The sequence below is a fragment of the Bacillus sp. ISL-18 genome (genome assembly GCF_018613415.1).
GTDB lineage: Bacteria > Bacillota > Bacilli > Bacillales > Cytobacillaceae > Neobacillus.
Genome location: NZ_JAGGQG010000005.1, coordinates 1 through 57,671, shown reverse-complemented (window position 1 = coordinate 57,671; position 57,671 = coordinate 1). Strand labels below are relative to the sequence as shown.

Annotated in this window: 54 protein-coding genes and 5 pseudogenes (1 of these 59 running past the window's edge); 36 read left to right on the top strand and 23 right to left on the bottom strand. The window is 34.0% G+C overall.

Annotated elements, in window-relative coordinates; genetic code table 11:
* Positions 1-44: the final stretch of a helix-turn-helix domain-containing protein gene (locus J7E81_RS08830; protein WP_215041789.1), read on the top strand. Its footprint begins 1,612 nt before the window's first position; only the last 44 of its 1,656 coding nucleotides appear in the window; the start codon falls outside the window, past its left edge; the stop codon is at positions 42-44.
* Between the two features lie 525 nt (positions 45-569).
* Here J7E81_RS08830 and J7E81_RS08825 read toward each other — a convergent pair.
* Positions 570-818, bottom strand: coding sequence for a helix-turn-helix domain-containing protein (locus J7E81_RS08825; protein ID WP_251028547.1), 249 nt, complete (start codon positions 816-818; stop codon positions 570-572).
* A gap of 250 nt (positions 819-1,068) precedes the next feature.
* Between J7E81_RS08825 and J7E81_RS08820 the strand changes: the two genes are divergently transcribed.
* Positions 1,069-1,488 (top strand): hypothetical protein, encoded by a 420-nt coding sequence (locus tag J7E81_RS08820; protein WP_215041788.1) that lies wholly within the window; start codon positions 1,069-1,071, stop codon positions 1,486-1,488.
* Positions 1,489-1,750: 262 nt separating this feature from the next.
* On the opposite strand, the gene J7E81_RS08815 is transcribed toward J7E81_RS08820, so the two are convergent.
* The 3 genes from J7E81_RS08815 to yhfH form a co-directional block, all read right to left on the bottom strand.
* A complete protein-coding gene (locus J7E81_RS08815) occupies positions 1,751-2,383 on the bottom strand; it encodes a hypothetical protein (RefSeq protein ID WP_215041787.1) in 633 nt (210 codons plus the stop codon).
* The gene (locus tag J7E81_RS08810) at positions 2,364-2,837 is read right to left on the bottom strand and encodes a hypothetical protein (protein ID WP_215041786.1); all 474 of its coding nucleotides are present in this window, start codon (positions 2,835-2,837) and stop codon (positions 2,364-2,366) included. The genes J7E81_RS08815 and J7E81_RS08810 overlap by 20 nt, the downstream gene beginning before the upstream one ends.
* A gap of 1,745 nt (positions 2,838-4,582) precedes the next feature.
* Positions 4,583-4,717 carry a protein YhfH gene (yhfH, locus tag J7E81_RS08805; RefSeq protein ID WP_215041785.1) on the bottom strand — a complete coding sequence of 45 codons (135 nt, stop codon included), beginning with the start codon at positions 4,715-4,717 and terminating at the stop codon, positions 4,583-4,585.
* A gap of 4,506 nt (positions 4,718-9,223) precedes the next feature.
* On the opposite strand from yhfH, the gene J7E81_RS08800 reads away from it, so the two are divergent.
* Complete coding sequence (locus J7E81_RS08800; protein ID WP_215041784.1) at positions 9,224-9,631, top strand: hypothetical protein; 408 nt, start codon at positions 9,224-9,226, stop codon at positions 9,629-9,631.
* Positions 9,632-9,985: 354 nt separating this feature from the next.
* Here J7E81_RS08800 and J7E81_RS08795 read toward each other — a convergent pair whose 3' ends face one another.
* From J7E81_RS08795 to J7E81_RS08780, 5 genes are all read right to left on the bottom strand, one after another.
* Positions 9,986-10,198, bottom strand: coding sequence for a hypothetical protein (locus tag J7E81_RS08795; protein WP_215041783.1), 213 nt, complete (start codon positions 10,196-10,198; stop codon positions 9,986-9,988).
* Between the two features lie 166 nt (positions 10,199-10,364).
* Positions 10,365-10,499: a hypothetical protein gene (locus J7E81_RS30875; protein WP_285292001.1), complete on the bottom strand. Its 135-nt coding sequence runs from the start codon at positions 10,497-10,499 to the stop codon at positions 10,365-10,367.
* Between the two features lie 3,752 nt (positions 10,500-14,251).
* Positions 14,252-14,506 (bottom strand): hypothetical protein, encoded by a 255-nt coding sequence (locus J7E81_RS08790; protein ID WP_215041782.1) that lies wholly within the window; start codon positions 14,504-14,506, stop codon positions 14,252-14,254.
* Positions 14,507-15,129: 623 nt separating this feature from the next.
* Entirely contained in the window at positions 15,130-15,711 is a 582-nt protein-coding gene (locus J7E81_RS08785; RefSeq protein WP_215041781.1) for a ribbon-helix-helix domain-containing protein, read from the bottom strand.
* The gene (locus tag J7E81_RS08780) at positions 15,683-16,477 is read right to left on the bottom strand and encodes a ParA family protein (RefSeq protein ID WP_215041780.1); all 795 of its coding nucleotides are present in this window, start codon (positions 16,475-16,477) and stop codon (positions 15,683-15,685) included. The genes J7E81_RS08785 and J7E81_RS08780 overlap by 29 nt, the downstream gene beginning before the upstream one ends.
* A 1,902-nt stretch (positions 16,478-18,379) precedes the next feature.
* Here J7E81_RS08780 and tnpA point away from each other — a divergent pair.
* From tnpA to J7E81_RS08705, 15 genes are all read left to right on the top strand, one after another.
* Entirely contained in the window at positions 18,380-18,763 is a 384-nt protein-coding gene (tnpA, locus tag J7E81_RS31340) for an IS200/IS605 family transposase (protein WP_215041779.1), read from the top strand.
* Between the two features lie 17 nt (positions 18,764-18,780).
* Positions 18,781-19,899 carry a hypothetical protein gene (locus J7E81_RS08770; RefSeq protein ID WP_215041778.1) on the top strand — a complete coding sequence of 373 codons (1,119 nt, stop codon included), beginning with the start codon at positions 18,781-18,783 and terminating at the stop codon, positions 19,897-19,899.
* 16 nt (positions 19,900-19,915) lie between these two features.
* A complete protein-coding gene (locus J7E81_RS08765) occupies positions 19,916-20,245 on the top strand; it encodes a CagC family type IV secretion system protein (protein WP_308162184.1) in 330 nt (109 codons plus the stop codon).
* 15 nt (positions 20,246-20,260) lie between these two features.
* A complete protein-coding gene (locus J7E81_RS08760; protein WP_215041777.1) occupies positions 20,261-20,659 on the top strand; it encodes a hypothetical protein in 399 nt (132 codons plus the stop codon).
* Positions 20,652-21,311 (top strand): TrsD/TraD family conjugative transfer protein, encoded by a 660-nt coding sequence (gene trsD / locus J7E81_RS08755; protein WP_215041776.1) that lies wholly within the window; start codon positions 20,652-20,654, stop codon positions 21,309-21,311. Before J7E81_RS08760 ends, trsD begins: the two co-directional genes overlap by 8 nt.
* 23 nt (positions 21,312-21,334) lie before the next feature.
* Positions 21,335-23,308 (top strand): VirB4 family type IV secretion system protein, encoded by a 1,974-nt coding sequence (locus J7E81_RS08750; protein ID WP_215041775.1) that lies wholly within the window; start codon positions 21,335-21,337, stop codon positions 23,306-23,308.
* A gap of 15 nt (positions 23,309-23,323) precedes the next feature.
* Complete coding sequence (locus tag J7E81_RS08745; RefSeq protein ID WP_215041774.1) at positions 23,324-24,664, top strand: type VII secretion protein EssB/YukC; 1,341 nt, start codon at positions 23,324-23,326, stop codon at positions 24,662-24,664.
* Between the two features lie 6 nt (positions 24,665-24,670).
* A complete protein-coding gene (locus J7E81_RS08740) occupies positions 24,671-25,279 on the top strand; it encodes a lysozyme family protein (RefSeq protein ID WP_215041773.1) in 609 nt (202 codons plus the stop codon).
* Positions 25,280-25,854: 575 nt separating this feature from the next.
* On the top strand, positions 25,855-27,678 hold the full coding sequence (locus J7E81_RS08735) for a reverse transcriptase/maturase family protein (protein ID WP_215041772.1): 1,824 nt from the start codon (positions 25,855-25,857) through the stop codon (positions 27,676-27,678).
* A 144-nt stretch (positions 27,679-27,822) separates the two neighbouring features.
* Positions 27,823-28,251 (top strand): C40 family peptidase, encoded by a 429-nt coding sequence (locus tag J7E81_RS08730; protein ID WP_251028546.1) that lies wholly within the window; start codon positions 27,823-27,825, stop codon positions 28,249-28,251.
* Positions 28,252-28,266: 15 nt separating this feature from the next.
* Positions 28,267-28,863, top strand: coding sequence for a hypothetical protein (locus J7E81_RS08725; RefSeq protein WP_215041770.1), 597 nt, complete (start codon positions 28,267-28,269; stop codon positions 28,861-28,863).
* Positions 28,864-28,904: 41 nt separating this feature from the next.
* Complete coding sequence (locus J7E81_RS08720; RefSeq protein ID WP_215041769.1) at positions 28,905-29,339, top strand: hypothetical protein; 435 nt, start codon at positions 28,905-28,907, stop codon at positions 29,337-29,339.
* Position 29,340: 1 nt separating this feature from the next.
* Positions 29,341-30,936 (top strand): VirD4-like conjugal transfer protein, CD1115 family, encoded by a 1,596-nt coding sequence (locus tag J7E81_RS08715; protein ID WP_251028545.1) that lies wholly within the window; start codon positions 29,341-29,343, stop codon positions 30,934-30,936.
* Positions 30,933-31,424: a hypothetical protein gene (locus tag J7E81_RS08710; protein WP_215041768.1), complete on the top strand. Its 492-nt coding sequence runs from the start codon at positions 30,933-30,935 to the stop codon at positions 31,422-31,424. Before J7E81_RS08715 ends, J7E81_RS08710 begins: the two co-directional genes overlap by 4 nt.
* A 12-nt stretch (positions 31,425-31,436) precedes the next feature.
* Positions 31,437-32,279: a conjugal transfer protein TrbL family protein gene (locus tag J7E81_RS08705; protein ID WP_215041767.1), complete on the top strand. Its 843-nt coding sequence runs from the start codon at positions 31,437-31,439 to the stop codon at positions 32,277-32,279.
* A 389-nt stretch (positions 32,280-32,668) separates the two neighbouring features.
* Here J7E81_RS08705 and J7E81_RS08700 read toward each other — a convergent pair whose 3' ends face one another.
* Together J7E81_RS08700 and J7E81_RS08695 are read right to left on the bottom strand one after the other, a co-directional pair.
* Positions 32,669-33,607, bottom strand: coding sequence for a DNA-directed RNA polymerase subunit alpha (locus J7E81_RS08700; protein ID WP_215041766.1), 939 nt, complete (start codon positions 33,605-33,607; stop codon positions 32,669-32,671).
* A 1,341-nt stretch (positions 33,608-34,948) separates the two neighbouring features.
* The gene (locus J7E81_RS08695; RefSeq protein WP_215041765.1) at positions 34,949-35,155 is read right to left on the bottom strand and encodes a peptidoglycan-binding domain-containing protein; all 207 of its coding nucleotides are present in this window, start codon (positions 35,153-35,155) and stop codon (positions 34,949-34,951) included.
* 315 nt (positions 35,156-35,470) lie between these two features.
* Between J7E81_RS08695 and J7E81_RS08690 the strand changes: the two genes are divergently transcribed.
* Both J7E81_RS08690 and J7E81_RS08685 read left to right on the top strand, forming a co-directional pair.
* Entirely contained in the window at positions 35,471-35,983 is a 513-nt protein-coding gene (locus tag J7E81_RS08690; protein WP_215041764.1) for a hypothetical protein, read from the top strand.
* A gap of 141 nt (positions 35,984-36,124) precedes the next feature.
* Complete coding sequence (locus J7E81_RS08685; RefSeq protein WP_251028544.1) at positions 36,125-36,559, top strand: class I SAM-dependent methyltransferase; 435 nt, start codon at positions 36,125-36,127, stop codon at positions 36,557-36,559.
* Between the two features lie 192 nt (positions 36,560-36,751).
* Here the strand turns inward: J7E81_RS08685 and J7E81_RS08680 are convergent, their stop codons facing one another.
* The 4 genes from J7E81_RS08680 to J7E81_RS08665 all read right to left on the bottom strand — a co-directional run bounded on the left by J7E81_RS08680 (position 36,752) and on the right by J7E81_RS08665 (position 38,914).
* The gene (locus J7E81_RS08680) at positions 36,752-37,081 is read right to left on the bottom strand and encodes a hypothetical protein (protein ID WP_251028543.1); all 330 of its coding nucleotides are present in this window, start codon (positions 37,079-37,081) and stop codon (positions 36,752-36,754) included.
* Positions 37,082-37,290: 209 nt separating this feature from the next.
* Entirely contained in the window at positions 37,291-37,596 is a 306-nt protein-coding gene (locus J7E81_RS08675; protein WP_215041763.1) for a hypothetical protein, read from the bottom strand.
* Between the two features lies 1 nt (position 37,597).
* The gene (locus tag J7E81_RS08670; protein ID WP_215041762.1) at positions 37,598-38,323 is read right to left on the bottom strand and encodes a hypothetical protein; all 726 of its coding nucleotides are present in this window, start codon (positions 38,321-38,323) and stop codon (positions 37,598-37,600) included.
* Between the two features lie 303 nt (positions 38,324-38,626).
* Positions 38,627-38,914 carry a TIGR04104 family putative zinc finger protein gene (locus J7E81_RS08665; protein WP_215041761.1) on the bottom strand — a complete coding sequence of 96 codons (288 nt, stop codon included), beginning with the start codon at positions 38,912-38,914 and terminating at the stop codon, positions 38,627-38,629.
* A gap of 398 nt (positions 38,915-39,312) precedes the next feature.
* On the opposite strand from J7E81_RS08665, the gene J7E81_RS08660 reads away from it, so the two are divergent.
* On the top strand, positions 39,313-39,570 hold the full coding sequence (locus J7E81_RS08660) for a phosphatase (protein WP_215041760.1): 258 nt from the start codon (positions 39,313-39,315) through the stop codon (positions 39,568-39,570).
* Positions 39,571-39,631: 61 nt separating this feature from the next.
* On the top strand, positions 39,632-39,853 hold the full coding sequence (locus J7E81_RS08655) for a hypothetical protein (protein WP_215041759.1): 222 nt from the start codon (positions 39,632-39,634) through the stop codon (positions 39,851-39,853).
* 224 nt (positions 39,854-40,077) lie between these two features.
* On the opposite strand, the gene J7E81_RS08650 is transcribed toward J7E81_RS08655, so the two are convergent.
* Together J7E81_RS08650 and J7E81_RS08645 are read right to left on the bottom strand one after the other, a co-directional pair.
* Positions 40,078-40,386, bottom strand: a complete 309-nt coding sequence (locus tag J7E81_RS08650) for a hypothetical protein (protein ID WP_215041758.1) — start codon at positions 40,384-40,386, stop codon at positions 40,078-40,080.
* 77 nt (positions 40,387-40,463) lie between these two features.
* Positions 40,464-40,958, bottom strand: coding sequence for a processed acidic surface protein (locus tag J7E81_RS08645; protein WP_215041757.1), 495 nt, complete (start codon positions 40,956-40,958; stop codon positions 40,464-40,466).
* Positions 40,959-41,141: 183 nt separating this feature from the next.
* On the opposite strand from J7E81_RS08645, the gene J7E81_RS08640 reads away from it, so the two are divergent.
* The 4 genes and pseudogenes from J7E81_RS08640 (at position 41,142) to J7E81_RS08630 (ending at position 43,532) form a co-directional block, all read left to right on the top strand.
* Positions 41,142-42,368: an MMPL family transporter gene (locus J7E81_RS08640; RefSeq protein ID WP_215041756.1), complete on the top strand. Its 1,227-nt coding sequence runs from the start codon at positions 41,142-41,144 to the stop codon at positions 42,366-42,368.
* Positions 42,349-42,599 (top strand): annotated as a pseudogene (locus J7E81_RS31490) (hypothetical protein); the annotation flags it as partial. The gene J7E81_RS08640 and the pseudogene J7E81_RS31490, both read left to right, overlap by 20 nt.
* Positions 42,580-43,092 (top strand): DUF3231 family protein, encoded by a 513-nt coding sequence (locus J7E81_RS08635; protein WP_215041862.1) that lies wholly within the window; start codon positions 42,580-42,582, stop codon positions 43,090-43,092. The pseudogene J7E81_RS31490 and the gene J7E81_RS08635, both read left to right, overlap by 20 nt.
* 299 nt (positions 43,093-43,391) lie before the next feature.
* Complete coding sequence (locus J7E81_RS08630; RefSeq protein ID WP_215041755.1) at positions 43,392-43,532, top strand: hypothetical protein; 141 nt, start codon at positions 43,392-43,394, stop codon at positions 43,530-43,532.
* 19 nt (positions 43,533-43,551) lie between these two features.
* On the opposite strand, the pseudogene J7E81_RS08625 reads toward J7E81_RS08630, so the two are convergent.
* Positions 43,552-43,794 (bottom strand): annotated as a pseudogene (locus J7E81_RS08625) (ATP-binding protein); the annotation flags it as partial.
* A gap of 731 nt (positions 43,795-44,525) precedes the next feature.
* Here J7E81_RS08625 and arr point away from each other — a divergent pair.
* From arr to J7E81_RS08610, 3 genes and pseudogenes are all read left to right on the top strand, one after another.
* A complete protein-coding gene (gene arr / locus J7E81_RS31335) occupies positions 44,526-44,939 on the top strand; it encodes an NAD(+)--rifampin ADP-ribosyltransferase (RefSeq protein WP_374104017.1) in 414 nt (137 codons plus the stop codon).
* An 80-nt stretch (positions 44,940-45,019) separates the two neighbouring features.
* Positions 45,020-45,184: a hypothetical protein gene (locus tag J7E81_RS08615; protein ID WP_251028560.1), complete on the top strand. Its 165-nt coding sequence runs from the start codon at positions 45,020-45,022 to the stop codon at positions 45,182-45,184.
* A gap of 286 nt (positions 45,185-45,470) precedes the next feature.
* Positions 45,471-45,653 (top strand): annotated as a pseudogene (locus tag J7E81_RS08610) (SDR family NAD(P)-dependent oxidoreductase); the annotation flags it as partial.
* 1,013 nt (positions 45,654-46,666) lie between these two features.
* Here the strand turns inward: J7E81_RS08610 and J7E81_RS08605 are convergent.
* From J7E81_RS08605 to J7E81_RS08595, 4 genes are all read right to left on the bottom strand, one after another.
* The gene (locus J7E81_RS08605) at positions 46,667-47,008 is read right to left on the bottom strand and encodes a macro domain-containing protein (protein WP_215041754.1); all 342 of its coding nucleotides are present in this window, start codon (positions 47,006-47,008) and stop codon (positions 46,667-46,669) included.
* A gap of 234 nt (positions 47,009-47,242) precedes the next feature.
* Positions 47,243-47,986, bottom strand: coding sequence for an MFS transporter (locus tag J7E81_RS30470; protein WP_251028540.1), 744 nt, complete (start codon positions 47,984-47,986; stop codon positions 47,243-47,245).
* Entirely contained in the window at positions 47,974-48,450 is a 477-nt protein-coding gene (locus J7E81_RS30465) for an MFS transporter (RefSeq protein ID WP_308162182.1), read from the bottom strand. Before J7E81_RS30465 ends, J7E81_RS30470 begins: the two co-directional genes overlap by 13 nt.
* A gap of 5 nt (positions 48,451-48,455) precedes the next feature.
* A protein-coding gene (locus J7E81_RS08595) for an IS3 family transposase (RefSeq protein WP_215041753.1) occupies positions 48,456-49,618 on the bottom strand; the annotation gives its coding sequence in 2 pieces (ribosomal slippage) (positions 48,456-49,342 and positions 49,342-49,618; 1,164 coding nt in all).
* Positions 49,619-49,992: 374 nt separating this feature from the next.
* Between J7E81_RS08595 and J7E81_RS08590 the strand changes: the two genes are divergently transcribed.
* Positions 49,993-50,478, top strand: a complete 486-nt coding sequence (locus tag J7E81_RS08590) for a hypothetical protein (protein WP_215041752.1) — start codon at positions 49,993-49,995, stop codon at positions 50,476-50,478.
* A gap of 81 nt (positions 50,479-50,559) precedes the next feature.
* Here the strand turns inward: J7E81_RS08590 and J7E81_RS08585 are convergent, their stop codons facing one another.
* Positions 50,560-51,420 carry a hypothetical protein gene (locus J7E81_RS08585; protein ID WP_215041751.1) on the bottom strand — a complete coding sequence of 287 codons (861 nt, stop codon included), beginning with the start codon at positions 51,418-51,420 and terminating at the stop codon, positions 50,560-50,562.
* A 282-nt stretch (positions 51,421-51,702) separates the two neighbouring features.
* Here J7E81_RS08585 and J7E81_RS08580 point away from each other — a divergent pair, with 282 nt between their 5' ends.
* The 6 genes and pseudogenes from J7E81_RS08580 (at position 51,703) to J7E81_RS08555 (ending at position 57,561) form a co-directional block, all read left to right on the top strand.
* Positions 51,703-51,942 (top strand): hypothetical protein, encoded by a 240-nt coding sequence (locus J7E81_RS08580; protein WP_214719010.1) that lies wholly within the window; start codon positions 51,703-51,705, stop codon positions 51,940-51,942.
* A gap of 329 nt (positions 51,943-52,271) precedes the next feature.
* A pseudogene (locus J7E81_RS08575) lies at positions 52,272-52,631 on the top strand (GntP family permease); the annotation flags it as partial.
* A 913-nt stretch (positions 52,632-53,544) separates the two neighbouring features.
* Positions 53,545-54,795 (top strand): YHYH domain-containing protein, encoded by a 1,251-nt coding sequence (locus tag J7E81_RS08570; RefSeq protein WP_215041750.1) that lies wholly within the window; start codon positions 53,545-53,547, stop codon positions 54,793-54,795.
* A gap of 215 nt (positions 54,796-55,010) precedes the next feature.
* Positions 55,011-55,511 carry a hypothetical protein gene (locus J7E81_RS08565; RefSeq protein ID WP_215041749.1) on the top strand — a complete coding sequence of 167 codons (501 nt, stop codon included), beginning with the start codon at positions 55,011-55,013 and terminating at the stop codon, positions 55,509-55,511.
* Between the two features lie 195 nt (positions 55,512-55,706).
* Positions 55,707-57,146, top strand: a pseudogene (tnpC, locus tag J7E81_RS08560) (IS66 family transposase); the annotation flags it as partial.
* A gap of 37 nt (positions 57,147-57,183) precedes the next feature.
* Positions 57,184-57,561, top strand: coding sequence for a hypothetical protein (locus tag J7E81_RS08555; protein WP_215041748.1), 378 nt, complete (start codon positions 57,184-57,186; stop codon positions 57,559-57,561).
* The last annotated feature ends 110 nt before the right edge of the window (positions 57,562-57,671 follow it).

Below are 57,671 nucleotides of genomic sequence, written 5' to 3'. Positions count from 1 at the left end.
CTGAGAATATTGAAAAAATGAAGGAATGGTTAAAGGCAAAATAAGCATCGGAATTCGATGCTTATTTTTTTGATAAAAGAGGTGTTGTTAGACTCCCCTCTTCTGGCCAGGCATGAAAGAGGATTTTTTGTAGGAAGGCATATGGGATTAAGAAAAGATACGTTGTACTTGAGCCAGCATACGTGTAAAAAGTATCTAAAAATCAAAAAATTTGAAAAGCTTTTCATCTTCATCTATATAAAGTTACCCTTTCTAAAAGTAAGATCGAGAACTACACAAACTAAAGTTAAGCCAGACCGCCTTAAGGCGGTAGAAAATGCAATAAAATGGTTATTTATATTCAAAACAAAAAACACTTAAAATCATCGGTATAAAAGTATTGCTGGACAGATTTTCGTGTATGGGAATTTCCACTTACTTTTAGATCTATTTCACAGATTAACAGAGATAAACCTGGGCTGGTAATGGAAGTTGGGAATCTTAACTAGTTCCATTACCAATTTTTTTACTTCCAGAACAAAGGCTAAGAAAATCACTCGTAAGGTTCTAGGATGAAGGGTTTTGTCCAATCACATATCCCAAAAGTCACTCATTTTCAAATGAGGATCCACTTTCCGTATTGCTTTCAATAGTTTTTTCATGACGTCCGGGCGTGGAATGTAGTCAGTATCGCTACATGCTTTCGTTACTGTATTTTTACTTACGCTAGCAATCTTGGCTAGATCTTGTTGTTCTAATCCTTTTTGATCCATCCACTTCCCTAATTTACTCCGTGGTTTGCCCATACCCCACATTTTTATTACTCCCTTCTCATTCATCTTATTTCCCCATTCTGGACACTTAATCCCAAAAATATACGATTGATTCTCAAAAAGTTGGGAATAGTAGACAAGCCACGGCTCATACCTTGTACTAAGGACGTCAGGAGACGTCAAAATGGGTATTAATATGGTCACTTATCAACGGAAAATATTTAGCATATGGAAACCGAATGGATTTCGAAGTGGAACCGATGTTCAGTCAATTACATGCATCTCTATATTAAAGTTTTAAAGGAGGCGTCATTTTATGGTATATAGACCTACCGTTCGTTATGATGATGTATTCAAAACCTATGTGGATGCCCTTTTTCATGCTACTCATCTAGATAGAAATCAGATTATAAGGGCAGCTCTGTTTACAGCTGCCCATTCGAAGGAGTTTCACAACTTATTAAAGCAGTATCAAAAAGGTGACGTCCCTCTCCCTTCTCCTCCTTGGTCGCTAGATCAGAACAGTTTATGGCAACAGCAGTCCTCTAAAATAAATACTGGGAGGATGGACGTCACTCGAGAGCAGACAAAAGTAGAAAAAATAATCAAGGATCATGAAAACACTATGAGACTAGTTCCCGAGATCGAAAAAAATCGGAAAATCCGATTCGAACAGGCTAAGAATCCTTCCGCACCAATTAAGGTTACCGGAGGATTGGTTTTTACACTGGATTAGAATGAATAGGAGAGTATGGGTACTGGTTACTCACTTCACAGGGACTTAGGGGATTAATGATGGGCCATTTTAGGGGATCTTGGCAAACGGGTATTTGCATACTTAGCAATCCTAATTAAAAAGAAGACTGATTATAGTTTGATTACCTACAATTACTTATATTGTAAGCAATCCGGCTGTGTTCAATAATATGTATTGTAAAAGTTTTAAGTTGTTCTAAAATTAGAGTTATCGTTTAGGGGTTTCCCACCTGATATCGTTTCTAAAGGGCTGATTTCAGGTGAGAAAGAATACTTTTTTGTATTTTATCTGAATTCCCCTGTTCTTTGATCTGGTTGATGAAGTCCAAATAAAGGATGGTCAACAAGTCCTCAATTGTTACATGCTCGTTGTTCAGATAAGGGGTGAGGTCATGTAAAAAAATCTCTCCCCTTAGTATTTCAGATTCTTTCATTTGAATCGTAATGTAGGCTTTCTTCTCTTTTTCGGACTCCTCCTCGATGACCTCTTCTTCAATGGATTCGAACGTAAAAACTCGTTCTGTCAATGCCTTCAACACTCGTTTTTCTACTTTCTTTTCTCCTAGATATCGTTCTTTTCCTGACAGCAGGAACCCTGCAACCTGCTTATTTATATTCCCTTTTTTGATTTGGGTAAGGAAATCCTTATAAAGCAGATGAATCAGGACAGCTAAATCAAATCCTCGAGGCACATCATCTAATACATCGAACATGTCATCAATAAACACTTCTCCTCTTATATAATCGTAGTAACCGGTGACAATGGTTAGGTACTTTCGATTTCTTCCTAGAATATAGTCAAAAAAGCCTTTTGGGGAAGAGAGGCCTTGTAATTTTTTTTGAAGAAGATTCAATTTACTGTAGGATTTCTTCAAGAGAACCACCCTTTTCAATCCAATGCAAGACGCTTGCCATTATCATGAAGACTACCTTACGTTCTGATAATTGTTTTTGAATGGCCAGTCCATACGGACCACCAATCACTTTGTAACTATTTTCTTGCAGCATGGTATGCATATAGGTTTTGGTATCTTTATAATCCTGGACCCAGTCCACTATATCAATATGATTTAACCCGAAATGTAAGAGGGTAGTATTAAATGCGGTCTGAGTTAAAGGTTGTCCCTCTTTAGTTTGAATAAATCTTTCCATTTGTTTACAGAGGGTGCGCAATTTCATCTGCATGATAGGTGTTACAGGGAACTTGATATTGTGGCATTTATCCGAACGAGGTTGTCGTCTTTTCTTAGGGAAACTTTCTAAATCCTCTTTTTTTGAAATAATTTTTTTTGAATCATTGTTTTGAAACATTGGGTTTAAGCTCTCCACTTTCCTTCTCCCCCTCTTACTTTTTCAATCTAGCTCATGGTCACTTTTCCACTTTTCCATGTTTTATTAGATATATAGTGAGGGAAGGGGGATTATAGAACTCTTTTGTATATTTTTTTAGAATAAGGGAATACTGGATACTACAAAATCCTAGAAAGGAAGGTTGAATATGACAAATAAAAAGAAGGATAAAAGTGTATCAAAGCAGTTAAAAAAAGCAGTCAAAGATGCAAAAAAAGCGGGTGTGAAACTGGTTAAGGTGGAAATTAGATAAAAGAATTCAAAGATGAGCTAAACACAGGGATATCATATTCTAAATTTATTGCCCTAATCTTTATTAATTATAGAGTTGGATTATAAGGTTAGATTCGAAGAGGTTGTTTAATAATTAAATAGATTAGTTTAGAAAACGTTGCCTTTCCTCCCCAGTTTTCCTGATTTATCTTCTTTCCCTTTTTCCACATTTCCGGCTTTATTAGATATACTTTATTAGATATATAAGAAGGAGTTAAACCTTTGGCTCAAAACTGGATGTATCAAGCGTCTATTATCTTGGTGTATGGTTAAAATGACGTCATCATAGTACTTTCCATCATCTTATTAATTTAATGAACAAGAGTTTAGGCCTTTATTGAAAATGTAGAAATACGGAAAAATGTAAGCAGCTATTTTATTATTGTGAATCATTCTGTTGTTTTTTAAAATTAAAAGATCCGAGTACCTTGAATTGGAGATGTAAGCAGGATGTCCTAATCCGACAAACTGACGTCTTTCCATGAAAAGCAATAAAAATTTCTTATACATGATAGATTCACTGGCTCTAACAGTTTTTGGTAAAAACGGATATCTCAAAGATAAACTCAAAAGTCAGTGGATAACAAGAACCAGAAATCATTAGTTATTATTATCACCATGATTTTCACTTGTTGCCCAGGATACTTAGATTTTTATAAAGAAATCCGTTATTCGTAATACATATCTGTAATTCGTTAATTGTCCGAACTATACAAATTGTAAACATAAAAAAAGTCTGTAGAAATTCTGTGCTTAGAAGAAGTGCAAAAGTTAAAGCCAATCAATTAGAGATTGTTATTATTTTTATTGTTAAAAATGTAACTATTTTATATGTTAATATTATTGTTATTATTAATATATGTTTCATTGTCGTTATCGACTATGTTTTATATATTGTTCTTATTTATATAACTTCCTTTAGATTAGTTTGACATCAAATTTCAATAATCCAAACCTCTAATTAAATTAAACGCGGTTAATTATGACGTTTTGCTTTGTTAGTTAAAAAAGAAAAATGCTGCCGCGCCTCTATTTTCTTTAATACAAGTTCCTTAGTTTAATACCATTGGAACAATATTCCAAGTTTTTTCGCGACCTGTATTTCAGCTTAAAGTTTTGACTGTTTGATACTAGTCTAACACTTATGTAGATGTCGTTAAGATGCCAAAGGAATAGTTATTCAATTAAAACTACTTAGTTTATAGAGATAAAAAAACCTATTCATTTTCGCGGAGAGGTCTGGGGTCTGGCTATTTATTTCTAATAAACTGATAGCTCCCCCTGAAAGAGAATTCGCTTGCTGGATACAATGTTCACTTTTGTACAAATATATGTCTTCAAAATCTTTAAGTGATTGCGCAAAGGAATTATGTCTGCCTAATTTTCTCCTAAACGGTAATGTATTGTAATGAAATTAAAAACTCCCCAGCAATGCTGGAGAGTTAACCACTTTACTCTTCTTTTTTGGATGAACAATGATCACAATCCATCAAATAACTTTCTGCTTGCTCTTGCATATGCTGCCCGCATTCAGGGCATTCCTTTTTTGGTAAATTGCGAAAAAATTCAACCGGACTACCTAACATTTAAATCTCCTCCTTTATTAATACAGTTAATATTAATTACCCTTGTTGTAGTACAGTATAAACAAAAAGTAGAAAAATGTACAGACCTTTTTCAATAAAGTCTGACAATTTTTAAAAATAAAACTTCTCAACTTTTATTTTCCGATGATAATTATTTTAGGTTATCCCCTTTTCCCCTTCCACTGATAATTCTCTATCTGGAGAAAATGAGGTAAAACCTTTTTTATTTTCTTGGTATGTTCCTTTCCAGAATATAAATATCAGAGATAATTATCATCACAATTGACAACAACAATATAATTATATTTATTGTCATTAATAACATATCTTTTATTGAATGTGGTAGGTCAATTCAGCAAGCTGAAAATAAATATTTTAATAAAATTAAAGTGTCCATCGTGACTGCTTCATTTAAATTGACAGCTTTTGTTATTCTTAATATTGGAGTAATTGGGTAAGGATGAAGAACAGAATAAGATTGTATTGTTCGAAATTTTAAAGATGAAGATGTATTTAACCTTCAGCTTATTGGCTACATTTATTATTGATAATTTCAAATGTTTTCCGATAAGGATTTTTTTAACATAAAAGATCCTATGGTAAAATGTCAACATCTTATGAACTTATAAGATGTTCTTAACATATAAATCATCTTATAAATTGACATATATATTAATTTTAATTTCAAAGATAGTGGCATTATATGTCTATATGGCACTAAGCATAGTAATCGATTCTTTGTTACGATGAGTAATCCTGGAAAATAAAATTTCCTTTACACAATGAATAGTTGATTGGTGATCCGAATTGGCTCAATACTATTTTCATAGAGGTTGATGACCCACTAGTTTTCGTAATGAAGGTAAGACCAGAGTCAATTGAGTTCTAAGGTGGATAACAGGTTTGTGCAAACTAGTTATTACGGACATCGTAATGAAGCTAACAGTTTCCTAAGTTCAGTGTCTTATTTTTTTTGGATTCATAGTTTATTGCATCAGTGAAATTATAAATGAAAAAACATGAGTTCAAGGAGAAAATAAAATTTATTGATTATTTAGTAGGATTTAGTGGTTGGTGTTGAATCTAATGGATATTAAAGTGGATTCTACACTTGGAATGAATTAGTTAGCATGGAACAGCGTTTCATTTAATTGTTATGTTCGAAGCATCGCTTTTGGGAAAAATAATATATTTTAAAGATGATTTAAACATATATGTTATCATATATGAAATTTGTTAATTAAACATGTGATACAACTGATTAACCTATATAAGCATTTTAATCATTTTCTAAATCATTTGAGAGATGACATAAGTTAATACTTCATACGTTTATAGTAACGATAAGAAGTAAAGTTTTCCTCAAAACTCTCACTCTTCTAACAAATTTTCTATTCCCTTATTAATTAGTTTAAATTCTCCTATTGATACATTTTCCTCCACTTCTACAGATAAGTCTGTATCAAATAGGTAAAATCTTTTAGTTCTCTTCAGAGGTATCTTTCAAAAATGTTTAATCAAGAAATAAATATCATATTCATCATTAACAACAACAATATTGTTATTATTACTGTTAATAATAACATACGTTTTAAAGTTAATATTAATATAAATAATAATAGATGTTTTAACTTTGTTTTTATTATTAAATATATAATTTAATAATAAAAATATATAAATATATATGTTAGATGTGTTGTGTATCAGTTGTGAGATCTTAAATTTATTTCACTGTTTTAGTTAAACTTAATAAAGAAGTGGGAGTAATTAGTTCTAAACTAATTATAGAGTGCTGGAGAACAAAATTTAGGTTGATTTGCTCGGAAATTTGAAAAATGAATATGTAAATCAACTTAGAGATTATTTGCTAAAGTAATATCTATATATGATAATTTCTAATGATTTCGAAACGATTTTTTAACATAAAGATCATGTCATATAAATTCAATGTATCAATGAATGAAAATTGTGAAGAGGAAATTAAAGATAATGTAATCATATATTACAACCTAAAAGATAAAATATATGTTAATTTAAACGTAAAAACGGTGGTGTCATATGTTTAGACCTTTCTAATCATAGTAATAGATTCGTTGTTGCGATTTCTAATGTAGGAAATATTAGTTTGCATGTATACAGATGAAATGGTTGTTGGATGATCCCAATTTGATTTTTATTAATATGAGAGTTGATAAGCTACTAGTTTTAGTAAGGATAGTTAGTACATAGCAAAGGAGTTAATGAAGTTAGTTCAATAGTTGGATAACAGGTTGTTCAAAATGATTAAAATAGAGTTTGTAATAAATATGGTTGGAGAAATTTAGAATCCAGTGGTTGATCTGACATTTTTATATAGATTCAAGTGAAATTTACATATGGAACAAATTGTTTGCGTGAGCAGCGTTCCATTAAAACAAATATTACTTACCGTAGTTCACCCCATTTTCTCTGCTCGGTGCAATTTTATAAACTTATATGTAAGTACCTTTCCATTGAGGCTGATTTAAAAAACTTCCTACTTTTTTCTACGTATTGTTACTTTGCGGAATCTTGATTTTATCATATTTATCATTGATAACAACAATGTTATTATTAATGTTTATAATAACATATGATTTAAAGTTAACAATAAAATTGATAATAAGTAATAGTTCTTCTTTATTTTTATTATTAAAAGATATATCAATTGTCAGAAATAAAAATACATATGTTTTATGAGTCTTGTATCAATCGAGACATCTATATAATTATTTGATTGCTTAATCAATGAAGTAAGAGTCATAAGTTACCAAACTCCTTATTGAGCAATGGGTAAAAAACTAGTGATAAAATTTATGAAAACTTTGAAGAAGAATAAAAACAGTATAAACATATATAACAACATATATGTTTATATTAAATTCAAAGACTATGATGTTATATGTTTAGAACTCTTTAAGCATAGTATCGATTTGTTGTTTCGATTAGTAATAAAGGAATATTAATTTGAATCTGTAAAAAACGAATTGGTAACTGATGATCAGAAATTGTTTTGGTTAATATCGAAGAGGTGGACTTACTAGTTTTACTAAGGAAAGTTAGTATGAGTAAAGGTGTTAATGGAGTTCAATAGGTGGATAAAAGGTTGTGCAAACTGTTTAAATCGGAGCTCGTAATACAAATGAGTAAGTAGGAGATTATCTATAACCCACTCTTGCCCCTCATCAACATCTTGCATAGTGGTGGGTAAACCGTTCGACCTTACAGCCCCAAGCCTTAGAGGCTAATCGAGGGTTTTCATTAATCCACTTCTCTCACAGCCCTGTCCCTAGTTTTTATCCCCCCTGTCAGACAACCGCAAAATAACATTTACAAAATTACCAAATATTAGTGTTATTAATCTATCTCTAAGAAAAGCGAAAAGGGTTCGCAGTCCCACTTGTATTAGAGAATAGGGGACCACGTAGAAATACGGTGAATGTGAAATCCTACCCTTTTCAAAGGGTGAAACAAATAATGAAATCAAGATTAACATCAAGATTTCAAGTGAGGATATAGACTTGTAACAAGTTTAATTAACCTTGCGGTGATCCTGCTTAGCCTGAAATAGGGCTAGGCAGTTTTGCTTTTTATAAAAAAATAATCCATCTAAAATGACGAGTCCAAATTCTACAGGGAGTTTTCCGAATTTTTGGCTATGTATTAGGTGCCGTATATTGTTTGCCATGATTGATATGGTTCAAACATAAAAATGAAAAAAGGGCTACCTCTAAAGGTTAGCCAAAGGTAATACAGCAACAGAAAGCTATTAGGGGCTATGTAGTTGTAGCCAAGTTAGTAAATACCCCGTATTCAAACCAATGAAACCTATAATTTTAAAATAAAAAAACTACCTCCTCTGAGATAGTCCAAGTTATGCTACAGACATGAAAGCTTGGGGGCTAATATGTTAGTAGCTATTAGCTATGTACCTCATGTTTCAGGAGGTTAAACATATTAAAAATAAAAAAATGTGTCTAGCAGCAGGCCGAATAGCCGTTTCAGGTGACTATGAGTAATTAAGGAAAACAGCTATTTGGTTGCAGGGCACTTGGATGAAGTCGTATTTATGGTTACGATCCCACGGGTGAACCACTGTACGGAACATGTCCCGTTTGATTGCAACCATGGTCTATAAATAAACAGAAGTGGCTGATCTATTGGGTAATCTAGCAAAAATTACTAGACTCGCTAGAACCAAAGCATTATAATTCAGATAACTAAATGAACGGAAAAGAAAAAGAACTCCAACGGGTCTAAGTAGTGTCCCCACACTTTTAAACCGTTCCCCCTACTAGCACTAGGGAAAACACCTGTCGAAGTCCTTTGTAACTTACATATATTTACCCTTATTTTAGGGCATTTTAGTGATAGTTTCAAGGAAAAAATGTTGTTTCTTCATAGAACATTTTGAAAGGCACTGTTTCCCTGTATCAATTTTTAGGGATTTCAGTGTCTTTTTGTTTTCCCCTAGAGAGGGAGAATACTATGAGTTTACTTGTAATACCTAATGATCTTTTCAGACAAGCCCAAGCTATTAAACCACTAGAAAGTAATGAAAATGAACGCAGACAAATGAAATACAGCTTTCTTGATAGTGTTAAAAGTAAAGTAAAAAGACGTTGGGACAGGGATTTTAAGTTAACTAGAGTAATAGATGAAATCGTTTTTAAAGCCACTGACAGAGACTACAGCTTTAATGGACGGGAAACCTTAGTAAACTGCAACTGTGGTTTATCGACTGTAGACGAGGTCCTGAGAGTCCTGAGAGAGTCAGGGGAAGTTATCATAGGCTACAGGGAAAATCCTAATAGTAACGGCTATAAAACCCCTGTAGTCTTCCTTAAAAATCACCCTCATTTTAAGTACTGGAATAATATTTTAGGGCTGGATTAATATATTAACCAAGAGGTAGACCAAGAAGTAAAAAATGCTGAAAAGCCTTGTGGCAGTAAGGGGAAAAAGGCAGAAGAAATCCCTACCTATTTCTTACCAGCTTTTTTTAATAATAATCATTTAAATACTAAACGTAAGCCATACATAAAATTTGTTCCTAAGTCTTTACAACATTATCAGACCTTTTTCGTTCTGTTCCTTACTTCCCCGTAGCTGCGTACCATTCTTTTTCACACTCACTACAGTAATGGAAGATAGTTGCCCGTGGGTTAATGAATCTTTCAATAGCTTTAACTGTCCCATATTCCTTACCTAGTACAAGCTGGTAAGCCTCATTTTCCTTCTCATACTTACCTAAGTATAGTTCCATCGGTTTAATATATGGTGTTCCGCTATTACTGGTGTAACTTGTGTAACTTGTGTAACTGGTGTAACCTCTTTAGGTTTTAACTTAACTTCCTTCAACTGTTTGTGCTGTTCTTTAAGTGAACTTACTGTAGTTAGCAATTCATTTATCTGTGATTCTACAAGGGCAATAGATTGGAGTATTTCTTGTTCTGTATTCACTTGTTCCTCTCCCTAAAATAAAAGACGATAGCTTAACAGCTACCGCCTTACTCGTTATCATTTTACCTAAGAAAAATAGGGCTGTAGTTAGCAGCCCCTATAATAAATCTGTTACCTCATATGAAATTTTCCCTGACGGTAAGCCCTTTTCATCAATAATGATATGCTAATAAAGTTTGTTAACTAAACTTTTCATTTCATCCGGAGAGTAAGCTATCACGATAACATGTTCTTGCTGATCAATTCCCTTGATTGTAACATGGTACCTCTGCCTTCTTCTTGCTTGAAGTAATGTCTCCAAAATGGCACCTACCTTAACCAAATTAAGCCACTATTATATACCCAGTTAGCTAGCCCACGAAACAAAAAGTATTAGTTAAATATTGACGGCAATCGCTAAATTTCGTATTGCGGAAAATGTCGTTCGAAAGTTGTTCGATTTCACTATGGCTAAAGGTATAATTTATGCTTGTGAGAGAATTTGTATTATGCTTTAAAGCTTGAAAGGATTGAATCGTTTGTCTAAAGAGGTAGTTTTTTATAAGGATTTCGAATGTAAAGTTTTGTGGAATTATGGTAATGGTTACTACGAGATTCTAATACTTAATGAAAAAATATTATTAGTCCATGAATCAGAGTTAATTCGAAGTGAAACCTTGGAATCGCCGGCCCAGAAATTTTTTCAAGGACTTCATTGATCCAAAAATTGAAATTTCCTTAAGTACCCTTCCCCCTTCTCAGTATCACAGAACCTTAGAATCTCTTTTGACGTTGGTAATTGTCAATGTCAACCGTGTCCCACTGTCACCTAGCCCTGAGAAGGGATGAGTAATAACGCTAACGGTATTACCATCTATTAAACTAAAGTTAATTCGCTTGTAGAGGTCCTCAGCAACACACCTCAGTCCAAGTTTTCAAAACTGGTGTGTATTCCATCAGGCACTAGACCGACGCCTTTGGGACCCCCACCTCCCCCCTGTACCCCTTCCTGAACCAGCGATTAATGGTCCTAACGGTAATACTAAGATTGATTGTCACTGTGTTGACGCTTATTTATCTGTTGAATCTGTTGTCACTTCTAATAGTGAGTTTTTTAAAACAAAGATTTTGTGATATAAATTCAATATTTCAATGAATGAAAAATTAGAAGAGAAATTAAAAATAATATAAACATATATTATAATTTATAAAATAACATATATGTTGAATATAACTTCAAAGAACGTGGCGTCATATAATTTGAACTCTCTAATCATAGTGATTGATTCGTTGATGCAATTAGTAATAAAGGATACATTAGTTTGTATCTGTAGAGTACGAATGGTAGTTGGATGATCTGAGTTTGATTTATGTTGATACAAGGAGGTTGATGATCTACTAGTCTTCGAAAGGAAAGTTAGTACACAGCAAAGGCGTTATTGAAGTTCAATAATTTGATAACAGGTTGTTCAAAATAATAAAACGGAGTTGAAAATAAATATCGTAGGAGAAATTGAGAATCCAGTGGTTAATCTGGCATTTTAATAAAGATTCAAGTGGAATTTACATCTGGAATGAATTGTTTGCCGGGAAGTCCGAAACATAGCACTTGGAGGGAAAACATAATTTAAATAAGTATAATATTTATATGTTAAAATATATGTTAAGTAATATTTTGACACGTGATACATTAAAATACTGAGAAATTTTGGAGATGATTATCGAAATAAAATGGGGCGTTATATTAGTTTGAACTTACTAAGAGCTGTAGAACACTGAATTATTTACGATAATAACAATAATATATAATTCAACATATATATTAAAATACACTTATATATTCTGTCATTCTAGGTTAAATTAGAAGGATTTTTTTAAATCTAGCAAAAAAGCAACTGAATTATTAACATGGAACAGTTAGCTGCTTACATTTACCTTATTTACTTTTATCGGCTTCCTTCTTTTAGTTATTTTGTTATCTGAATGATTGTCAGCTTTTCACTTGAATGGTTACATTGATTAAATAAATAAGTAAGGTATTGGTTTAGCTGAAATCGACTTCATGAAAAAATTTAGATAGTACAGGTTTAAGCTTTAAATACAATTTATTTACCCCTTTTTATATCTTCCTTATCTATATAGTTCCCAATCTATTTAACTTTTAATACATACAAATTAATAAAATATTAATAAATACTACTGTCATGAAATATTTGTATATATTCCAAGACTGGTATTCTGGTATTCGCAAACTAAAAGGTAATCAATGTTTTTGTTAATTTTATAATATATTACTATTGTCATCATCAACATATATGTTATTAATATTATCGATAAACATGTCTCCGTTATATTCAATATATATGTAAATGCATATGATAAATTATTTTTGTGTTGCATAAATTCTTTTTATTCGGGTTTTCTATCATGCATTTCATTTAACTTCATATCATAAGATAACCAATGTTTTACAGTTATTTGTTATATACTGTTTTGTAAATAGGAACAAACATTATATAACGATCTAATGTGAAAAGATAGAAGATAAAGAGCAGCATATTCATAAATTAAATAGATAAACCTATTCAATATTTATATACAATGAATACCTGTTTGATAATTATTAAAATGACAAAATATTTGTTCGCATGGAAGATCTAAAGGAATAACAATAAGAAGAAGAAAAGCACTCACAAGATACAACGATACCTCTTCCATTAGAAATAAAATATAGTGATAAGTATTATAGGTAGCTTGAAAGTGAAGTACAAATATGTAGTAACGGGATAATTTTGATAAGTTTAATAATAATAATGTTATTAATGACATATACAATGACATTATTAATAAGGATAATTAAGACAATGAATTTAAACTATGTATGTGATTTGTTAACATGCAAATGGTTAATGAAAATACAAACGCAACTATTACATAACGTATGGTACTTCAATATTCCTTTTTGGAGAAAGTTTATTTGTGAGGAAGAGATAATATATCATATTATTGATAGAGCTGGATTCATTTAATGGTACCAGCATTATTTTATTTATAGGAGGATAAAGGAAGTAAATAGCATTGATGGTCCTATGCTTTTAGAGTTAAAAAAGCTGGACCTATTATTTTATATGTAGGTATAGCTTGGTTTTCACATCAAAATTAGAGAACTAAAAAGAAAACAATTTACGATTTATTCAAATTTGATCACACATTCTAAAGTATTTTTTATTTTCTTTCCTATAGCTAATTCACGAAGATAGTCATCATGATCATAAATGACAAAACTATTGTTATTGTTATTGTTATTGTTATTGTTGTTGTTATTGTTGTTAATAACATATGTTTAATAATCGTTTTTAAATATAACATATTCTATATAATTAGCATTATTTTTAACCTTATTGTTATCTTTAGATTTTATATTATTGTCATTATTTATATCAACATCGTTTTTAATAACATCTTCATTATTTGTTACATCTTTATTATTAACCTATTTGTTATATTCTAATACGAATAACAACAAGAAGAAGAAAAGCACTCACATGATACTCTGATACCTCCTTCATTAGAAATAAAATATAGAGATAAGTATTATAGGTACCTTGAAAGTGAAATACCAATATGTAGTAACGGGTTAATTTTGATATGAACAATTATAATAATAATGTTATCTATTACATATAAAAAATAATATTAATGTTGTTATAGAAAACGATTTTATACTATATATGTGATTTGTCACACCCATGCAAATGGTTAACGCAAATACAATCGCAACTATTGCATAACGTATGGTACTTCAATGTTCCTCTTTGGAGAAAGTTTATTGATGAGGAAGAGATAATTTTTCTTATTACTGATACAGCTGGATTCTTTTAATGGTACCAGTATTATTATATTTATTGGGGGATAAAGGAGTAAATACCATTGATGGTCCTATGGTTTTAGAGTTGAAAAAGCTGGACCTATTATTTTATAGTTAGGTCTAGCTTGCTTTTCATTTCAAAATTAGAGAATAAAAAAGAAAAAAGTTTACGATCTATTCAAATTGGATCGCACATTCTAAAGTGTTTAATAGTTATTTTCCTTTCCTGTAGCTAATTTACTAAGATATGCATCATCATCAATAATAATAATAATAATGCTGTAGTTGTCATCGTTGTCGTTAATAACATATATGTTAATATTGATTTTATATTTAACATGATATCTATAATTAGCATTATTTATAACCTTATTGTTATTTTTCAATTTGTTTTTTTCGTCATTATATACAAAAACATCTTTTTTAATAACATCTATAGTGTTTGTTCCATCTATTAACATTATTTTAAACCTACTCGTTATTTTCTAATACGAATAACAACAAGAAATGAATATCTCTCACATAATACAATGATACCTCCTACATTAGAAATAAAATAAAGCGATAAGTCCTATAGGTAGCTGGAAAGAAAAAAACTTTATGTAGAAACGGGTTAATTTTGATATATTTAATAAAAATAATGTTATCGATGACATATACAATGATATTATTAGTGATATTATATTTATTGTCGAAATTATTGATAATTAAGAAAATGCTTTTAAACTATGTATTTGCCTTGTTAATATGCATATGGTTAACGCAGATACAATGCAACTATTTCATAACGTATGGTACTACAATGTTCCTTTTTGGAGAAAGTTTATTGTTGAGGAAGAGATAATATTTCTTATTATTGATATAACTGCATTCTTTTAATGGTACCAACATTATTTTATTTATAGGAGGATAATGGAGTGAATGTCATTGATGGTCCTATGTTTTTAGAGTTAAAAAAGCTAGACCTATTATTTTATAGTTAGGTCTAGCTTGCTTTTCATATCAAAAATAAAGAACTAAAAAGTACGAAGTTTACGCTCTATTCAAATTCAAGTTAGATCACACCATCTAAAGTGTTTAATGGTTATTTTCTTTCAATAACTCCGTAATCTTCTAACAATTTTCTTATTCCCATGTTAATTAGTTTGGATTTATCCCCTTTTTCTCCTCTAGAAGCAATTCTATCGACTTCTTGAGCTAAGTCAGGATCCATATAAAATGAGGTAAAAACTTTCTTGTTCTTTTTCTTAGTGGGTTTCTTTCCTGTAGCTAATTCACGAAGATAGTCATCATCTTCATCATCATTAATAAAAATGCTGTTGTTGTTCTCGTCGTTGTTGTTAATAACATATGTGTTAACATCGTTTTTATTTACAACATTGTCTTTAATCTTATTTTTATTTTCTATTTTGTTTTTATCCTCATAATCTACATTAACATCGTTCTTGATAATATCTATAGTGTTAGTTTTATCTTTATTATTAACATTATCTTTAATTTTATTGTTATTTTCTAATATATTTTTATCAACATCATTTACATTCTCTTCGTTTTTAATAACATCAATTGTGTTTGTTTCATTTTCATTATTATCATATGAATTAAAGAATGCTTGAGTCGCATTAGGTTTTTTAATTCTATCTTTGAGGTTGTTTTTGGTTGACACGTATTTTCAGCTCCTTTACAAAAGGGATGTAATATTCTAGGGCATTTTTTAATTCTGCATTACCTTCAAAACCTTCGATAGCTAAACGCCTGGTAGAAGCTTTTCTTTTTATGATTGTATCGAATCTTAAATTAGGGTAATCTTCATCGATAGCTTCTATCATAACCTCGTTTTCTTTGGCTCTAGCATCAATTAAAGAGAATAGTATGCCAGCGGTATGGAGCTGCGGGTTATAGCGCTCTTTTGCTCCTTCAATTATTTCCAGAAATTTTGGGATTGCATAATAAGCGAACATAGAACCATCAAACATTACAACAGCATAGCTACCAGCTTCTGAGTATGTACTTAAAGGCATAACCGTTTGTTCTGATAGTGCCGGAGGAGTATCAATAATGATCCAATCATAATCTTCCATTACTGGTTCTAATGCTTTCTGCAAAGCATCTAATTTAAGCCCTTTTTCAAACATTTTTCTAGGTAAAGTCGCTAGGAAATCATTTGCTGGGATTAAGTCAAGATTTTCTTTGATTTTAATGATATAAGACCTAGCATCGCCTTCTAATATGGCTTCCAAAATGGTTTTCTCTTCAAACACATTGCAAATATCGTATTCTCCAGTTAAGAAACTAGTTAAATTTCCTTGACCGTCCATATCAATGGCCAATACCTTTTCATCATTACTCAATAGAAAAGATGTGATGCCACTGCTTGTTGATTTTGAGCAGCCACCTTTACTTATTCCGAAGGTTATTATTTTCGCTGTCAATATGTACACCTCTATCAATATATTTTTATATATATCAAATCATATAAATTATTTTATCATTATTGTACAAATATACAAGGATTCTATTACCAACATTATATTTTATGTTATTACATTATTTGATAGTATTTTTAAAACATATGTCAATATATATATTAAAATATCATGAAATTTAATTTTTAGCTTCTTGAGCTATCCCTCCAGTTTGCAAGATAACATTGTTGCCCATATACTTCGCCTTGCGGCTCCGCAGAGACCTGGGTTTTTGGTAAACAGTCGCCTGAGCCTATTCACTGCTACAGTCTGACTCCCAAGATATGTCTTTGGCATTCGGAGTTTGACTGAAGTTTTTTGATAAATGATTTAAGTAAACTAAACTGGCAAGAGTTTTGTATTTAAGAAAGGCTTAAAGTTCTTTTATTTAAAATAAAAACATATAGCGGCACGATGAAACACTCCTTGTCAGGGTAATATTTCAATCTGTGTAAATACTTTTTCAAAGGACGTATGCTTTAATAAATGTTATATTATATATTTTCAAATATATGTACAAACATATGTTGATGTATACCATCCTACTAATTTAAATGTTAATTAAATTTAAATATCTAGTAATATAAATTCCAATAAAGAAACGATTTCTTCAAAGTGATTTTATTGAAATTCACGTCATTCACAAGGAATCTATACATATGTCAATAACAATATTAATGCATATATTAATTAAATTGTATACTACATGATCTATTTTGATTTCTGACTATTCAGGTAATATTTTATATAACTGTTGATTCTAACTTTTTATCGATCCTAAATACAACTGTATTAATGACTTAAAGAAAAAAAAGGAAAAACACATATAACTTAACATATAAACTAAAATAACTTTAAATATATATGTTAAGTTATATGTTGATAACACTAAGATACTCTATTTTAATTTCTATCCTTATTACGTTTTTAATAAATAGAGATAAAAATATGTGAAATTTTGAGATATAAAATTAAGTAGCACATTATCGGATTTGAACGGAAGGGGAATGTTCTGGTCCATCTATCTTTAAGGCTAAAACTATTTGTAAATATTTTTACAATATATGTTGAAATGTATGTCATAATATATGTTAATTTATTATTCAATATTATCTTTAACAAAAATTAATTCGTCATGAAACATATATATTTAGAAATTTCAATTTTATCTAATAGATTAACATAAAAGTAATATTCCAAAAACGAGGTCTTAAATGGATAGAGCTGAGTACAAAAAATTAAAATATAAATATGGGTTGATAATAGATTTAACATATATATCAATATATATATTTATATTAAAATTAAAAATATCCTTGTTTTTATTGTTTACTATAAAAGATAATTTGTTAATACATTTTATCTACTTTCTCTTTAGGGGATATCTTAGTAAATAATCATGTTGAACGACCTAATATCCATTAAATACTTACACATCTTTATAATCCATAGAAGGGAAGAGAAAGCGAAGAACTCAAACAAAATATCCGTTAAAGTTCATCGCTTAATACAAAATCGTATTAATTCTATTTAATAGCTTATTGATGATTCCAAGGTAAAGGTTTATAAAAGTCACCTTAAGTTGACAAAAGCTAATAATTTAAAATTGCTTTGAAGGAAAACAATAAAAAGACGGAGGAAGTAAGAAATAAACTGTTAAAAACTATCTCGATTCCATATGACTAAAGTATGTTAAAGCTCATCTGCCACAGTTGGGCTTTTTTACCATTTTCGATTCAAAAGACTCATTTTTAATTAAGTACTAACGGAATCTACCTAAAAAAGGTTATTTTTGGTAAAGTGTTAATAGAACAAATATTCGCAATATATTGCAATATCATATGAGGGGAGTTGAGCTGAAAAATACATATGAATGAATTTCATTCAAACAAATACCACGTGAGTTGCTTGCAATATCATATTACGTTTTTTACAAATAATAATATTCTGCTGGAAAAGGAGGAAATAGATTTTATAAAGTCCTATTTTAAAAACGTCTCCTTACGTCATGAATTTAAAATAGTAGGAATGGACATCAAAGGGTTCAGTGTAACATTAATTATTAATTGTAAAACAACACATTATATACCTAATATTATGAAAGCTCTAAAGGGTGGGTCGGCAAGGTTTTTGTATAAAAATTTTCCGGAAACTAAAGTGAAAAAAGGCGGAAATCTGTGGAATCAAAAATATTATATAGCTACTGACATTCGACAACTAGATACCATGGTCCAGGATTATAAGGAAACTTAGGGGGGGCAGTTGTAGAAATGAGATTACTTGTGAGAAACGATGCTATTGAAAGATCCATTAATAATTCCATGCTCACTATCATCGACTCTATTTTTCAAAAAATAGAACAGGCTAAAAGGCAGCAAGAATTTAATAGTAATAAGCTCACAGTTGACGGTAAGCTTTCATTATCGAATGAAGAGAGGGAAGAAGCCGAGTACAAAATTTATTACGCTTTAATAAAAAAACGTCAGCCAGATCTATTTGAATTAAATGGAGATTGTATAGAAATCTTTTCATGGGATCAGGAAAAAAGATTATTTCAAATATTTCATAATAACGATCAATTTTATGGTGTTTATAAACAGGAGTCCAAAGAAGCTCACAAAGTTACTGAAGTCTTTCATTCTAAAGAGGAAGTACTTCTGAACACGTTCGGAACATCCAAATTTGAAAGATTCAGAGGGCATGTATTTTTTCTTTCGAAAGACGGAAAAGCATTCTCTCTCCAGAATAATCAGCAATTTCGACTAAATTTAGTGAAACCTTTTAAAACCCAAGAATTCTATGAAAATATTGAACAAGCAAGATCCTCTATTGTAAAAGATGAATTAATGAAGGATTTGAAAATTAGAATACAAGTCCTTCGTAGAACGTTAGAGGAATATTATATTCCTTCGGACTTTATAGGAAAGATTATCACATTAAACAGTATATCCAAAGAAAATGAAGGGGTTAGAATCTCTTTTGAAGAGAATAAAAAAGAACAAAACATAAGGATACCTACTCTGGATAAAAGATGGATGGAAAAAATAAGGGACAATCCAATAATGAAAGTAGCCTTTGATGAACTTATCGTAGATAGTTGTTCTATTAGAGAAGGTTTTCTTGCCTTTTACGATCTTGAGATAAAGAAAGTGCTTCAAACAAGGCAGCATGATTTTGAGGTCATCTCAGATGAAGAGGGTTCGTACATTGGGAAATTAAGTGCGACAGGTGGGGTAAAAAAAATATCACCATACTTCTCTGAAAAGAAGGCCAATGAACAATTAGAAAAGTTGAAACATTATATTCAATTGGAAAAACAGAAAGATAAATACAAGGAAACGGAAGTAGAATCAAGCATCGAATTCATGGAACTTGGTGAGAGAAACTAAAAGGAGGCAGAGGAAAGTGAAAACGCTCAAAAAATTACAACCCATACTCTTGGTTACAGCCATAGTGTTATTTCTTTATGCGATTCCAGAGCATGCATTTGCAGCTAGTGAGATTGAGGCAAAAGTGAAGGAAGGGCTTAAACAAATCCAATCATTCTTAACAGGAATTGTGGTGATAGTAGGAATCTGTGTAGGTGTTTGGATCATTATTAAAAAATTACCAGGCGTAGACGATCCTCATACGAAAAATGAAATGTTCCGAGGGGTTGGAATGGCACTTTCAGGTGTAGGGCTCGCATCCGCTCTTGTTTGGATTGTTCCTTGGATATATTCGTTATTCGCTTAAATAGAGGGGATTATTATGATTACAAATGAAGAAGTGAAAACAGCCCTAAAAGAATTACTAGGACAAGAAGATTATCGAAAGGGGAAAACATTCGTTTTCCCTGATAATGTTGATCGATCTTATAACATTGTCAAAGGTTTATCGTTATCGAATTTTTTAAAATTTATTTTGCCGGCGATTATTCTGGCGGCAGTTATCCTGCTTATCCCACCATACTCATTAGGATTTATGATGGTCAAAATGTTCTTTGTGGCATTGTTGCTATTAGTCTCTTTTATTTTTGCCGTTTTACGTCCAATTACATCTAGACCAAATATAACCTACAGTAACTATTTAAAACTAATTTTTAATTACAATAGTAGACAGAAGTTGTTTTTTTTGAAACCGAATAAAAGGGATGAATTCCATGGTTAACAATAAAATCAAAAAAGATAAAACAGAGTTTGACTTTGAAGTGGAAACCCTTGTAAATACGGGCCATAAAACAATTCAAGATCTAAGCTTGATCGAAGGTATATACAAGGATTATGTACTTTTAAAAAATGGGTACCTAGTTTCCATTTTGCAAGTTAGTGGAATCAATATGGATTTATTAGCTGAGTATGAACAGAATCGCTTATTTGAAGATTATGGATCATTTTTAATGAGCCAAGTCCAAGATCAATTACAAACCATCTCCATGACGGTACCCGTTGACTTACGATCGTACAATTTAGGTTGGAAAAAACGATATCTTCAAGAACTTGAAAATAAAGACACCGCTGGGAATGAATATAAGCGAAAATTAATCGCTTCATATATAGATCACTTCCAAGGCATCCGGCTTAAAGATGAAATGTCTACGAAACAGCATTTTATTGTCATTAGGGAGAAAATGAGTAAACGTACTTTTCAGGGGTTAGATCGTTCAGAGAGTATTTTAACAAAAAAGGTGGAAGAAATATCAAACTCTTTACGATCTACTTTTGAGACATACGATTTAGCCATCAAGAAATTATCCGAGAAAGATATTTTAACGCTGTTGTACCGGTACTTTGATTTTGAAATGTCGAAACTATATGTTTAGCCACTCGGGAAGGAGAAAAGCTTATGCCTTTTTCTTTAGCAACACTTTTTCCATCAAGAAAACGTGAATATGAACCAGATGAAAAGCGGGAACAAAACGATCAGGACTTCCTACATGGGATTTTTGATAAAGAAGAACTTAATTCAATCTATCCTTTTGTTTGGAAGGAAAATAAGAGTTTCATAGAAAGTGGTGGCAACTTCATTAAAGTACTGGCTGTTGTTTCTTATCCAAAAGAGCAGAAAGGGAACTGGCTATCTGATTTGAAACGGTTAAAGGGAAACATATCCTTTGTCCAATATCTAGAACCTGCTAACTCTGAAGGAATGATAAGCTATTACAATGACTCTATCAAAAATAAGGATGCTGAACTCTTAAAAACAAGAGATCCAGCTACGCGTATAAGATTACGATCAGAACTTGACAGTGCAAGATACCAACTAAACCAGGTTTTAACAAACCGTTCCAACTTTATGTATCTGTACACATATCTTTTCATTCAAGCGACATCCCTAGAAGATCTTAAGACCTTAGAGGATAATGTACAAAGAATCCTCACGAAATTGCGAATGAAAGCTTTAAATCCTCATTATGCTACTCCCATGGCTTTCTGGTCTGCTCTACCTTTAGGGGATAATCAGTTAAAAGATTATACATATCAGATGTGCAACAGTGATACCGCCTCTTCCTTTTTTCCGTTTGATGATTCAGAAATTTGTTACTTATCGCCGAAGGCTCAGGTTGAAGGGATTAATAAGACAACCAATTCATTAGTAGCGATTGATTATTTAGATACACAGCGTACATTAAATCAGAACATGGTCGTAATCGGGACATCGGGGGTCGGTAAATCGACCTTTATGGTTCAGAAGATTCTTCGCTGCTTTGCAATGGGAATCAAAGTATATATCATAGACCCGGAAAATGAGTACTCCCATATCGTGAAAATTCTCGGTGGAGAGGTGGTACATCTTAGTGGTAATAGTGCAACAAAGATCAATCCTTTAGAGATATTCTCGACAGAAATTACAGACACTGAAGACTTTAATAATGAGGCAGAGTTCGTAAGAGATCTTGTGAAACAAAAGATTCAACGCGTTAAGGCCTTTTTCAAAGTGTTAAAAGCCGATTTAACCCAGGTGGAATCCAGTATATTAGACAAGTCTCTTACCATTCTTTATAATCGCTTTTCAATTAACGAAGAAAGCGAATTTAAAAACCTGAAAGCTACTGACTATCCTACTCTGGAAGACTTTTATAAAGAGTTAGGGGAATTAAAGAAAAAAGATATCGAACGATATGAAAAAATCAAAGATTTTTATTTTATATTAGAGAGTTATGTCTATGGCTCCAACTCATTATTTAATGGCCACACGAATGTGAATATTAATAATTCGTTATTCTCCTTTGATTTAAAATCACTTCAAAATGAAGTAGATGTACAAGCTGCCTGTTACTTTAACATTTTTGGCTTCTTATGGGATGAAGTAACACAAACAAAAGATGAGTTAATATATCTATTTATCGATGAATTTCATTTCTTATCAAAAAACCCGGATTCTATGAGATTTTTCTATCAAGCGTACAAACGATTTAGGAAATACAATGCTGGTGCGATTGCAGGTACACAACAAATTATCGATGTTCTCGATACCGTTGATAATCTGGGTGCTGCGATGATTGAAAATAGCCAAACAAAGGTGTTTTTTGGTTTAGACAATAAAGGTGTAGAAGATGTTGTAAAAAAAATTAATCTATCATTTTCTGATGAGGAAATTTCTTTATTAAGGGCAAAACGACAAGGAGAAGCGTTAATCACATATGGATCTCAACGTGCTTTTATCAGGGTAGAACTTACACAAGAAGAACTTCGTCTTTGGAATAGAAAGCGATATTTTGAAAAATATGGGTTGAATCCTGACGAAATCCCAGACTATGAAGCTAGGAACGAAATGACTCCTATTGAAAAAGAGGAAGTGCGAAATTTCGTTCTGTAAAGGAGGGACATAAAAGTGAAAATCCAATTACTAGAACACGGCACGTTATTCATTCATCAAAATAAGCATTACAGTTTGGAGATACCGGCAAATACGGTGTTGGCAGAACGCCTAGAAGATTTAAAAGATCTTCTGGAAGAATCATCTTATTTCTTTACTCTCCATGATATAAAAAGAGAGAATGACCGATTTATTCTCGACTATGAAATGGAGGAAGATTACCAACCAATTATAACAGCAAAAGAATATTCAAATGTATTACGACTCGCCTTATTAAATGAATTGCTAGAGATAGACCCGTTAAATACAATGAAAGAGAGAGTATTGATCCATCCAAGGAACATTTTCTTTAAAGATATGAAAACATTAAAGTTTCTCTACAGAAGCAACCAATGGTTACCCTATGATGACCATGTAGAAATGCTAGACCAGTATAAGATTTTAATTGTCTCCATGTTTTCACGTTTCTCCTATGAAAAATATAAACGAGAAAAAAATAATCTTTTACAAAAGGAAAATGATGAATTCCTTTTTCGAATTGAAAATGCAGAATCCGTTATAGATTTAAAAGGATTGATTTCCGAGAGACTACGGCAAGAGGAAACCAAACATTTCTTCGGATTGGGAACGGAACAACTAAGAATGAAGAAGCAAAAGAGGTTCTTGGCAGGATTATCAATTGGGATTTGTGCAGCCGCCTTTGTTTTAGCCCTTTTATTTCAACAATCATCAGTAAACAAAATACAAACGGTCTATGCTAGGGAACTTCAAAAAGCTCAACAAGAATCAAGGTTTTATAAACTATTAAATGAAAATAAATATGATGAAGCCGTTTCGTTCTTGAAAAAAAATGGAGGCAATATAAAGCAAATCGCCAATGTGTACCTTGAAAAGGGTGAGTATCAAAAGGCAATTGATACAAATAAACGTTTAATAAAACCGACGATTGAGACCTTATATAAAGCAGGTAAAAAGGATGAAATTCTAGGGTTGAAAGCTGAAAGTAATTATTTGGATATTGAAAAGAAAATAATAAGTTATGATTACAGCACTTTGTTATCCATGCAAGCATTTGTAAAAGATAAAGACCAGCAACTTCGTATGGGGAAGGCCTTTGCTGAACATGGTGATCTTGGAGATGCCAAAAGTTTAAACCAAAGGCTCAAAAATAAAGAATTAGAGTCTACTATAAGAAAAATAGAATTGGAGAATCAAGTGGCTGCGTTAGAAAAACAAATAGAAGATATTAAAGAAAACGAAAAAACAGTAGATAAACAAAAAGAGCTTGATTCTAAAAATAAGGAACTTGAAATCGCGAAAGCGGAGAGAGAGAAAATCGATAAAGAAGTGTGGTGAAAATAAGTGGCAGCAACTGTTGCTGTGAAGGGAACCATTTTTGTTGTTAGGAACTGGAAGCAAATTACGATAGGATTCGTCTTTTCTTTAATTGTAATGGCTGGTTTGCTAGTTGGGATGCAGTCTTCCCAACAAGAGTCATTAGGGAACATTAACTCACCATTAGGGACAGCAAATGTTCCTCCACATATTGCACAATGGAAAGGGCTGGTTCATGAATATACGACCAAGTATGGTATCCCAGAATACACAGATTTTCTCTTAGCCATCATGTATCAAGAACTAGGTAGTTACAATACGTTAGATATTATGCAAAGTTCAGAATCTGCTGGGTTACCACCTAATGCCATTCAAGATCCGGTTATGTCAGTAAATCTGGGGGTTAAACATTTTAAATCGGTGCTAGAACAAGGACAAAAGGCTGGAGTAGATTTTGCTACTATCGTTCAATCTTATAACTTTGGTTCTGGTTACCTTAATTTTGTTGCCTCAAATGGTGGGAAACATTCAGTCGAATTAGCTCAAGCGTTTTCCTTGAGTCAATCTGGCAAACTAGGATGGGGATGTTCGGATTGGAGAGCGCCTTACTGTTACGGAGACTATGTGCGCCCATAAGGGGGCAAGGAGACACAGTGATTGCAAACTGTTAGGTCAACCCTAAACGACCTAGTATCACTTGGCTTACCTCGGAGGGAAACCATAGGGGGACAATAGCATGCCAAGAAAGCCGTAAGTTGGCTAAGTATCAAGCCACGACTGAGCGGCAAGATATAAAGCACGAACGAGGATGAAGGCTATACTGCTTGAACGATAGCATAAGGGAGGCCACCGTAACTAATCTCGGAAGATGCTTACAAACGAGATTCGACAAGTGTCATAAGGATTGTATAGTCATCCTCTATGAATAGGGTCATTTGTCGCCCACTTCCATATGGAAGAAACGTGTGAACGTCGCATCCGACATCGTGCGTGCAAGTTCCTTGCTTACTAAATGGGGATTGCCTAAGTCAGAATGCCTAAATGGCTATTAAGGATAGCTTCAAGACCTGAATGGTCAAGAAGTATGGATTATGAATATCTGATATGGCAACGGAGCCTTCGTAGTAGTCAGAGCTAGGGAAAGCCTAGTACAGGGCGAAGGAAGGCAGTCTGTCGGCTTACTACAAAATTGGGGAGGTGCGAAAGGCACTATGCAATGTCCAAAAGTAGTATTAAGCAATCTGCGAAAGAAGAGTCTAGATGAAAAATATCAGTACACACGACTCTATCGAAATCTTTACAATCCAGATTTCTTTTTACTGGCATACGAAAATCTAAGTAAAAACGATGGCGCATTAACGATGGGAGTAGACCAACAGTCTATTGATGGATTTTCAATGGAAGAAGTCAGTCGACTCATTGAAATTTTAAAGAACAAGAGTTATCAACCCTACCCTTCTAAAAGGGTCTATATACCGAAGAAAAACGGTAAGATAAGACCTCTAGGGATACCTAGCTTCTGTGACAAATTAATTCAGGAAGTTATTCGAATGATTTTAGAAGCAATTTATGAACCGAATTTTTCTAACTCCTCACATGCTTATCGCAAGGAGAAGAGCTGTCATACCGCTCTATTAGAAATAAAGCGTACCTTCACAGGATGCAAATGGTTCTTAGAAGGGGATATTAAGGGCTTCTTTGATAACATTGAACATCATACCTTGGTTAAAATTCTACGGAGAAGAATCGCTGATGAAACCTTTATAGACCTAATTTGGAAATTACTTCGTTCTGGATATCTAGACGACTGGAAGTTCCATAACACATATAGCGGAGCGCCACAAGGTGGCATCATCAGTCCGATACTCTCAAATATTTACCTAAATGAATTGGACACTTACATGGAATCCTTTAAAACCAGCTTCAACAAAGGTACAAAACGAAAGCAAAATCCCGAGTACCAAGGGTTACGCAGTAAGGTGCGTTGGCTTCAGAAGAAAATTGACAAAGCTTATGAACAAGGAAATCTCGAGAATTTAGATAGCCTGAAAGAAAAGCTAAAGGCATTGAAACAAGAACTGACTGATATGCCATATAGTGATCCAATGGACAATGGATATAAACGACTTACCTATGTGAGGTATGCTGACGACTTTCTTATAGGAATTATCGGGGCTAAAGATGACGCACGTTCCATAAGAGACGAAATAGCTACTTTTCTCAAAAAGGAATTAAATCTAGAACTGTCCATGGAAAAAACACTGATAACAAACGCCTCAAGTATATGTGCTCAATTTCTCGGGTATGAAGTCAAAGTATTCAAAAGCCAAACAGTTCGCACTGACAGTCTAGGAAGAAAGAAGAGACTGTTAAATGGTAAAGTCCAATTAAAAATGCCATATAGTGCATGGGTAAATAAACTACAAAAATATCAAGCCATCGATATGGGCGCCATCGGCATCTGGAAGCCTCAACCAAGGAGGTACTTCCAACAAAATGAAGACTTAGAGATTGTTGCTCAGTACAACAGTGAAATACGAGGATTGTATAACTACTACCGACTAGCTGAAAACGTGAGCAATCATATGCATCGCTTCGCTAACTTCATGTTTTACTCTATGATTAAGACTTTCGGAACGAAGTACAGAACGAGCACTAAACAAATTCGGCAGAAATATATGAAAAACGGACACTTTACAGTGGAGTACGAAACAAAGAGAGGAATCAAACAAATCCGCTTTATAGAAAGAAGTTTTCCGAGAGTAAATGGGCTTTCTAAAGAACAGACAGATATTGTGCCAAATACAAGGTACATAATGAGTACAACAAAACTCTCGGATCGAATCAAAGCCGAAAAGTGCGAATTGTGCGGGCGAAGCAATACAACAATACACATGCATCACGTTAAAAGATTGAAAAATCTTCGGGGAAAGTCGAGTAAATCATATCTCGAACAACAGATGATAGCGAGAAATCGAAAGACTATCGCTCTCTGTAAAGAGTGTCATGTAAAAAGGCACAAAGGCGAGATATAAAACGCAGATGACAGATGGAGAGCCGGATACACTGAGAGGTGTAAGTCCGGTTCGGGGAGGAGCATTTGGAAACCTATCACAGTGAAGTGAAAAGGCGCTGGGTGCTTACTCTACACATATGTACAAAAAGTGATGAAAAATCTAATGCCTACCGGTATGGTTGTTGGAGGTGGAAATGTTTCTCCATTGGGGGAACAAGCATTTAATGTAATTATTTCAGAAGCACAAAAATATATAGGCTGGCCTTATGTATGGGGAGGTGCACAACCTAGTACAGGATTTGATTGCTCAGGCTTTACACAATGGACATTTGCTCAGGCTGGCATAAAGCTACCGCGAACAGCTCAGGAACAGTACGATGTATCTTCAAAAATCTCACCTGCTGAAGCAAGGCCGGGCGATTTTGTCTTTTATACTGGTACATATGAGACCGATAATTACATCACACATATAGGAATATACATGGGAAATGGAAAAATGTTTGATTCGAATGGTTCAGGTATAGGAACCCATAACATTAAAACTCCTTACTGGCAATCCCATCTGGTTGGTTTTGGTAGAGTGATCCATTAGGAGGAGGGAAACACCTTGAATAAAGTATTGGCTGTTCTGCTAGGAGTATCTATTTTAGCAAATATGATCCTAGGGTTTATGTACGTTGGACAAAGAACAATGGTCAACCAAGCAGAGGAAGAAAATAAAGAAACAAAAAAACAGATGGTTCAGCTTAAGAATGAATCGCATAAAAAGGAAAAAGCACTGACTACCTTTCAACAGAATGAAGCCTTTTATGAAATTGAAAATAGTGAAGAGATTAAAAGTTTTGTAGGTGAAACTTTTAGAGAGTTATTTAATTACGACAACAAAAATTATGCTGCCCGTTTTGATCAGGTCCGCGATAAACTAACAGAGTCCGTCATTTCAAAACTAAAAGCTTCAGGAGAAATGGGAAGTACACAAATTGAATTCAAAAATGAAGTGCAGGTTTTAAATGTCTATCTAGATGCGGTCGATAAGCACCAAGCAAAAGCTCTTGTAACCATGGAAACACAATATTCAGTGGGCGGAAGCCAATTCCCAAGAAAAAATCAAATGTATGAAGTAACGCTTGCCCAAAGAGGAGATAGATGGTTGGTTGATAAATTAGAGTTAATGGGATCCTTCGAACCCTTTGAGGAGAACTAGATATGCTGTGATTAAAAAGTAATCCAAAAGGAGAGAAACCGATGAAAATGTTTGGACTACGCCTATTGTTAACGGTCTTTTTACTAATCCTTCTTGAACTGATCGTAATTAATATAGCCGGAATTCTTCCGTTTATTGCTGCGCACAAGGATCATGTATCTGATGCTCCATATTTCGAATTTATAACGGATAACCTACTGCATCCGATTGAGAATTCAACCCTCATGATGGAAGATAAAAATCCTCTTTTCTTTTTAGGTAGTGGGGCAGTTGTCCTATTCTCCTTCTATGCTACTTTTTTTATGAAAGGTGCCAAAGGCAAATATCAGTTAGCAGACAAATACGGTGTTCATGGTTCAAGCCGATTCGCTCACAAGCATGAAATATTTAAACAGGGCGAGACAGTTGGAGTTCCGGTAAATCAACTCATGAAAGATTTTGAAGCTAGTTTGCTAGTGTCTAAGGAGGAGAAGTGATTTGGCTGCAGATTACATGAAAAGTAACGGAATCATAGCCGGTATTTTGAATAAGGCAGTTATTGTGCAGCCAACAGATTCAAACCTTCCAAACAGAAACCACTTTGTAGCCGGTGGACCTGGATCTTCCAAAACACAAGGGTATGTCGTAACTAATGTGTTACACGAAAAGGAATGTTCTTTAGTGGTGACAGATCCGAAAGGTGAGGTCTATGAAATGACTTCTGAAGTGAAACGAAGGCAAGGCTATGAAGTTCATGTGGTGAATTTTTCAGAAATGGAGTATTCTGATCGCTATAATCCATTTGATTATGTCAGGGAGGAAATTCAAGCATCTACTGTAGCAAATGCGATAGTTGCTTCTAAAAATGATTCTAAACGAAAAGATTTTTGGTACAATGCACAATTTAGCTTGTTAAAAGCGTTAATCCTGTATGCCGTTCACGAGTTGCCACCCGATCAACGCAACATGAAAGGTGTTTTGGATTTTTTACAAGAATTTGATCCAGAGGAGAGCAATGATGGTGCCAGTGAATTAGATGAACAATTCTTAAGACTAGACAAATCGCATCCAGCAAGAAGAGCATATGAGTTAGGATTTAAAAAATCCCAAGAAAAAACTCGCGCAAACATTATTATTTCTTTACTTACGACAATAGGTGACTTTACTTCCAGTTCGGTTTCACGGTTTACGAGTTTCTCCGATTTCTTTTTAGGGGATGTCGGAAAAAGGAAAATAGCTTTATATGTAATTATTCCAGTTATGGATTCCACATGGGAAGGCCTAATTAATTTGTTTTTTAATCAAATGTTTCAGGAATTGTATAAAGTGGGGGCAACGAACAGGGCAAAGCTCCCTCATCCTGTGGTTTTTATCCTAGACGAATTCCCAAACTTGGGGAAGTTTCCGGACTATGAAAGGTTCTTAGCAACCTGCCGTGGATACGGAATTGGGGTATTAACTATTGTTCAAAACATCACTCAATTGCAAGAAAAATATGGACGGGAACAAGCCGAATCCATTTTAGGAAACTGTGGAACAAAAATTTGCTTAGGGAATGTAAATGAAACAACCGCAAGATACTTTTCACAGTTAATGGGGAAAACAACAGCCAAAGTAGAAACAGGTTCATCCTCAGAATCAAAAGGGAAATCATCGAGTACCTCTTCTTCATCGAGCTACTCATATTCAGCACGGAACTTAATGAATGAAGATGAGATTCTAACCATGGATAAAGATGATTGCATTATTATAATAACTGGAAAACATCCAATAAAGGCTAAAAAAGCTTATCAATATCGCTTGTTTCCCAATGTAACGAATTCATTTTATGTAAGTCAATTAGTCTATCATAATAACCCTTCACAAGAAGTTTTAGACGGGTTTGAAGTAAGAAAAGAAGAATACAAAAGGTACATAAATTCGAATGATCGGAGAGTTGCTTTAAAAAAGACTGAGGTTGAACTGCTAGAAAACCAGGTAAAGAAAGCTGAAAAAGAGGATGAAATGCAGGAAAAACTCGCGATGAGCTTTTTTTCTCAAATGAATTCAACTCCTAGTGAGAATCCACCCAAGGAAGGGAGCACTTTAAATTGAAACAAAAGGCGTTGGTTATGTTTGTATTAATGGTATGTTTTTTTCTTGTTGCATGCAATGGCACTGAAAACCAATTCGATCAAAAGCTGGAACAAGAAAAGGCAACAAAGGTAATGAATAGTGTTCTAACTTCGTTTGACGATGAAGAAAAGTTAGCTGAAGCAAAAACAAGTGACGAAGCGAACCAAATTGCATGGGAGAAAATTAAAGAAAGGAATACTGCTTCATTATCAGATGATTTAAACGAAAAGGATGAAAGTAGGTTACTTTACCTTTTAACTACGAATAAAGCAGAAGATTTATCTAATGGCGGAACAAAAGCAAATCTACTTTTTTCTCAAGATACTAAGAATAAAAATGTTTCCTTTAATGAATCAGCTAAGTCATTTACCTTTGATATAGAACGTAGTGGTTTTGATCATAAGTTAATCACTCTAGAAAAACAAGAGGATAAATGGAAAATCGTAAAAGTTGCCGATCCTGAATAGGAGTGATTCATCTTGTTTAATTTTAAGGAAAAAATAGTTGAGGCTATCCAAGGGATATTGGAGGATTTTATTCAATGGTCACTTCTTATTTGTAATGATTTGTTATTAAAACAAAATCCTGAAATCGAGTTCTTTACATCAGTCAATAATTTCTTGCTTGCGCTAACCTCTACAATAGCAGTAACTATCATTTTATATAAAATTGTCGAAGTCATGTCAAGGAACGCTGCAGGAGATGCCATTTCTTACGGACCCGTTATTGTTAATACCTTAAAAAGTGCCTTGTTGATCCCAGCAATGCCTTTTATTCAGAAGATTTTGTTAGAAAAGGTCGCCTATAACATGGGGAACTGGATGATTGGAGAAGGAAGCAAGGTAAGCAAAGAAAAAATTGAAGAGATGTTAGTTCCTAGAAACTTTGCTGCCCTTCATTTTCAAGGTGCTGCACTACTTATATTACTAGCGGTATTTGCGGTAGCATTTATAGCTTTCTTATTCTCTGTTGCAGTATTCCATGCAGATATCATGTTCTTATATTTATTATCTCCATTGGCTTGTGTATCCGTCATTGCGGATGATAATGAATATTTGGGTGTATGGTGGCGTGAATTATTAAGTCAAATAGTAACTATAATTGCGAAAATCTTTTTATTTGTTGTAGCCTTAAGTATCTTAATCAATGAAAATATTACATTCCTCAATTTTCTTCTACTTATGGGATGTTGTATTCTCCTTATCAAGAGTCCGTCAGTCCTTAGAAATATGTGGTATTCATCGGGTTCTGGAAGAGGAATGATTGGAGCTATAGGAGGAACAACCAAGCTGGTAGCAAGAAGATTTCTATTAAAAAGATAAAACAAAGGCGACTTCAATGTCGTCTTTTGTTGTGTAGTAAATTAGAAACTCAAGGATTTTTAAAATAGACTATTTGTCTACACATTCAACACATGTTGCGTGCTAATCATTACTGGTATTAAATAATAATAATTAGACATATGAAAAAATGAATGAAAGAACAAATTATTTTTAGGTCTTTCATTCATTTTTTTAAAACTGGAAGTTTTTTGAAAACCAAAATTGCCCGGTCCATGCAGTATATAGGAATTCATACTTAATATCACTGTCATACTCCATTTAAATATAGGAGAATAATCATTTATAACTACCGCCCCTTGATACAATTTTCAAGGAATCTGAGAACTTTTGCTTTAGTGGGAATACAAAAAGTAAAATAAAGGTGAATTTTAATCATCTTTGCGTACGATTATACCTAAACTTTCTATTTTATCTATAATCTCTTTTAAAGATTTTTGTCCTAAGTTCCGTAATTTACTTATATCCTCTTCTGACTTATTAGCTAAGTCATGAATAGTATTAATCCCATTGCGTTTTAGACAGTTAAAGGAACGAACAGAAAGGTCTAAATCCTCAATAGTCAGGTTAAGAATTTCTTTTTCTTTTGAAACTTCTTCTTTTTCCAACACAATTTGGCTATCTTGTAATTCAGGATTAAGTCCTACTAAAATAGAAAGATGTTCCTTAAACACTTTTGCACTTTCAGAAATGGCTTCGCTGGGCCCTAAACTCCCATCTGTCCAAAGTTCAATATATAACCTTTCTGAACTAACCAATTGACCTACACGAGTGTTCTCAACTAAATAACTGGCACGTGAAACTGGTGTATAGATGGAATCAATTGGTATGACACCTACTTTACGTCTGTTTTGTTCTGCAGGAACATAACCACGTCCACGTTTTGCAGTTAGACGCATTCTAAAATGTACATTTTCTTTAAGTGTGGCAATATGTAGATCGGGAAATAAGATTTCTACATCACTATCATGAGAAATATCAGCAGCTGTTATTTTACCGGTTCTATGTACATCGATCATCAATTCTTTCTCATCGTCAGAGAGAATATTCATAGATAATTTTTTTATGTTCAAAATGATTGTTGTTACATCTTCTTCTATCCCATCAATAGTTGAAAATTCATTCTCCACACCATCTATTTGTATGGTAGTGACAGAGGCACCTGGGAGTGAAGATAAAAGGATGCGACGTATCGAGTTGCCAAGTGTCGTTCCAATTCCTCGCATAAGTGGTTCAACGACAAACTTTCCATACTTGGCATCCTGGCTAATCATAACCTTTTCAATTCTTGGCACTTCTATTTTTAACATCCGAATCATACACTCCTTTTGCTCATTTACACCAAATATAACCTATTATATCTAGTTAATATACTCCAAGTATCATGAGGAATGCTAGTTTAACGATAAGATCTGTATTCAACGACAGTCTTCTTGGTCTCCAGCAGGAAAGTGGAATTTGGATATTTACGAATTCCGGATAATTTTTTAAGCATTTTCTAAACATATCATTAAGTAAATCTATTTAACACAATAATAAGCTTCTTTTACTAACAGTCTAACGAGAACCCTTGCTTCAAGCTTGCGGTCACTCCGTTTCCGTCTATAGGATGAGGAAAACACTAGAATTTTGTGGGGGTTTAAAGACGGCAATCTTTAGCCGATAATAATATATCCGTTCAAGTTACACCTGAACTATAACTTCACCATCTAAGGTTGGCACCCCTTAATATTTACTATCTCTTCCATGAAGCTATCAAAGGAGGGTTTGTTAACCCAAAATGGAGGGCTGTTTCCGTTCCTGAAGAACCTGTTTTTTTTATATAGCTTAATACATCCAGCTTACATTGAACAGAATAAGCACTTTTTTTTTCTTTCTTCTTAATCTTTTCTCACCGAACTTTTCGTACGCTTTTACCCATTTAAAAATTGGTGTACTGTCTTTCGTACCATTTTCTTAGCTAACTGGTTATATCCCAATTTCCCATCTTGATATTCTTTCACTAGCATTAATTAAAATGCTCATTATATTTGGCCATAAAAATACACCCCAAAGTAAGGTTTTTACTCTAACTTTTGGGGTGCACTTCATTTTGTAATTGCTTTTTTATGTTCTTTGCATACCTTAAAAGTCTTTTGTAATTACATAGGATTTTATTATAATTATTGATTTACACAGTTGAATCCCAATATTTTATAACTCACTTTCCGAGGAAAGCTAAAAAAAACATAATTTATTAATAACATATATGTTAATTTATATTACGATATATGAGTATAAGTTTTTTTATAAATCAATATTATTATTGTTACTAACAATATAATTAACTAGTGCAACCAAGTAATCGTGTAATGGGACTTGTTAAAGACTAATTAAAACATTTAGCATTACTTATCTTTTGCAAAACCTACAGGAGAAATGATAGAGTTCCTTAATTAAAAAAAGGAAATTGAGAAATCAATAAATATTATTGTGCCCTTAATCTAACATGAACATTGTTAAATTATCTACAGAACCTGAATCATGCTACATTAAAGGTAATACGGGATTATTCCAACAGATAATGCTCGTTAACCTCTTTAGAAATGCAATTGAGGCAATGCCTTCAGGGTGAACTCTATCAATTATAGGAACGGTAGAGAAATCTACTGCTAAAGTAACCACGCTGTATTGACTCCAAAGATCCCATCTATTCCTTTTGTGTAATAACCAATTGATGTAAGTTTTCTCTGTAGCTCTGTTACAGAGGGCCCCCTGCTCCCTCTTTTAAGAATGGCCCCACTTCTACTTGTACTTACATAAACAGATGATCCTGATCCCTCGGATTCTGCGGACGCGGGCTCTGGGGGGACAACCATACCAAAACTAAACACCAGCAGAAACGCAATGGCAAAAAGACTAAACCATTCTCTCTACATAATGAATCCCTCCAAATTTCTAATCTGTTATTCTAGCATATCTTCCACACCGTCTTTATTTTGGTGCTTTTTTCCATGGTGATAGTTAATATCTTATCAACAATTTTTGAATTACTTCTATTGCCTCGAAAAAGGTCATTTTAGATTCACCAAATTATTTCTATTTTTCGAACTTTTAATAATATTCATTTGACAAGCCTCCCACATAGGTGTAATTTACATATATAGTTATATATTCATTAGGAGGTTTTTATAATGGAATTAAACAATGAATTCGTTACTAATTTTGGTGAATCCCTATTAAACATTTGGACCAACAGTTTGGACAAGGTGACCGCATCTCAAGAAGAGATAGAAAATCTTTTGTTTCAAGCATTTACAACACAAATAGAATCATTGGAGAAAATTGCTGGCGGCATGGACTTAATACAGGAACAACAGAAAAAATTAATTGAAGAAGCTCGCGATTATGTACAGAACAATGTTGAAAAAGTTTTCGGGGAACAAGCAAGCGAAACTTTCGAAAAGTGGAATGCACAACTAGATGAAATACATAACCGTGTTCAACAGTTAACCTCGACTCCATACAAAGAAAGTTTAAATTTATTAATTCAGTCACAAGAACAGTATCAACAATCATATAAATATCATATCGAACAGCAAAAAAAGTTTCGTGTTGAGGTTTTAAATCAATTTAAAACTGCACAAAAAGGATATACGGATTTATTTGATTCCAACACAAAAATAGCATTTAATTTGTTTAAGTAGAACCTGGATTGTCCAGCTGGGGCCTGTTCTTTTACTGCTGTTGGCAATGCATCAGGGTTAAATATAACAGTTGCCGATATTGCATATTATCATTCTAATGAAGATCTTTATGATAAAGGCATACAGGATGTTGAACATGCGATGGAACATATGGAAACAGCAAAAACTAATTATATTTGGGATTATTTTAATGATATAGAGGGGCTTAGAAAACATCGCCTAAGTGCTTTAAATGATTGTGCAAAGGATATGAAACAATCAAGTCAAAGGTACGTTCCTGTCACATTACCGTCATTACCCTTTAAGGATGGAGAATTTGATGTTCTTCTTTCTGCCCTTTTTCTTTTTATGTACGCTGACCGATTAGATTATGAATTTCATACTGACACTTTAGATGAATTATTAAGAGTTACCAAGGAAGAAATTCGCATTTTTCCTTTAGTGGATTTGGAAGGAAAACGTTATAAACATTTAGAGAAAATAATCAGTTATCTTGATAAAAAAGGATGTTCTGTGGAAGAGGTTAAAGTTCCATATGAATTTCAGGTAAATGCTAACTCCATGTTAAAAATTTAAAAAGGTTAATACGAAAAAGGGGAACTTACAGATGTTTCCCTTTTTTAACTAATTTTCTTCAACTTACCCATTCGTTAACAAAAGAACAGAAGGGTATCCTCTTGTCAGCCTTTGAGCAACACTGTTTCATTTATTAATTCAAAAGTTTTTTTGACCATCAATTTTACTCCCTCTAAGAATAATAAAGTCCTATTATGTAATCTCCCAAAACTCCATGTCATCTAGTACTAGGTCATAAGGTGTTTTTATTTCACTCCAACTAATTTTTCTCCTGTTTGAGATATGCCAATGTTCTTTCCCACTTAAAGAAGTAAAATATTCTAAAACCCCCCTAGCTTGTATTGCATCTTCTAGGTAAGAATGCAGTATTTTTAAACACTTTCTCTCTATAGCAACCCCTCTTTCTCTATGCTTTAAAGGGATGCGTTCAGACATGGCAGCAACTTGATATTCAAATGAAAAGTGTGGACTATAAGAAAATTTTCTTTTAGTTTTACTTTCATAATTATTTTCAAAATACAACTCAGCAAAGTCTATTCATCTTTAAAGACATTTGGTTGTTCTGAAGAAATAGGGGTTGAACCAAAAGACCCTTTAGGTAATCTCAATGGTGATGCAATATAAAGATATTGAGTCATAATTCCATCTCCTTAGAGTTAAATAATCCTTTTTTTATATAGAGATGAGCTTAGGATAAAAATTCTCCATCCTAAATATAGAAATATATTTATTCACCTACCCCTGTAAGGAAGTAACACTGTTTCTACCCAATTTTGAAACATAGAATATGCTTGCTGCTCAGTTTTGATATTTCCTAAAAATACGCCAAAGTAATCATAATAGTAATGCTTAGTATTTTCAAATATTGCCGTATACTCTTGTTTGCTTTCAAAATCATAAAAAAACAAATCCATTGTTTTATCTTGTCTCTCTAAAGCAATTGCCTCTAAATAAGAGGAAAATTCATCTTTAAAATTGTCTATATGTAAATGGTTCCCCGTATAATTTTCAGTGTCAATGTATTCTTTATCTTTCATATCAAAATAACTCCTGATTAAAACCAAAATTTTTTAGAAGTTTTTTAGTATCATTCTCATTTTTTAAAATAACGGAATTAAGGAAATCCTTATTTCTCTCTTTAATTGCTTTTCTGATTTCATAAAAAGGGATTAACCCTTCTTTCAGCATTTTTATATATTCCTCATACTCATCTTTACTGGAGTAGAAGACTTTATTAGTTTCAGCAACATCTAAAGTATTTTTTTCTAAATCATCTATGATTAAATTTACTGTGTCATAATCCCCTAGTTTAAGGTAAGTGTACAATTTATCAACATTCCAAAGCACTTCACCATATTTCTTTAACTCATGATTATTTATTAAGTCCAAATACGTTTTAAGATCTGTTACCTCTTCAAGAACAGGAGCAACATGCTTTTGGAAAACAGATAATACATCAATTACAACAGAAACTGTCTTTGTGTAATTTAGCCTGTCAAATTCCCAGTTATCAGCATTGGCTAAAAAATCATCAAGTCTAAAGTTTCCTTCTCTTAATAAGACCTTGTCATTCTTTATACAAAAAGGAAATATTCCAATGTTTAGTGTGAAATCAATAGGACTGCTTTTAAATAAATAATTGGTTTGTATAATCTCGTAATTACCCACTACTTTGATGAACAGGGAACCCTTCAGTTTGAATCCTAAACTTTCTGAATAATCTTTGAAAACTTCTTTATAAGCTTTAGTTAATAATAAACTCATTTTCATCCCCCACATTAGGAATGTATTTTATTTCCTTTGTTTTAGTTTCCTTACTAATCCAGTAGCAGCTAGATACAATCCCAGAAAAATAGGTAATTTGTGATTAACATTTTCTGACTTGTCTGTAAAAAAAATAAAGCCTATAAGTACAATAAGGCATAAATACACGAGGTTCTTCTTCTTTTCACTAATTTTAAAGATTTTAAAGGGAAGAGTCAGTGATCCTAAAATTAAAATAAATACAAAAATTTCAATAACATCAAGCCACATAAAATACACCTTTTCTTATTAAAGTTTATTTAATTATTTTTTTGCTCTGTATTTTGAATAGAAAGGATAAAGCAGTAAATCTAAAGGAATAGTTATAATCATTAGTGTTAAAATTACAGCTTTTATATTTGGATAAAGGAAAATAGATACTGGAAATACTGTAAATAAAATTCTTGGTAATAGCCAAGTCAACAATGTTAATTGATGTTCTAACCCACAGTTTTTACAAACTAATGGCTTATTGAAAAACTTTAGTGCATCCTTTCGAATTTCTTTTCTACTAAATTCATATCCACATGATTCACACCTTTGTTTGCCCAAAATAATCATCCTCTCTTTGAGCAAATTCTAAACAGAAAGTATCCCTTTTTCCATTGGTAAATATTCACTGCACATAGTAAGCATGGTGGATATTAAAACAACATGGAAAAGTATACTTATAACATTTTTCTTTTTAGTTAAACCGGAAATCAGAAACTAACAAGACGCAGCACAGCTCAAAACTCTTGAGAAGGCACTGGAAGCTGTAGAAAGGTAGGGGTGACAGTGAAGATCTGTAAATATGATAGCCCATTAAAAGAATCGTGAGGATAAGGTCTGCCTAGGAGCACTATGCAACTTTTGCCCCTCCTGCTTTTTTGTTGAGTAAAATGAAACATTTGGCTGTGGTAAGGAAAAAATAATTATTAAATTTAATATTTTAACTAGGGAGAAACTTAATGAAAAAATTAGTTATTGGTGCTATTGGTGTAATTTCAGGTGTTTTTTTGTATGGGATGACATTAATTGCTTCAGCAATTTACTCACTCTATTTAACAGCTCCTGACACAGGCGGTGGATATGACACGGATTTAGGGGTGTTTGGAACAGCCTTAAAGGAGATTGGAACCATACCATTAATAATAAGTATAATTCTTTTTATTGCAGGAATTTATTATTTATATAAAGGAATGAAGAGTAACACTAAAAAGGTTTAGAGTGAGCAGAATATACCAAAATAGAGAAAAAGTAAAGGAGCAAGTCTCAGGATAATAAGAAATGATAGAGGTGGCAAAATTGAAAATGGTGGTAAAGTTTAAAGACGGAACAACTTTAACACAATTTATTGATGTTTCTTCATTCAAAGGGAACTTTTTTAAGTTCATACAAAATAACATAAAAAATAATACCACCATCGAAACTACTGACCACACAACAGAGGAAGTAGTTTCAATGAATTGGGCAGAAGTTTATTCGTTAGAAATAATAATTGGTGAATAAATACGAATAGATAGAAGTTCTACAACTAACGGGGGCATTTGTTGAAGGGCACTCTCAGCCATTGTCGTCTTTTGACCATTTTGTTGACCGAATACACATTCCTGGATGTGTTATATCGGTGTCTAATTAGGATGCCAACTCGTTACACTTTAAAAGGCAATGGAATTCCCTCCATTGCCTTTTTGTTGCTGGGGTATAGGTGTTTAAGTTGAAGGGCTTTCGTATTATTTTAAATTTTTTCGTCCCTGTTCATATTTCTTTTCATGCATATGATCTACATAATCATCTGAAATTTCACCTATATGAAGCAAGTCTTCCCCATCGTATACAGCCTCTAGTGATTCCATATACTCTTTAGGTATATTAAAGTCGAACAAAAGCTCCCCTGATGTGCTGTAGATACTGCCAGAAAGATTACCCTTTGGAGGTGACTCCATTTCTAACAAATCCTTTAACGCTACAGATTGACCGTTAACCTTAAAGTTCATTTTAATTTCATATAATCCAATGGTTTGCTCCAAAATGTTAACCATTTCATCAAAATCTTCATCGCTTAATTGAGAAGGATCTTCTACATTGGAGAACTTTTCCCAAAGAGTGTCGTTGGTTGCTATTTGATCAAGTTGATTTTTTTTTTTTCCTCCACCTCAGCTAAATAGTTAAACAATCTTTCTGTCTCTTCTTCAGTAATGCCAAATTCCGCTAATGCTTTTTCGGTTTCTGCCATATATTCATCATAGTTTTCGTAATATTCAACTGATGCATCCAAATCCTCAATAAATTTATAATCATTCAAGTTATCACCAAAATGATCCATTAAGTCGTTAAATTCTTGCTGTGTTAGATCATACTTGGTTAACAACTCCTGCAAATTGTTTGAGTTGATAGGGGTACCGAGCACGTCTTTTAATTCTTCCACTGTACTAAAATCTTCTAAAGGGATTTCATAGTAGGAAAGATAGTCCAGTAACTCCTGTTTAGTCCATCCTATTCCAGCTAAATATTGGTTCAATTCATTTTCTGGTGGAGCAGCTTTAGCTGAAGGAACATTTAAAAGGAGCTGGAAAGTAAGCAAGCAAACAAGCATGGTTTTTAAATAGCCCATTGGTACCCTCCTTAACATTTGGTGCATTATTAATTTTCCCTTTTTCACACTCGTTAGAAATGCAAATAATTCCTATATCTATTTAGATGAAGCACATATTCATGTTACGTTTCTTCTTCTTGATAAAAACATGAGAAATGACAAATCCTATTCTCAAAGGAAACAAAAGGGGGGTAGGAAACGATGAGAGAAATTGAAAATAAAGGTCTATTTTGGCTTTGGGGAATAAAGATGTACAAATTACGCTGGGCAGTAGCAATTTTTTGGATATTATTATTCATTTTTTCAGCCTCTTTTGCCCAAAAACTTCCTGATACGCTTAAGGACAGCGGATTAAATCCACAGGGTAGCGAGTCGGACATCGGTATATCATTAATGAAAAAGGAATTTGAAGCGTCCCCGTCTGCATTAACCATTGTATATAAGAGTAATCATTTAGACTTAACTAGTGATCAAGCAAAGAAGGACATTTTGCAATCATTAGATAAACTATATAAGAAGGACTATGTTAGAAAAATCCAGATTAACAACACACCACGTATAAAAGAAGATAAGGGTATTCAGTCTGTTGTTGTTCAATTAAAACTAAAGAACCGAGAGGCACTTAACCATTTTTCAGAAATGAAAAGGCTAATTGGTCGCCCCAAAGGAATGGATACGTATATTGATGGAGAAATAGCTACACTACATGAAATACAGCAAGCAACCAAACATGATATGGCACATTCAGAAAAAATTGGACTTCCCATTGCCTTATTTGTACTTTTATTTATTTTTGGTACTGTTTGGGCCGCCATTCTACCTCTGTTGATTGGGATGATCAGTGTATCTCTAACAATGGGGATTACATACTTTCTAACTGGATATTACTCCCTTTCAAATTTTCTTCCAAATATAGTGATGATGCTAGGAATGGCGATAGGAGTGGATTATGCACTTTTTTTGGTAAGCCGTTTTCGAGAGGAATTAAAGAGCCAGCAATCCGTTGAGGAAGCTGTAGGTATGGCCATTCAAACAGCAGGACAATCTGTATTTTTTTCAGGAATTACTGTTTTAATTGGTATGTGTGGGATGTTGTTTATTAAGCTGCCAATTATTTATTCATTATGTCTCGGTGGTGTCCTGGTTGTGTTTTCAGCAATGTTCCTGTCATGTACGCTTTTACCTGCGTTATTGGGTATTTTGGGGCATCGTATCAATTCTTTAAAAGTATTTCCTGGTACTCAAAAGAAATTGGAAAATTCAATCATGTGGGAGCGAATCGCAAATTTTGTAATGAAAAGGCCAGCGATACTAGCCATCTTGATCATTACCTTTTTATTATCGCTTATGATGCCCATTGTTCGTATGAAAGTGGGGGTACCCACCGCGGAAGTACTCCCACCCGCATACAAAACGTGGGTCAAGTAGTCACGGCACGCCTTATATATGGCTGTTCGCTCTGGGATTCGTGATTGTCGCATACAGAAAACAACTGAGCAACAAGAGATTAAGAGCGTTTTTGTTTTTATTTTATATTTAGCGAATAAACTCCAATGTTTAAATAAAAAATATCCCATGTGTTCTATATCTTTTAAAGGAGAAATCCATGAAAGTACAAAAAAAAATAAGGAGTGTAGTCATGGGAATTTTAAGTGGTAACCCTCAGGATGAACCAATGCATTACGGTGAAGTTTTTGGTATTTGGACTCACCTATTAACAAACAATTGCTTAATTGCAGGTTATCAGTCTTACCTTAATCATACTGGCGATCAAGATTTAAGAAAGCTTATTGAAGAAGCTATTCAAGGCATGAAAAGCGAAAACCACCAATTAGAAGAACTGCTTAAAGTTAATGGTATTGGTTTACCTCCAGCACCACCTGATCGCCCTAAAGCAAATTTAGAGGATATCCCAATTGGAGCAAGGATAACTGATCCAGAAATAAGCGCGTCTGTTTCTAAAGACACAGCAGCTGCACTAGTCGCATGCAGCCAATTAATTGGCCAATGTATCCGAGAAGATATCGCTATGATGTACGGACAGTTTCATTTAGCCAAGGCACTATTTGGCGCAAAAATGTTAAAGCTAAATAAGGAAAAAGGATGGTTAATTCCTCCTCCGCTTCACCTAAATAAATCAAAAGAATGTTAGAAAGTAGGTACCTCACTTTGTATGAGGTACTTTTTAGTTGTTACGCAATATTCGTCAAATACGAATTTACGCATTTTTGCTTATTCAACTCCCTCAGTTTGATACGAATATCTCTCGAATGCTCACTTATTTGCAGGATTTCTTAACCCTTGTAATTGGATTTACGGGTAAATGAAATTTGTTCAGATCATTTTGGCTTCGTGAAGGCATACCTGGTACTCCGTACATATTTGAAATCCTACGAATAAGACACTTTCAGACTTACCTAAGTCTTAAAGATGTTGATGGAGACTTTAAAAATGAAAATCAATAAAAGTAGATTAGCTCGTGATATGGGGGTTGATTGGAGGACGATTGATAAGTATTTAAAAGGCTCTGAACCCAAAGCTTCTCTGTATTTGGCAAGCAAAAAATGCATGAAACGGCAGCTAAAAATGTAACCACTCGCCAACATTATTGCTAGGTTTGTAATAATGACTCTTTATAGCGATGACTGTCGCCGTTGAATACCACGAGGTGAGAATGGTGAATCAGTCGGTCAATGACTGCCTCTGTCAAGATTGGATCGCCAAAAACATGGTTCCATTGACCGAACTGTAGGTTGGTAGTAATAATGATACTTTTTGCCTCATAACACATTGAAATGACTTGGAATAAAAGTTCTCCACCCTGTTTATGCAAGGGAATATAACCCAACTCATCTTATGGAAAGTGAATTATTATGTAAAGTTGAGTGTTAAAACCCATGTATAATCAAAGATTTTTAACACCTAACTTTGCATAATAAAATCTAGATAAACTCCTTTAACCAGCTTAATAAATCTTCTTTGTTCTTTTTTGTAAGCTTTTCATCAGGTAAAACATTAGGACTTGCTTGTTCAGGTTCTTTGTGATTTTATAAGCAGGATGGAGGTACACGATATTTTTTATCCAATAAGTAATTTTTTGTCACAAAGAGGAACTAGGGGATTATATAGTTGCATTAGGGCTATCAGTAAGAGAGTATGTGGTAAAGGGCAAGCCAATGGAGAAGATTTTGAGAAGTTGAATTTCCGGGTGTACTCATAATAACAATCAATTAATTTGGAGGTAATTAGATGAATATAAAATTTGATCTAAATAACGTCGTTATTAAACTCTGTATGAGTGGAATGGGATTAGAGGATAGTGGAAATATTGAAGATGCAGTAAAGGTATTTCATAAAGCATGGCACGAAGCAACGGACGACTATGAAAGATTTATTGCAGCGTATCATTTAGCTCGTCAACAAAAGAGTATTACAGACAAATTAAAATGGATGCAAACATCTCTACAGTGTGCACTAAAAATAAATGATGATAATGTGAAGAGTGCATACCCAACGTTATATTTAAACATCGCCAAATGTTATGAGGAGTTGTGTGATACTGAGAATGCAAAAAGAAATTATGAATTGTCAAATTCATTTAAGGGTGCATCTTCTGATGAAGGACCATTTTACCATGGGACAAAGGCAGATTTGAAGGTTGGTGATTTACTAACAGCAGGTGGAAATTCAAATTACAAACCTGGGCTTAAAATGAACCACATTTATTTCACTGCTAATGTCAATGGCGCAGGACTTGCAGTAGCTTTAGCAAAAGGAGAAGGAAGAGAACGAGTTTATATAATAGAACCAACAGGTGAATTTGAAAACGACCCAAATGTTACTGACAAAAAATTTCCTGGTAACTTAACACGTTCTTATCGTTCAAATGAACCTTTAAGAATAATTGGTGAAGTAATAGAATGGGCGAAATTGACAACTATGGAGCGACGAGAATGGCACGAAAATTTAGCTAAAAACAAGGGCGAAATAATTAACTGAACTATTTCAAGATGTTAAAATGTAAATGACTTTTTGAAAATAAAATAACAATGATTAATGACCAACTTAGCATTGAATTTATGTCTGGAATCGAAATAAGATTTCTAAGCTACCTGAATCTTGCTTACAGAGAAGCAGGCGGGTATTACCGGCCCAAGATGAAAGAAAATATTATTGAACTAGTTGCTGCGTATCCAGTTTCAATTGCTGAGTTTGCAATGGTATCCTTTACCAGCACCCCATGAGTTGCCATATACACTCCGCACATGTGGAGTACTGTTCACTACTGGTAAGGAAAGATAATTAATAGATGTAACAGTGAGTATGGAACCTTTCTTTGTAGAAAGGTTTTTTTTCCTTTGTTAAGGAATTTAAAATTGCTGCTGTTTCAATTGGAAACTAATATTAGATATTGATATATATGTTATTAATCACATATAAATTATAATTGTTGTTATTAATGGATATATTGTATATTTTATTTTTATTGTTAATTTATAAGTTATTTTATGAATAAAATAACGCAAAGAAGAGATCAGTTCTACTGGAAGAGAAGCGATTGCCGTAATAGCAAACGTTGCAAAAGAAGATATTCAAAATCTGTTTGATATGACTGTAAACACATATAGTACTTTAGACATCTTGGTTAATAGCGCAGGAATCATGGATAATTTTGAACCGGCTGGTGACATTGAAGATGCCCTTTGGAAAAAAACACTCTTTCTGTGGTTGTAAAATAAATTCTAATTTCAATATGTGCTAAATTCACATTAAGTACTATTTATGCGCCCGGACCACGTATGGTTTATATTTCAAGCAACACCACCAAACGGTCAGCAAGTAGGGGTTATTTGAAGGATAAGATATTAAAAGAAAAAGAGGTAAAATCACGCAATGGGGATAGGGAGGCGTTCCGTTTTGGAACGCCCATTTTAAATTCCAGGAAGGGAAGAAATTAAGAGAGAAATTGGTACTAGGCAACATTCGAAAAAAGCTTTGATGCTAGAGGTCATTCCGGCCTTAATCGATAGGATTGAGACCTCGTCTCTTATTGGTGAACGAAATAAAGCCACCCTTTTATTAGGTTGTGCCCTAGCGAGCCGACGTTCAGAATTGGTATCAATTAGGTATATTCTGGAAGAGTATTGCAATCTTCCGACAAAAATTGTTATAATATATGCCCTTTGCATATAAGAAATCGCCAACAAAAAATGTTAATCTTATATGCCCTTTGCGATGTATATTGGACAAACAAAAAGTTCATTGAATGTAGGGATAAATCAACATAAGTCTGATATGTTGAAATTAAGAGATAATACTGCTTTCCACAAAGCAATTCGCAAGCATTTTTTTGAAGCTTTTACGTAATAGATAGCACCAATAATTTGGAGGAACTAAACGAGAAAGAAAAATACTGGATTAACCACTTTGACTCCAATAAATCCGACTGATAGATGGATTGGAACGATTGCTACTAAAGGTAAGGAGAAAAAAGATTGGCGATACTTGAAAAAGAAGTTTGGGTTGTTTTAGGCGGAACGAATTTAGACTATTACGAAAAATTAGGTTATGTAATCCCTGAAATTAGAGGGAAGCATACAAAGATACTCGTCAAAATTGAAGATTTACCAAAAAGTTCAAAAATAAAATTAACTAAAATTTGCGACGATTGCGAGAAAATAATTCCTAATCAATTTTTCTATAATATATCAAGGGGCAGAGAAAAATTAGATGGAAAAGATAAAAGCAATCGACTCACAATGATGTTTCTTTGCCAGTTCCAAAGAATTTAGATAGGATGCCTTTAATAATTCAGCTTCGTTATTTTCCCCGTACTGCCAGATAGGTCCTGGGGTATGGATGATATATTTTGCTTCTAGGTTAAACCCTTCTGTTATAACGGCTTCTCCTACCTTACATCCGCCAATTTTATCGCAAGTTTCTTGCAGCTGCTTGGCACCGGCGGCACGAAAGATCGACCCACATACACCGCCGCCACTTTTTAATGCCGTATTCGCCGCATTTACTATCGCATCTACTTGCATCTTTGTTATATCATTTCGTACCATTTCTCATGGCATATCCTTTTCCCTCTCTTATAAAAAAGAACCTTTTATAAAACTCAATATATGTTTCAATTTCTATAAAAACAAATTTTTAAAGAAATGTTGCTTTTAAAACATAAAATTTGAAAATGTCGTTACGATTCTATTTCAATATTATACCTCTATTCCTTTGGCAAGAAAAATAGAGTAGTCCGAAAAAGACTACTCTATTTTTCTATTTTAGAATTACAGTTTTATTTATGAAGCCTGAGAGTTTTTTTTCTTAGACAACCCAACAAATGATTTAGAGGCTGTTTTCCGAAGTGAAGTCTTACTTACTAATCCATAATAGGAAAGGAAAGCTAGTAAACTTGTGAACAAGATGAGTATGCCCATAGGAATGCCTGCATTCGTCCCTGCTACCCCCACGAGTGGAGCCGTAAGTGAGCCAAGGACAAATGGCAATAATCCTAATAATGCAGAGGCACTACCAGCAATATGCCCTTGCTTTTCAATGGCTAATGTAAAAGACGTTGTTCTAATAATACTTAATGAAAAGGTAAAAATGAATATTGGGATCACGACGGCGAAAAGAGGCGCTTTTAAAAGCATGGCAATGAGTAATGCGGCACCCGCTAAGTTCGTCATTGCTAAGCCTATCTTTAAGAAAGTCCGCTCTGAAATGGTGTCAGCCAAGCGGCCGACCAACTGACTTCCAATAATAAATGCTAATCCATTTGTCCCAAATAATAGACTAAATTGTTGTGGTGTTACTCCGTAAATATTCTGATAGACAAACGGAACACCAGATACATAGGCAAAGATTCCTGCACCAGTAAAACCCTGAGTTAGAGCGTATCCTAAAAATGAGCGATCTCTGAATAAAGAGCCAAAATTCTTCATGATTTCAGGTAAATTGCTGGGAACACGGTTTTCTTTAGGGAGTGTTTCTTCTAATTTAAAAGTAACAGTGAAAAGCAACACCGCACCTATACAAGCCAATACAATGAACACTCCATCCAATTGGTAAATGCAAGGATTCCCCCTCCAGCAACGGGTGCAACGATTGGTCCAAGGTTACCCACCAATACCATCATCGTAAAGAACTTGGTTAGTTCCTTTCCACTAAAGAGATCTCGAACAATTGCTCGAGAGATCACAAGTCCACCTGCGGCTGCTATGCCCTGGACTAACCGAGCAATAATAAGGAAATAGATATTGGGCGCCAACGCGCATGTTAGAGATGCAAGTAAGTACAAACTAATAAAGATTAGCAAAGGTTGTCGGCGACCATTTACATCACTTAAAGGACCAATGATTAATTGACCCAATCCCAGGCCCAATAAACAGGAAGTTAAACTAATTTGTACCAGTGAAGCGGTAGTATCAAAATCTTTTACTATCGTTGGAAAAGAGGGTAAATACGTATTAGACTGTCCTAGGTATTTGAGACAGAGATAAAACACCCTTATTAGGCTGCCTTACTCCCAAATTCAACAGGGGTTTGGTAGCCTAACTTTTCTTGAATGCGTTCTTCATTATAATGTTTAACATAATCTTTAACATGGCTCCGTACCACATTTAGGCTCACTGAGTTGAACTTTATGTACTGAAACTCTTCTGATTTCAAGTTTGAGTGAAAAGACTCAATAACCGCATTATCCCAACAATTTCCACGTCTTGACATACTACTAATTAGGTTACTCTCTTTTACAAACTTCTGAAATGCATATGATGTATATACACTTTCTTGATCTGAATGAACGATTACACCTTTTGGGTTTCCACGTACAATTAAAGCATCTTTGAGTGTGTCTAAAACAAGTGGAGTCTGTTGATGATCATATATCTTATATGCCACAATTTGGTTGTTATACAAGTCCATAATAGTCGATAAATACAACGTAGAGGGACCATATTGTAGGTAAGTGATATCAGTGACCCACTTTTGATTTGGAGCAGTGGCTATGAAATCCCTTTCTAAAAGATTTGGTGCAACGACAACCGACTCCCCTTGTGATTTCCACTTTCGCTTCGGCTTTACACGGCATTGCAAATAATGTTTTTGCATAATACGTTGAACGGTATTCCGATTCAATTTAATCTGATAGTCACGATATAATAACGCCTTGATCTTACGATGCCCGTACCGATATTTTGTTTCCTGGCATAAAGTTATAATGATTTCTTCTTCTTTAGTCAATATGTCTTTCCCTGCTTTTGCCCATCTATAGTAGGTAGCACGTGGTACGGATAGGGCAGATAAAAATGCCGTAATCGTGTACTTCTTACGGAACTTTTCAACGATTTGTAGAACTACTTGTTTTTCAACTCCTTTACCATTTCCAAATACTTTTTTAAGATTTCATTTTCCTGTTTCAAGTGAGTAAATTGCCGATCCTTCTTTTCCTCCTCACTCACGTTATCTGGTCCAAGCCCGTACGAATATTGTTTGCCAATCGGCTGATCAAAACGATGTATCTCATTCTCACGGTACCATTTCATCCATGTCTTTATCTGGGAAACATTTTTAATTCCGTACTTCTCCATAATCTCTTGATTGGTTAACTCCCCTGACATCTTATCCTTCACCACTGCCCATTTTGTTTCACTAGAATATACGTTTTTGCCCATGCAAAAACACCTCCGATTTTAGTACTTAATTTCAGTGTACCATTTCGAAGGTGTTTTATCGTGTCTCATTTTAATAGGTTAGTCTAGGTTTCACTCTTAACGAAAATGGCTTCATTTCCACCTTAGAAGAAGCCATTCGGTTTTGTGATTTTACTAATGATGTGGATGTAGGTGCAGAACCTATTTTATGGTTACCTTGGGGAATATTTGAATATAAGATTTAAATAGGACTTTATTCTTCAGCTAAAGGAGGGCAAGAGTTGATGATAGAGGGTTGCTGCGGCAATCCCTTTTCTTCCGCTAATCCAGAATAGAGCAATGTTAGCGGAAAATCTAGGCTTATGCCTATTTGCGTCAGTTAGGGAGGGATAACAATGAAATTAGATCGGGACAAATTTGATGAGGTACAGGATTTTGGTGTGTGGGCTACTAACATCGAAAGGTATAAAACTAAGGTCTTAGATTTCATAATGGAGAATGCTGAAGGATTATCCTATAGCAATCAAATTGAAGAATACAACTGCGGATGCTTAGATCAGCTAATGGAAAAAAAACCGGATATCCAAGCTGATGAAGCGGTCTGGGAGGAGTTCTTGGACAAGGTGTCTCGCTTAAATGCGGAGGTATACTGCCTGTATACGCACCATTGGGAAGGTGAGTCACCAAATGATAGCGATGATTGGACGGTATTTCAATACAATGACGAGCTTATTGTCAAAGTATTCCTTCCATTCTTTCTCTATTTCTTAGACGGAGATTTGGCGAAGCTGAGGAAGCTTGCAACAGAATACGTCCACGAGTTCCGTGGATTTGACGTAATCATGTGTCCAGAGTGTAAACGTTGGTTGATTAGATACTGAAATCAGTGGTAGGGGGTGTGTGCCCGATAAATAAATAACTTAGGTTCGGAACGTAATAGTATATGCCGATGAAAAGGCTACCTAAAAAGGTAGTCTTAACTCATAATATCTCTTGATTCCATCCAAAAAAGACTGGTAATCAGATGGAATGTTTTCGATTAATGGCACAACATGTTCCAACCAATAGAGTTTTTTGGTACCATTTTCAGTCCACTCATACATAATTCGTTCAATTTGCCACTGTATGTCTTTCGGGGCTAGTTGAAACGAGGATTCGAGAGGAATTAATAAATTCATCTCTTGTAACTCTTTTAATGATAAAATGCGGAAATGAAACTGAAAAAAATTATCTTCACATATCACACTTTTATGAAAGCCTAATTTCATCTTTTCATCCTTGAAAACAACATATTGAAGATGAGGACTATCATGATGAAATGTTTGTTTTACTCCGGATGGAAGCATCATGGAGAATAATTCATGGATTTCATATTTTAAGACGGAAAATATGGAATCAATCCCTGTAAACCATACAGGTTTATCCAAAGAAAAATCCTGTAGATATTTCCGGCCCCACTGAAAACCTGTCAATTGGAAAAATGAAGGATGTTCAGAAAGAGCATGGATTGCTGTCCGAATTTCCTCCTGAAGTTTCTCGGAAGAAGAGGGGTCTTTGAAGTAGATTTCCATCGAATACTGTTCCAGAATAATGTTTTCGATTGCAACTGGATGGGCTCCGTCAAACGAAACCAATGATTCTAGTACCTTTCTAGCTGATGGTCCTAATCCTATATTTTCGGCATGCATTTCGAAGAAATCCTTTACTTTATCATATTGCGAGGTAACAAGAAGCACCAGTGTATAAGGGACAATTAACACGCTACCCTCCATCCGGCTAATTTCCAATAATTCATAAGCTTTAATATATTCCTTTTTTTGCATATAAGCCGTCGCCATAAGTTCTTTTGTGTCCTGTACTTGTTTTCCAATGGCAAAGAGTTAAGAAAGTATATTATTAAGCATTTAATGATGTGAAATCTCCAGTTTATTTAGGGGATATTAATTGAAATCTTGTTTCATAAACGGCGCCTTTCTTGAGGATTGGCGCTCTTTTTGTAATTTAGTACCATATTGTTAAATTGAATATTTTTTTACAATTTTACTTTATAGATAATTAATGGATGGTATAATAAGGTCATGAACATTTGGACGGGGGAGAAATTTGTGGAAGAAATCTTAAAACAAATTTTGAATGAACTAAAAGAAATGCGCGTAGACATAAATGAATTGAAACAAGGACAGAACAGACTGGAAGTTGGGCAAGAAAAATTACAAAAGAATCTTGTCGATAGTTTAGGATTATATACAGATAAAATTGTTGATCATATCGATGATAAAACTGAAGTATTAAACAAAAGAGTCTACAAAGTAGAAACAGAGATTGAACGATTGAGCAGACAGTAAGGAATCATACAGCCCTTACTGTCTTTTAGTTTATATCTTAAAAACTAACCGGAAATCTAAGTGTTATTCCACAAACGGGCGCTTTAATTGAATAAAAGAGGAGCACTTATTATACATGACTAATATGTGCACCTCTTTATTTTTAAGGATTTATATAATTTGGGTCTTGATAAACAATGATGTGAGGTGTATATAACCATTTAGGTGGCTTAAGGAATTAGTAGAACAATTTTCTTATAAGAGATTAATAACTTACATTCCTTGGAACATGGCCAAGACGGTTTTATGTATGGAGCTGATAGGGGTTCTGTTGATTTGGTGTCGTTCGTGATGGCATTTCCCACACATTTACAAACCCGCTCGTTAACAGTGCCGTGACAACGAATGTTTTAGCCGGCGTTACCGGTTCCGCGTCCGGTGGGATGGGTATTGCACTAAGTGCTATGGATGAAAAGTATGTTCAAGCTGCACAGGCTCATGGGATTCCACTTGAAGTTATGCACAGGATTACGGCAATGGCTTCCGGTGGGATGGATTCTCTGCCGCATAACGGTGCGGTCATCACACTTCTTGCAGTATGCGGATTGACTCATAAACAATCTTACCGTGATATTTTCGCTGTAACGGTTATTAAAACTCTCGCGGTGTTTTTCGTCATTGGATTGTATACGCTTACTGGAATTGCTTAATGTTCAAAGAATCAAAAGATTATTAGCTCGGCTAGATTGCTCCCAGCGCCAGCGCCTAGTGACTTAATGACAAACTAGGCGCTGGTGTTTTGTTTTCTATCATCGATTATGCACTGATACCGGGGAACATGGAAACTTAAAGGACGTAAGAAAAGATGTTGAACATATTTTAGTGAAATTGGCTGGTTAGATACCGTAAAGCAAAAAAACAAAATTAGTATGAGCGAGAAGGTTTCCAAGCGGTTTGTTAAACTGCGGGGAAGCGTTTCAATCTTATTGGCTATCAGATAGTTAGTATGAATTTACAATATGCTTTAATAATATTGTTATTCATTTAATAATTTTTCTGAATTTTTATCTAATAAAAGACTCAACTCTTTCGCGCATCCCCACTCGATTGAGAAGGGCTTTATTTATGTCCTCCGCTGTTCACTACTTATTTTAAAATAATAAAGATGTGGCCGTGGTACAAACAACCTCCTTACGCTTGTAAGGAGGTTGTTTATGGTGCATTTATAAAGAAAAAGAAATTTCAGGGCGGTCTGAAAAATAAAATTGAAATTAGCTTTGTAGAGCCTGGTGCAGGGATGCATACTTTTTTGAAATTACTGCTTTAATTGATGAGAGAAGTACAGGCAGAAGGATTGTATTTCTCTCAATTTTTTTAGCAACTATTATTGTAGCTACATTGTTATATCTAATTAATACTTATATGAAAACGCGCTGTACAATTTTTGGAGTAATTTATCGATTATTAGTATGAAAAACCAATTGTTATTTAGTGGAAGATATGTGAAAATGATAGTGGTTACATACTGCGTCTTTTGAACTACATAAACATTACGCTTTTTACAGTAGGGAGCCCTCTACTGTTTTTTATATAGAGAGAATAATAGAAAAAAGGGGGAGCATTATGAGTAAGAAAATAGCTTTATTAGGATTTTTATTTACTTTTATGTTTGGTTCAATGGCTTATGCACATCCAGGCAGAACTGATTCAAATGGAGGGCATACTTGCAGAACCAATTGCGGTAACTGGGGACTTAGTACTGGGGAGTATCACTATCACAACGGGGGTGGTACAACATCAAGCTCCAGCAGCAGTTCGTCAAGCAGTTCTTCAAGTAATAGTATTAATATAAACGATAAAGATTGCACAGATTTTGCTACGTACGATGACATGATTGCGTATTGGAATGCTAAAGGCTATTCAGCTACATACGATCCGGAAAATCTGGATGGTTGGGGGAATGGCCAAGTAGATGATGGAATACCCTGTGAGGCTCCATATGGTTATGATTTGAGCTTGATTAATAACAGTCCTCAGCAAAAAGCTGCAATCCAAGAAGAAAAAGACAATTCAAATGGTGAAAAAGCTGGTTATCCCGATGGTCTTAATGATGCCTTCCAAGAAAAACCAAGTAATATGTCAAAAGCAAATGGTTCCGAGGCATATAAAGTAGGTTATGCGGTTGGTTACAATAAAGGATATGAAGAGGGCAAGAAAAAAATTGAATCTGCAAAAACAAAGGCAACTAATAACGGTTATGCCTTAGGAAAAAGACAAGATAAAATTGTTATCCCGTCTGCTTACGCAACTCATGCTGGATTAAAAAAATCTTTTGAAGATGGATTTAATAAAGCTGTTGCAGAAAGAGTAGAAGAAAAGAAAAAACAACTTAAAGAACAAGGCTACAGTGATGGGAAAAAAGATATAAATTCTCCTCCTAAAGATGTGGAGGCAATGTATGTCGATGTGTATCAAGAGGGATACGATAAGGGGCAAAGTGAATTAAAGGAAAGCTACATTAAGCAAGGATATGAAGCCGCTTTTACTATGCTGAAATATCAAGATCCAAAATTAAACAATGATAAATTTGTAGATTGGTATAAAGAAGGTTTCGATTCTAATAAAGAAATCATAAACATTAAAAATGAAGCTTACCAATTAGGAAAAGAAGGAGAAGATCTAGTAATACCGTCCAGTTATAAAAAGGCAGAGATACTATTTAAACATCACTACCAGTTAGGATACAAGGAGTACGAAGACAAACAGAATAAATTAAAGGCGACAGGCGGAGTCGGTGCTGTAGTATTGGCATTAGCAGGCGGCGGCTTGTATAGATTTAGAAAAAAGCGGGATGAAAAAAAGAAATTTAACTAATGTAAAGATATATCCTACAAAAATAAGCCCTTTAGGTACCTGAAGGGCTTTAAAGTCAGGAGAATAACATATTTCATAAGATGCGTTTCAAAGGATTTTCTAAATAACTTAGCTTGAATCTACGTTCAATGTAATAGCTTATTAAACTAATGTGTTATAGATTTTCCTTTATCAACATACTAAACTACTAAGGAGTGTAGTGTCTTGAGAGATTAATGAAAGTAATGATCACTTGTGTAATCTTGATTCTTGTAACAGCTTGTTCTAATACATCTAGTGGAAAAGGGAAACACATAGAAAAGAATACCCAAACAACAGAAGTCAACAAGAACGAAGAAAAGGAAGTCCCTTCACCAAAAAATGATAATAAAATAGCAAGTCATGCAACGACTCCCGCTGTGAAAAAGCCAGCAGTATTTATTCAATCCACCGTAGACCAGATCTTCCCTGGGTGGTTATTAAAATTAAATCAGTTGATCAAATACCCTGACCATGAGGTGATCGTTGCAGGATTGCAAAAGGGGAGTGGTGCATGGGAAACACAAGGGAAAGTGGTGGTATTGCAATCGGATTCCGTTAGAAAATGGTCAGTCAATTGGTCTGGTGAAATTCTAACGTGTGAAGAATTCCCTTCTTTGTTACTGATGAATAAAAACATCAACACCATAATGGCTACCGCCCCGCTGAACATAGCGGTGTGTAATGGAGGGCACTGAAAATCCTTCGGATTTTTTAAAAAGATTCTATGTAAGCAGCGAAAAAAAACGACTCTAAAATCCAAAGTGTGATTTTAGAGTCGTTTTTTATGTGTATTAGGTCTTTTTTTCTTTTTATTTTAATTTATTAGTTTCAATATTCTTTTAAGATTTACGGCAAATATAGCCATTGCACCTTGCAATTCCATGCCTAATAGACCCGAGGAAAAAACGAATCCTGATCAGCTAGAGCTCACGCTCTTCAACGAAGCAGAGGCAGAAGCCAATCCCAATCTACCAGAACCCACTCTGGAAACTATCACTTTTCGCCGCCGTAAAAAACGGGGACATCGTGAATTGATGTTAGATAACTTGCGTACGGAAATGGTTGAGTACCGTTTATCCGATGAACAGCAGGTTTGTTCGTGCTGCGGTGGAAATTTACATGAAATGAGTACAGAAGTACGCCAAGAAATCAAATACGTTCCGGCAGAAGTAAAAGTGGTTAAGCACGTTCGTTACGTCTATTCTTGTCGCCATTGTGAACGTGAGGAGCTTGAAACACCAATCGTAACAGCACCAATGCCAAAGCCAGTGTATTCGGGAAGCCTAGCTTCGCCTTCAATCATGGCGCATATCATGAACCAAAAATATGTTGATGGGTTACCTCTATACCGCCAAGAAAAGCAATTTGCTAGACTAGGAGTTGCTTTGTCACGTCAGACTATTGCAAACTGGATGATCTATGGAGCAAATCAGTGGTTAATTTTACTTTATGATCGTATGCATCAGCTTTTACTGAAACAAGATATTCTGCATGCAGACGAGACTACACTGCAGGTACTTCATGAACCTGGTCGACCTGCTACTTCAAATTCTTATCTCTGGTTATATCGTACTGGAAAAGAGGGTCCTCCAACTATCCTCTACGATTATAAAGAAACAAGGTCGGGTCAATATGCCAAAGACTTTTTGACAGGATTTAAAGGCTATCTCCAGGTGGATGGCTACGCCGGGTACCATAAGGTACCTGATGTAGTTCTTGTAGGCTGCTGGGCACATGCACGAAGAAAGTTCACTGAAACGCTTAATGCACTGCCTTCTTCAAAGCGGCTGACACCCGTTACAGCAACGGAAGGTCTCCATTTCTGTAACCAACTTTTTGCCATCGAGCGTGCCCTAAAGGATCTAACACCTGAAGAACGATATGAAGAACGATTAAAACGTAGCAAGCCCGTATTGGATGCTTTTTTGTCATGGCTAAAAATACAGGAACATAAAGCGTTACCTAAGAGTGCTCTTGGGCAAGCAATTAACTACTGCCTTAACCAATGGGAAAAATTAGAGGCCTTTTTAAAGGATGGGCGTTTGGAGTTAGATAATAATAGAAGTGAACGCTCGATCAAGCCCTTTGTAATCGGACGCAAAAACTGGCTTTTTTCAAATACACCAAAAGGTGCAAGGGCAAGCGCAATTATTTACAGTATTGTGGAGACAGCAAAAGCAAATGGATTAAATCCATATTATTACCTTAACTATCTATTTGAGAAGCTTCCCAACATGGATACGACAGATGAAGATGCCCTGGATAAATTTCTTCCTTGGTCAACATCCCTTCCAATAACCTGCATAGTCTTTAACAAGTTAACTAAATAATAATTCAGATCCCCATCTACTTAAAGGTGGGGATTATTTGACGCTTACCAATTCGGGACAATTTCAAATTACAATAGCATTTAATAAAGAATATGTTTATGTGGATCAACAAGAAAACTATATTCAAGTGGATAGGGCGTATTTTGTATATGAAGATGATTATGAACTTGTATTAAATGACGCTGCCAAGATACTTCAGCAATTACAAAAAAATGGTGAGTTTGATGAAAATAAATTAAGTTGCCTGAGAAAGGTATATGTCCCTTCTACGTATATTGAGTTAAAGCCTGAAGAAAAAGGTGCAGCAATGATTGAACGGAACGGTAAGCATTACCTATTACTTAATGAACATACTCGTATTAGGGAGATACCCCCGAAATTAGATTTGTATGAAAATGAAAATAAAGACGTTTAATTTTCTACTGGCAGAAAGGGGAAATGGGATTTGATATGTCCTAAATGCAGTAGAGAAAATAATAACTATATGAAAAAATGTAAATATTGTGATGTTAGACTAAGATACGG

Coding starts and splice junctions, on each gene's coding strand:
- J7E81_RS08825 (WP_251028547.1), bottom strand. CDS start 818: ATGAATGAGAAGGGAGTAATAAAAATGTGGGGTATGGGCAAACCACGG.
- J7E81_RS08820 (WP_215041788.1), top strand. CDS start 1,069: ATGGTATATAGACCTACCGTTCGTTATGATGATGTATTCAAAACCTAT.
- yhfH (WP_215041785.1), bottom strand. CDS start 4,717: ATGTTAGGTAGTCCGGTTGAATTTTTTCGCAATTTACCAAAAAAGGAA.
- J7E81_RS08800 (WP_215041784.1), top strand. CDS start 9,224: ATGAGTTTACTTGTAATACCTAATGATCTTTTCAGACAAGCCCAAGCT.
- J7E81_RS08790 (WP_215041782.1), bottom strand. CDS start 14,506: ATGTTAATAGATGGAACAAACACTATAGATGTTATTAAAAAAGATGTT.
- tnpA (WP_215041779.1), top strand. CDS start 18,380: ATGAATGAATTTCATTCAAACAAATACCACGTGAGTTGCTTGCAATAT.
- J7E81_RS08770 (WP_215041778.1), top strand. CDS start 18,781: ATGAGATTACTTGTGAGAAACGATGCTATTGAAAGATCCATTAATAAT.
- J7E81_RS08760 (WP_215041777.1), top strand. CDS start 20,261: ATGATTACAAATGAAGAAGTGAAAACAGCCCTAAAAGAATTACTAGGA.
- trsD (WP_215041776.1), top strand. CDS start 20,652: ATGGTTAACAATAAAATCAAAAAAGATAAAACAGAGTTTGACTTTGAA.
- J7E81_RS08750 (WP_215041775.1), top strand. CDS start 21,335: ATGCCTTTTTCTTTAGCAACACTTTTTCCATCAAGAAAACGTGAATAT.
- J7E81_RS08735 (WP_215041772.1), top strand. CDS start 25,855: ATGCAATGTCCAAAAGTAGTATTAAGCAATCTGCGAAAGAAGAGTCTA.
- J7E81_RS08730 (WP_251028546.1), top strand. CDS start 27,823: ATGCCTACCGGTATGGTTGTTGGAGGTGGAAATGTTTCTCCATTGGGG.
- J7E81_RS08720 (WP_215041769.1), top strand. CDS start 28,905: ATGAAAATGTTTGGACTACGCCTATTGTTAACGGTCTTTTTACTAATC.
- J7E81_RS08700 (WP_215041766.1), bottom strand. CDS start 33,607: ATGTTAAAAATAGAAGTGCCAAGAATTGAAAAGGTTATGATTAGCCAG.
- J7E81_RS08695 (WP_215041765.1), bottom strand. CDS start 35,155: ATGGTTGTCCCCCCAGAGCCCGCGTCCGCAGAATCCGAGGGATCAGGA.
- J7E81_RS08690 (WP_215041764.1), top strand. CDS start 35,471: ATGGAATTAAACAATGAATTCGTTACTAATTTTGGTGAATCCCTATTA.
- J7E81_RS08685 (WP_251028544.1), top strand. CDS start 36,125: ATGGAACATATGGAAACAGCAAAAACTAATTATATTTGGGATTATTTT.
- J7E81_RS08675 (WP_215041763.1), bottom strand. CDS start 37,596: ATGAAAGATAAAGAATACATTGACACTGAAAATTATACGGGGAACCAT.
- J7E81_RS08670 (WP_215041762.1), bottom strand. CDS start 38,323: ATGAGTTTATTATTAACTAAAGCTTATAAAGAAGTTTTCAAAGATTAT.
- J7E81_RS08660 (WP_215041760.1), top strand. CDS start 39,313: ATGAAAAAATTAGTTATTGGTGCTATTGGTGTAATTTCAGGTGTTTTT.
- J7E81_RS08655 (WP_215041759.1), top strand. CDS start 39,632: ATGATAGAGGTGGCAAAATTGAAAATGGTGGTAAAGTTTAAAGACGGA.
- J7E81_RS08650 (WP_215041758.1), bottom strand. CDS start 40,386: ATGGTTAACATTTTGGAGCAAACCATTGGATTATATGAAATTAAAATG.
- J7E81_RS08645 (WP_215041757.1), bottom strand. CDS start 40,958: ATGGGCTATTTAAAAACCATGCTTGTTTGCTTGCTTACTTTCCAGCTC.
- J7E81_RS08640 (WP_215041756.1), top strand. CDS start 41,142: ATGAGAGAAATTGAAAATAAAGGTCTATTTTGGCTTTGGGGAATAAAG.
- J7E81_RS08635 (WP_215041862.1), top strand. CDS start 42,580: ATGGGAATTTTAAGTGGTAACCCTCAGGATGAACCAATGCATTACGGT.
- J7E81_RS08630 (WP_215041755.1), top strand. CDS start 43,392: ATGAAAATCAATAAAAGTAGATTAGCTCGTGATATGGGGGTTGATTGG.
- J7E81_RS08615 (WP_251028560.1), top strand. CDS start 45,020: ATGTCTGGAATCGAAATAAGATTTCTAAGCTACCTGAATCTTGCTTAC.
- J7E81_RS08605 (WP_215041754.1), bottom strand. CDS start 47,008: ATGGTACGAAATGATATAACAAAGATGCAAGTAGATGCGATAGTAAAT.
- J7E81_RS08590 (WP_215041752.1), top strand. CDS start 49,993: ATGAAATTAGATCGGGACAAATTTGATGAGGTACAGGATTTTGGTGTG.
- J7E81_RS08585 (WP_215041751.1), bottom strand. CDS start 51,420: ATGCAAAAAAAGGAATATATTAAAGCTTATGAATTATTGGAAATTAGC.
- J7E81_RS08570 (WP_215041750.1), top strand. CDS start 53,545: ATGAGTAAGAAAATAGCTTTATTAGGATTTTTATTTACTTTTATGTTT.
- J7E81_RS08565 (WP_215041749.1), top strand. CDS start 55,011: ATGAAAGTAATGATCACTTGTGTAATCTTGATTCTTGTAACAGCTTGT.